Origin of the sequence: Arthrobacter russicus (genome assembly GCF_031454135.1) — a bacterium.
GTDB classification, from domain to species: Bacteria; Actinomycetota; Actinomycetes; order Actinomycetales; family Micrococcaceae; genus Renibacterium; species Renibacterium russicum.
Genome location: NZ_JAVDQF010000001.1, coordinates 3127025 through 3183496 on the forward strand (window position 1 = coordinate 3127025; position 56472 = coordinate 3183496).

At 65.0% G+C, this 56472-nt stretch carries 52 protein-coding genes (1 of these 52 running past the window's edge); 39 read left to right on the forward strand and 13 right to left on the reverse strand.

The genetic code is table 11. The annotated features are described in order from the left end of the window. The 6 genes in view from JOE69_RS14675 to JOE69_RS14700 are tightly spaced (at most 28 nt apart) and all read left to right on the forward strand, a layout consistent with a single transcriptional unit that may run on beyond the window. A protein-coding gene (locus JOE69_RS14675) for an acetyl/propionyl/methylcrotonyl-CoA carboxylase subunit alpha (RefSeq protein ID WP_309799922.1) crosses the window boundary here: on the forward strand, positions 1 to 624 show its end. It extends 1383 nt beyond the left edge of the window; only the last 624 of its 2007 coding nucleotides appear in the window; its start codon lies beyond the left edge, outside the window; the stop codon is at positions 622 to 624. Then, on the forward strand, positions 621 to 1793 hold the full coding sequence (locus JOE69_RS14680; protein ID WP_309799924.1) for an acyl-CoA dehydrogenase family protein: 1173 nt from the start codon (positions 621 to 623) through the stop codon (positions 1791 to 1793). The genes JOE69_RS14675 and JOE69_RS14680 overlap by 4 nt, the downstream gene beginning before the upstream one ends. A 28-nt stretch (positions 1794 to 1821) precedes the next feature. Continuing rightward, positions 1822 to 2637, forward strand: a complete 816-nt coding sequence (locus JOE69_RS14685; RefSeq protein ID WP_309801319.1) for a CoA transferase subunit A — start codon at positions 1822 to 1824, stop codon at positions 2635 to 2637. Positions 2638 to 2641: 4 nt separating this feature from the next. Then, positions 2642 to 3313, forward strand: a complete 672-nt coding sequence (locus tag JOE69_RS14690) for a CoA transferase subunit B (protein WP_309799926.1) — start codon at positions 2642 to 2644, stop codon at positions 3311 to 3313. Further along, positions 3306 to 3842, forward strand: a complete 537-nt coding sequence (locus tag JOE69_RS14695; RefSeq protein ID WP_309799928.1) for a MaoC family dehydratase — start codon at positions 3306 to 3308, stop codon at positions 3840 to 3842. The genes JOE69_RS14690 and JOE69_RS14695 overlap by 8 nt, the downstream gene beginning before the upstream one ends. Before the next feature lie 2 nt (positions 3843 to 3844). After that, a complete protein-coding gene (locus JOE69_RS14700; protein ID WP_309799930.1) occupies positions 3845 to 4708 on the forward strand; it encodes an HpcH/HpaI aldolase/citrate lyase family protein in 864 nt (287 codons plus the stop codon). Here JOE69_RS14700 and JOE69_RS14705 read toward each other — a convergent pair. After that, a complete protein-coding gene (locus tag JOE69_RS14705) occupies positions 4671 to 5234 on the reverse strand; it encodes a TetR family transcriptional regulator (RefSeq protein WP_309799932.1) in 564 nt (187 codons plus the stop codon). The two genes, JOE69_RS14700 and JOE69_RS14705, sit on opposite strands and share 38 nt — an antisense overlap. Positions 5235 to 5314: 80 nt before the next feature. On the opposite strand from JOE69_RS14705, the gene bioB reads away from it, so the two are divergent. From bioB to bioD, 4 genes are read left to right on the forward strand one after another with little or no spacing between them, the layout of a single operon-like run. Then, on the forward strand, positions 5315 to 6481 hold the full coding sequence (gene bioB / locus JOE69_RS14710; protein WP_374709719.1) for a biotin synthase BioB: 1167 nt from the start codon (positions 5315 to 5317) through the stop codon (positions 6479 to 6481). After that, positions 6474 to 7880 (forward strand): adenosylmethionine--8-amino-7-oxononanoate transaminase, encoded by a 1407-nt coding sequence (gene bioA / locus JOE69_RS14715; RefSeq protein WP_309799934.1) that lies wholly within the window; start codon positions 6474 to 6476, stop codon positions 7878 to 7880. Before bioB ends, bioA begins: the two co-directional genes overlap by 8 nt. Beyond that, on the forward strand, positions 7877 to 9016 hold the full coding sequence (locus tag JOE69_RS14720; RefSeq protein WP_309799936.1) for an aminotransferase class I/II-fold pyridoxal phosphate-dependent enzyme: 1140 nt from the start codon (positions 7877 to 7879) through the stop codon (positions 9014 to 9016). The genes bioA and JOE69_RS14720 overlap by 4 nt, the downstream gene beginning before the upstream one ends. Next, complete coding sequence (gene bioD, locus JOE69_RS14725; RefSeq protein WP_309799938.1) at positions 9016 to 9774, forward strand: dethiobiotin synthase; 759 nt, start codon at positions 9016 to 9018, stop codon at positions 9772 to 9774. Before JOE69_RS14720 ends, bioD begins: the two co-directional genes overlap by 1 nt. On the opposite strand, the gene JOE69_RS14730 is transcribed toward bioD, so the two are convergent. Next, positions 9758 to 10582, reverse strand: a complete 825-nt coding sequence (locus tag JOE69_RS14730) for an isocitrate lyase/PEP mutase family protein (RefSeq protein ID WP_309799940.1) — start codon at positions 10580 to 10582, stop codon at positions 9758 to 9760. The genes bioD and JOE69_RS14730 overlap by 17 nt on opposite strands. Before the next feature lie 113 nt (positions 10583 to 10695). Next, positions 10696 to 12081, reverse strand: coding sequence for an HNH endonuclease signature motif containing protein (locus tag JOE69_RS14735; RefSeq protein ID WP_309799943.1), 1386 nt, complete (start codon positions 12079 to 12081; stop codon positions 10696 to 10698). Between the two features lie 91 nt (positions 12082 to 12172). On the opposite strand from JOE69_RS14735, the gene dxr reads away from it, so the two are divergent. From dxr to JOE69_RS14775, 8 genes are all read left to right on the forward strand, one after another. Next, positions 12173 to 13384 (forward strand): 1-deoxy-D-xylulose-5-phosphate reductoisomerase, encoded by a 1212-nt coding sequence (gene dxr / locus JOE69_RS14740; RefSeq protein WP_309799945.1) that lies wholly within the window; start codon positions 12173 to 12175, stop codon positions 13382 to 13384. Between the two features lie 31 nt (positions 13385 to 13415). Continuing rightward, positions 13416 to 14792, forward strand: a complete 1377-nt coding sequence (locus JOE69_RS14745) for a M50 family metallopeptidase (RefSeq protein WP_309799948.1) — start codon at positions 13416 to 13418, stop codon at positions 14790 to 14792. 92 nt (positions 14793 to 14884) lie between these two features. After that, positions 14885 to 15589, forward strand: coding sequence for a MarR family transcriptional regulator (locus JOE69_RS14750; RefSeq protein ID WP_309799950.1), 705 nt, complete (start codon positions 14885 to 14887; stop codon positions 15587 to 15589). Positions 15590 to 15673: 84 nt separating this feature from the next. After that, positions 15674 to 16324 carry a hypothetical protein gene (locus JOE69_RS14755; RefSeq protein WP_309799952.1) on the forward strand — a complete coding sequence of 217 codons (651 nt, stop codon included), beginning with the start codon at positions 15674 to 15676 and terminating at the stop codon, positions 16322 to 16324. A gap of 1 nt (position 16325) precedes the next feature. After that, entirely contained in the window at positions 16326 to 16802 is a 477-nt protein-coding gene (locus JOE69_RS14760; RefSeq protein WP_296364056.1) for a hypothetical protein, read from the forward strand. 51 nt (positions 16803 to 16853) lie between these two features. Then, positions 16854 to 17153, forward strand: coding sequence for a YciI family protein (locus JOE69_RS14765; RefSeq protein ID WP_309799954.1), 300 nt, complete (start codon positions 16854 to 16856; stop codon positions 17151 to 17153). A gap of 72 nt (positions 17154 to 17225) precedes the next feature. Next, entirely contained in the window at positions 17226 to 18401 is a 1176-nt protein-coding gene (gene ispG / locus JOE69_RS14770) for a flavodoxin-dependent (E)-4-hydroxy-3-methylbut-2-enyl-diphosphate synthase (protein ID WP_296364058.1), read from the forward strand. Then, positions 18355 to 19248 carry a GNAT family N-acetyltransferase gene (locus JOE69_RS14775; protein ID WP_309799957.1) on the forward strand — a complete coding sequence of 298 codons (894 nt, stop codon included), beginning with the start codon at positions 18355 to 18357 and terminating at the stop codon, positions 19246 to 19248. Before ispG ends, JOE69_RS14775 begins: the two co-directional genes overlap by 47 nt. Before the next feature lie 38 nt (positions 19249 to 19286). On the opposite strand, the gene JOE69_RS14780 is transcribed toward JOE69_RS14775, so the two are convergent. The 3 genes from JOE69_RS14780 to JOE69_RS14790 all read right to left on the reverse strand — a co-directional run bounded on the left by JOE69_RS14780 (position 19287) and on the right by JOE69_RS14790 (position 20990). Beyond that, positions 19287 to 19562 carry a hypothetical protein gene (locus JOE69_RS14780; RefSeq protein ID WP_309799960.1) on the reverse strand — a complete coding sequence of 92 codons (276 nt, stop codon included), beginning with the start codon at positions 19560 to 19562 and terminating at the stop codon, positions 19287 to 19289. Between the two features lie 59 nt (positions 19563 to 19621). After that, the gene (locus tag JOE69_RS14785) at positions 19622 to 20269 is read right to left on the reverse strand and encodes a TetR/AcrR family transcriptional regulator (protein WP_309799962.1); all 648 of its coding nucleotides are present in this window, start codon (positions 20267 to 20269) and stop codon (positions 19622 to 19624) included. 94 nt (positions 20270 to 20363) lie between these two features. Further along, positions 20364 to 20990 carry a PadR family transcriptional regulator gene (locus JOE69_RS14790; protein ID WP_309799964.1) on the reverse strand — a complete coding sequence of 209 codons (627 nt, stop codon included), beginning with the start codon at positions 20988 to 20990 and terminating at the stop codon, positions 20364 to 20366. Between the two features lie 102 nt (positions 20991 to 21092). Here JOE69_RS14790 and JOE69_RS14795 point away from each other — a divergent pair, with 102 nt between their 5' ends. Together JOE69_RS14795 and JOE69_RS14800 are read left to right on the forward strand one after the other, a co-directional pair. Further along, complete coding sequence (locus JOE69_RS14795; protein WP_309799966.1) at positions 21093 to 22913, forward strand: proline--tRNA ligase; 1821 nt, start codon at positions 21093 to 21095, stop codon at positions 22911 to 22913. Between the two features lie 17 nt (positions 22914 to 22930). After that, positions 22931 to 23734 (forward strand): sulfite exporter TauE/SafE family protein, encoded by an 804-nt coding sequence (locus tag JOE69_RS14800; protein ID WP_296364064.1) that lies wholly within the window; start codon positions 22931 to 22933, stop codon positions 23732 to 23734. A 61-nt stretch (positions 23735 to 23795) separates the two neighbouring features. On the opposite strand, the gene JOE69_RS14805 is transcribed toward JOE69_RS14800, so the two are convergent. Together JOE69_RS14805 and JOE69_RS14810 are read right to left on the reverse strand one after the other, a co-directional pair. Continuing rightward, positions 23796 to 24794, reverse strand: coding sequence for an aminoglycoside phosphotransferase family protein (locus JOE69_RS14805; protein WP_309799968.1), 999 nt, complete (start codon positions 24792 to 24794; stop codon positions 23796 to 23798). After that, positions 24791 to 26620, reverse strand: a complete 1830-nt coding sequence (locus JOE69_RS14810) for a DUF4439 domain-containing protein (RefSeq protein WP_309799970.1) — start codon at positions 26618 to 26620, stop codon at positions 24791 to 24793. The genes JOE69_RS14805 and JOE69_RS14810 overlap by 4 nt, the downstream gene beginning before the upstream one ends. A gap of 163 nt (positions 26621 to 26783) precedes the next feature. On the opposite strand from JOE69_RS14810, the gene rimP reads away from it, so the two are divergent. The 5 genes from rimP (at position 26784) to rbfA (ending at position 32287) form a co-directional block, all read left to right on the forward strand. Further along, on the forward strand, positions 26784 to 27389 hold the full coding sequence (gene rimP, locus JOE69_RS14815) for a ribosome maturation factor RimP (protein WP_309799972.1): 606 nt from the start codon (positions 26784 to 26786) through the stop codon (positions 27387 to 27389). A gap of 1 nt (position 27390) precedes the next feature. Further along, a complete protein-coding gene (gene nusA, locus JOE69_RS14820) occupies positions 27391 to 28377 on the forward strand; it encodes a transcription termination factor NusA (RefSeq protein ID WP_309799975.1) in 987 nt (328 codons plus the stop codon). Positions 28378 to 28499: 122 nt separating this feature from the next. After that, a complete protein-coding gene (locus tag JOE69_RS14825) occupies positions 28500 to 28778 on the forward strand; it encodes a YlxR family protein (RefSeq protein WP_296364068.1) in 279 nt (92 codons plus the stop codon). Between the two features lie 144 nt (positions 28779 to 28922). Continuing rightward, positions 28923 to 31763 carry a translation initiation factor IF-2 gene (infB, locus tag JOE69_RS14830; protein ID WP_309799978.1) on the forward strand — a complete coding sequence of 947 codons (2841 nt, stop codon included), beginning with the start codon at positions 28923 to 28925 and terminating at the stop codon, positions 31761 to 31763. Positions 31764 to 31855: 92 nt separating this feature from the next. Further along, the gene (rbfA, locus tag JOE69_RS14835) at positions 31856 to 32287 is read left to right on the forward strand and encodes a 30S ribosome-binding factor RbfA (RefSeq protein WP_309799980.1); all 432 of its coding nucleotides are present in this window, start codon (positions 31856 to 31858) and stop codon (positions 32285 to 32287) included. A 114-nt stretch (positions 32288 to 32401) separates the two neighbouring features. Here the strand turns inward: rbfA and JOE69_RS14840 are convergent, their stop codons facing one another. Further along, the gene (locus JOE69_RS14840) at positions 32402 to 33553 is read right to left on the reverse strand and encodes a pyridoxal phosphate-dependent aminotransferase (RefSeq protein ID WP_309799982.1); all 1152 of its coding nucleotides are present in this window, start codon (positions 33551 to 33553) and stop codon (positions 32402 to 32404) included. 33 nt (positions 33554 to 33586) lie between these two features. On the opposite strand from JOE69_RS14840, the gene truB reads away from it, so the two are divergent. The 11 genes from truB (at position 33587) to JOE69_RS14895 (ending at position 48652) form a co-directional block, all read left to right on the forward strand. Next, entirely contained in the window at positions 33587 to 34501 is a 915-nt protein-coding gene (truB, locus tag JOE69_RS14845; RefSeq protein WP_309799984.1) for a tRNA pseudouridine(55) synthase TruB, read from the forward strand. Next, positions 34476 to 34874 (forward strand): hypothetical protein, encoded by a 399-nt coding sequence (locus JOE69_RS14850; protein ID WP_309799986.1) that lies wholly within the window; start codon positions 34476 to 34478, stop codon positions 34872 to 34874. Before truB ends, JOE69_RS14850 begins: the two co-directional genes overlap by 26 nt. A 13-nt stretch (positions 34875 to 34887) precedes the next feature. Further along, a complete protein-coding gene (locus JOE69_RS14855) occupies positions 34888 to 35322 on the forward strand; it encodes a hypothetical protein (RefSeq protein ID WP_309799987.1) in 435 nt (144 codons plus the stop codon). Further along, a complete protein-coding gene (locus JOE69_RS14860) occupies positions 35319 to 35918 on the forward strand; it encodes a GNAT family N-acetyltransferase (protein WP_309799989.1) in 600 nt (199 codons plus the stop codon). The genes JOE69_RS14855 and JOE69_RS14860 overlap by 4 nt, the downstream gene beginning before the upstream one ends. A gap of 192 nt (positions 35919 to 36110) precedes the next feature. Next, positions 36111 to 37286, forward strand: coding sequence for a hypothetical protein (locus tag JOE69_RS14865; protein WP_309799991.1), 1176 nt, complete (start codon positions 36111 to 36113; stop codon positions 37284 to 37286). A 175-nt stretch (positions 37287 to 37461) separates the two neighbouring features. Further along, entirely contained in the window at positions 37462 to 37983 is a 522-nt protein-coding gene (locus JOE69_RS14870; protein WP_296364077.1) for a DUF4345 domain-containing protein, read from the forward strand. Between the two features lie 42 nt (positions 37984 to 38025). Next, positions 38026 to 38994, forward strand: a complete 969-nt coding sequence (locus JOE69_RS14875; protein ID WP_309799995.1) for a bifunctional riboflavin kinase/FAD synthetase — start codon at positions 38026 to 38028, stop codon at positions 38992 to 38994. 232 nt (positions 38995 to 39226) lie between these two features. Then, on the forward strand, positions 39227 to 45640 hold the full coding sequence (locus JOE69_RS14880) for a DUF7927 domain-containing protein (RefSeq protein WP_309799997.1): 6414 nt from the start codon (positions 39227 to 39229) through the stop codon (positions 45638 to 45640). A 4-nt stretch (positions 45641 to 45644) separates the two neighbouring features. After that, a complete protein-coding gene (locus JOE69_RS14885; RefSeq protein ID WP_309799999.1) occupies positions 45645 to 45806 on the forward strand; it encodes a hypothetical protein in 162 nt (53 codons plus the stop codon). A 123-nt stretch (positions 45807 to 45929) separates the two neighbouring features. Next, positions 45930 to 46199 (forward strand): 30S ribosomal protein S15, encoded by a 270-nt coding sequence (rpsO, locus tag JOE69_RS14890; protein ID WP_296364081.1) that lies wholly within the window; start codon positions 45930 to 45932, stop codon positions 46197 to 46199. A gap of 215 nt (positions 46200 to 46414) precedes the next feature. Then, positions 46415 to 48652, forward strand: coding sequence for a polyribonucleotide nucleotidyltransferase (locus JOE69_RS14895; RefSeq protein ID WP_309800001.1), 2238 nt, complete (start codon positions 46415 to 46417; stop codon positions 48650 to 48652). A 29-nt stretch (positions 48653 to 48681) separates the two neighbouring features. On the opposite strand, the gene JOE69_RS14900 is transcribed toward JOE69_RS14895, so the two are convergent. Then, the gene (locus tag JOE69_RS14900; RefSeq protein WP_309800003.1) at positions 48682 to 49890 is read right to left on the reverse strand and encodes a heparan-alpha-glucosaminide N-acetyltransferase domain-containing protein; all 1209 of its coding nucleotides are present in this window, start codon (positions 49888 to 49890) and stop codon (positions 48682 to 48684) included. Positions 49891 to 49989: 99 nt separating this feature from the next. Between JOE69_RS14900 and JOE69_RS14905 the strand changes: the two genes are divergently transcribed. Both JOE69_RS14905 and JOE69_RS14910 read left to right on the forward strand, forming a co-directional pair. Next, on the forward strand, positions 49990 to 51357 hold the full coding sequence (locus tag JOE69_RS14905) for a M16 family metallopeptidase (RefSeq protein ID WP_309800005.1): 1368 nt from the start codon (positions 49990 to 49992) through the stop codon (positions 51355 to 51357). Between the two features lie 239 nt (positions 51358 to 51596). Next, positions 51597 to 52706: an oxygenase MpaB family protein gene (locus tag JOE69_RS14910; RefSeq protein ID WP_309800007.1), complete on the forward strand. Its 1110-nt coding sequence runs from the start codon at positions 51597 to 51599 to the stop codon at positions 52704 to 52706. A gap of 74 nt (positions 52707 to 52780) precedes the next feature. Here the strand turns inward: JOE69_RS14910 and JOE69_RS14915 are convergent, their stop codons facing one another. After that, complete coding sequence (locus JOE69_RS14915) at positions 52781 to 54013, reverse strand: FAD-dependent monooxygenase (protein WP_309800009.1); 1233 nt, start codon at positions 54011 to 54013, stop codon at positions 52781 to 52783. A gap of 310 nt (positions 54014 to 54323) precedes the next feature. Here JOE69_RS14915 and JOE69_RS14920 point away from each other — a divergent pair, with 310 nt between their 5' ends. Next, positions 54324 to 55001: a hypothetical protein gene (locus JOE69_RS14920; protein ID WP_296364088.1), complete on the forward strand. Its 678-nt coding sequence runs from the start codon at positions 54324 to 54326 to the stop codon at positions 54999 to 55001. A 135-nt stretch (positions 55002 to 55136) separates the two neighbouring features. On the opposite strand, the gene JOE69_RS14925 is transcribed toward JOE69_RS14920, so the two are convergent. Then, positions 55137 to 55397, reverse strand: a complete 261-nt coding sequence (locus JOE69_RS14925; RefSeq protein ID WP_309800011.1) for a MoaD/ThiS family protein — start codon at positions 55395 to 55397, stop codon at positions 55137 to 55139. Next, the gene (gene moaA / locus JOE69_RS14930) at positions 55398 to 56462 is read right to left on the reverse strand and encodes a GTP 3',8-cyclase MoaA (RefSeq protein WP_309801325.1); all 1065 of its coding nucleotides are present in this window, start codon (positions 56460 to 56462) and stop codon (positions 55398 to 55400) included. Positions 56463 to 56472 lie beyond the last annotated feature (10 nt).

Sequence of the window (56472 nt, forward strand, 5' to 3'; positions counted from 1 at the left end):
GCCCAGTTCTTTGCCGCGCAACTGATCGGTCGGACGGCGATCAGGAATTCGGCCTGGGGATCGGCGGACGGCTGGCGGATCGGCGCGCACCGCCCGTTGGCGTTCTCGATTGCGAACGGTGTGGAAAATCACCAGGTCGAGGTTGCGGACGGCGAGTTGGAGCTTGACGACGGCAAGCTTGCGCTGACCGTCGACGGCGTTCGGCAGCAGTGGGACTACGCCTTCGACCCGGAGACCAACACCCTCTGGCTCGGCCGGGACGGCGTCAGTTTCGCTTTGCGCAAGCGCAGCCGCCAGGAAATTGTCGAAGTCAAGAACGCCTCCATGGGCCGGGTTGCCGGCAGCGCCGACCCTGAAGTGCGCTCGCCGATGCCGGGCACCGTGGTGTCGGTTTCGGTGTCCGATGGCGATGAAGTAGCCGAGGGGCAAACCCTGCTCGCGGTCGAGGCCATGAAGATGGAGCACCAACTCGTCGCTGCGGTGGCCGGCGTCGTCAAGCTCGCCGCGGCCACCGGAAATCTGGTCAAAGCCAATCAGATCTTGGCCACCATCCATCCTTTTGAATCAGCTCGCCCCCAGCAATCCGCTGCAGCAGAACCCGCCCAGAACCAGGAGCAATCATGACCAATCCCGACAGCTACGGACTGAGCGAGGAATACCAGGACCTCAGCGACACGGTGCGCGAATTCGCCGATGAGGTGGTGGCTCCGGTCTCCGCCAAGCACGATGAGGAACACAGCTTCCCCTACGAAGTGGTCAAGCAAATGGGCGAGATGGGCTTGTTCGGCCTGCCGTTCCCGGAAGAGTTCGGCGGCATGGACGGGGACTACTTCGCGCTCGCACTGGCCCTGGAGCAGTTGGGCCGGGTGGACCAGTCGGTGGCGATCACCCTGGAGGCCGGGGTGTCGCTCGGCGCGATGCCGATCCACCGGTTCGGCACCCTGGAGCAAAAGGAAGCCTGGCTGCCGATGCTCGCCTCGGGCCAGGCGCTGGCCGGCTTCGGGCTGACCGAGCCGGAAGCGGGGTCGGATGCCGGCGGCACCAAGACCAAGGCCCGGCGCGAAGCCGGTGATTGGGTGATCAACGGCAATAAAGAGTTCATCACCAACTCCGGAACCGATATCACCAGGCTGGTCACGGTCACTGCGGTGACCGGTGAGTCGACTCGTGCGGACGGAAGTGTCAAAAAGGAAATCTCCACGATTCTGGTGCCCACTGATACCGAAGGTTTCACTGCGGAGAAGGCCTACAACAAAGTCGGCTGGAATGCCTCGGACACGCATCCGTTGACGCTCGCCGACGTACGGGTTCCAGAAGCCAACCTGCTCGGTGTGGAAGGGCGGGGCTACGCGAATTTCCTGTCGATCCTGGATGAGGGCCGGATCGCGATCGCCGCATTGGCGACCGGTGCCGCGCAGGGCTGCGTCGATGAATCGGTACGTTATGCCAAGGAGCGGATGGCCTTCGGCAACAACATCGGCAAGTATCAGGCGATCCAGTTCAAAATCGCCCGGATGGCCGCCCGGGCGCACACCGCGAGGCTGGCCTACTACGACGCGGCAGCCCGGATGCTGGCCGGAAAACCGTTCAAGACCGAAGCCGCGATCGCCAAAATGGTGGCCGGCGAGGCTGCCATGGACAACGCCCGCGACGCCACTCAGGTTTTCGGCGGCTACGGCTTCATGAACGAGTTCCGGGTTGCGCGCCACTACCGGGACTCGAAGATACTGGAAGTAGGCGAAGGCACCACTGAAGTCCAGCTGATGCTGATCGCCCGCGATTTGGGTCTCTGAGCAGCGCCGTTGAGGAGATGGAGTGACGATGATCGACAAAACTGTGCCGACGGCCGCCGAGGCGGTCGCTGATATTCCGGATGGCGCCTCGCTTGCGGTCGGCGGCTTCGGATTGTGCGGTATTCCGGTGGCGTTGATCGACGCGGTGCACCGGCAAGGCAGCACCGACCTGGAGACCGTCAGCAACAACTGCGGCGTCGACGACTGGGGCCTGGGCATTCTGCTCAACGACCGCCGGATCCGGCGCACCGTGTCTTCCTACGTGGGGGAGAACAAGGAGTTCGCCCGGCAGTACCTTGCCGGAGAGCTCGAAGTCGTGCTCACCCCGCAAGGCACCCTCGCCGAGAAACTGCGGGCCGGCGGCGCCGGGATTCCGGCGTTTTTCACCACGGCCGGTGTGGGTACCCAAGTCGCCGAAGGCGGCCTGCCGCAGAAGTACGACGCCGAGGGGAACGTCGCGATCGCCTCGGCAGCCAAAGAGGTCCGCGAATTCAACGGGGCCGAGTACGTGCTGGAAGATTCGCTGACGCCGGATTTCGCGCTGGTGCACGCGGCCAAGGGCGACCGGCACGGGAACCTGGTGTTTCACGCCACCGCGATGAACTTCAACCCGCTCTGTGCGATGGCCGGCAAGATCACCATCGCCGAGGTGGAAGAGCTGGTCGAGCCCGGGGAGTTGGATCCGGAACACATCCACCTGCCCGGGATCTTCGTGCAACGGGTGGTACACATTCCGGCCGGTTCGGAACATGCCGAGAAGCGGATCGAGAAGCGGACGGTTTCGGCCTCACCGGCCGACACCGAAGCGATTGCGGCAACCCAGAACCAAGTAGTGGGAGGCTAACGCCATGGCATCGGAAACCAAGGGGCTGTCGCGGAACGAACTCGCGGCGCGGGTCGCCCAGGAATTGGAAAACGGCCAATACGTCAACCTCGGCATCGGCATGCCGACGCTGATCCCGAACTACATCCCGGCCGACGTCGAAGTCGTGCTGCACTCGGAGAACGGGATCCTGGGCACCGGCCCGTACCCGGCTGAAGATGCCGTGGATCCGGACCTGATCAACGCCGGCAAGGAGACCGTGACGGTCAACAAGGGCGCGGTGTTCTTCGACTCGGCGGCGTCCTTCGGCATGGTCCGCGGCGGCCACGTCGACGTCGCGGTGCTCGGTGCCATGGAAGTGGCGCAGAACGGCGACCTGGCCAACTGGATGATCCCGGGCAAGATGGTCAAAGGCATGGGCGGCGCGATGGATCTGGTGTTCGGCGCGAAGCGGCTCATCGTGATGATGGAGCATGTGGACAAGAACGGCAATCCGAAAATCCTGGCCGAGTGCACCTTGCCGTTGACCGGCAAAGGCTGCGTGGACCGGATCATCACGGATCTGGCCGTGATCGACGTGGTGCTGGGCGCGGACGGCAAGAAACATTTGGAGCTGCGCGAAACTGCACCCGGGATTTCCGTCGAGCAGGTCATCGAAGCGACCGGGGCGCCGCTCGAGGTGGTGCTGCATGACTGACGCCGGGAGCGCGGCAGCCGAGGCCCCGGCACCGCGGCGCATCGAACAACGCGGGCTGTACCTGGATGAACTGCAGACCGATGTGGTCTACGCCCACCGGCCCGGCCGCACCGTGACCGAGGCGGACAACGTGCTGTTCACCACGCTGACCATGAACACCCAGGCTTTGCACCTGGACGCCGCCTGGAGCGCCAGCCAGCCGTTCGGCCAACGCTTGGTGAACTCGATGTTCACGCTTTCCACGGTGATCGGCCTCTCCGTGGCCCAGCTGACCCAGGGGACCATCATCGGTCAGCTCGGACTCGACGAGGTGCGGTTCCCGCACCCGGTGTTCCACGGCGATACGCTGTACGCGGAGACCGTGGTGACCGAGAAGCGGCTTTCCGCCTCGCGTCCGGGCCAGGGCATTGCCACCATGAAGCTGCTGGGCAAAAACCAGAACGGGGTGGTCGTCGCCGAAGCCACCCGGAGCTGCCTGATCTGGGCGAATCAGGCTGCGGCCATGGCGATCGAGCCGACGGAGGTCTGAACATGGCGGGAATCCAGCGGACGCAGCACGTTGCGGAGCACTTCACGATGGGCCCGGCGGTGCTGTTCTGCCCTGCCGACCGGCCGGAGCGCTACGCGAAGGCGGCCCAGCGCGCCGATGCGGTGATTCTGGACTTGGAAGACGCGGTGGCTCCGGACGCCAAGGAGCAGGCGCGGAAGAACCTGATCGAGCAGCCACTGGACCCGGAACGGACCATCGTGCGGATCAACGCTGCCGGCACCCCGGATTTCGCGCTCGACCTGGACGCGGTGGCCCAGACCGCCTACCGGACCGTGATGCTCGCCAAAGCGGAATCGGCGGAGCAGCTGCGTGCGATCGCCGACGGCGGTGTGCAGCCGCGGGCTTCGATCCGGGTGATCGCGCTCTGCGAAACCGCGCTCGGGGTGCTGCGTGCCGCGGAGCTTGCGCAAGAACCCAATGTGGTCGGATTGATGTGGGGCGCCGAAGATCTGGTGGCTTCCCTGGGCGGCACCGCCTCGCGTGACGAGGCGGGGCACTACCGGGCGATTGCGCGGCAGGCCCGCGCGCAAGTGCTGTTGGCCGCGGGCGCCTTCGGCAAAGCGGCGATCGACGCGGTGTACCTGGACATCCCGGACACCGCGGGTTTGACGCTGGAGGTGCGCGATGCGGTGGCCTCCGGATTCACTGCGACGGCGTGCATCCACCCGTCCCAGGTGCCGGTGATCCGGGACGGGTATTCGCCGAGCGAAGCGCAGCTCGGCCAAGCCCGGGAGCTGCTGGCGGCTGCCGCAGCCGCCGGGAACGGGGTATTCCGTTTCCACGGCGCGATGGTGGACGGCCCGGTGCTCAGGCACGCGGAGCAGGTATTGCGGCGAGCCCGCTGAGGATCGCATCCACGCCGAAGGCGAAATCCTCGGCCGCGTGCTCCGCAACCGCCGTCGGGCTGTCCGCGGCGGGCACCGCCCCGCTGCTGATCAGGCTGGACCGGGTCTGCTCTTCGGCAAGTGCGCCCAGCATGAAGTGGATCAGCACTCGGGAGCCGCGCCCCTCGACCGCGTCCTGATCCAAAATCCGGCGCAGCTCGGCGAACGGGGCCAAACGGTAAGGGGCCAGGGCCTGCGCCAGGGAGACTACTTCGGCGCTGTCCTGGACGCCGAGCAATCTGTGCCGCAAATCCAGAGCGAGCTGCCGTGCGGCGTCGGCCGGCGGAACCTGTTCGGCGATCGGCAGGTCGGCGAGCAGCACCTCGGCGAGCCCGTAGAGCAGATCCTGTTTGCTGGGCACATGCCAGTACAGGGCCCCGGCCTGGACGCCGAGTTCTTTGGCAAGTCTGCGCATCGACAGATCAGCCAGTCCGTAATCCCGCAATACTGAGAAAGCGGCATCCACGATTCGTTCGCGTGAGAGCACGGGTGAAAACCTCCTGCCAAAACCTTAGGCCATCGCGCCGTCTGCTTGACTTTCAGGCGGCGGTCCAAAACACTTGAACGGTGTTCAATAAAACAGTGTTCAATAATTCGGCGGCCACTCCCGTTCCGACCGGGACGTTCCGCGATCTCGCCGAGCGCTTGCTGCAAGGCGAAGCGATCGGTCCGGACGCGGCCTTGGCGCTCCTGCGCTCAGACCCCGCCGACTACCTCGACCTGCTGGCGGCGGCGGCCGCGCTGCGTCGTCGGTACTTCGGGAACCGGGTGAAATTGAACTATCTGGTGAACCTGAAATCCGGTCTGTGCCCCGAAGACTGCAGCTACTGTTCGCAGCGGCTCGGTTCAGCGGCGCAAATCCTCAAATACACCTGGCTCACCCCGGAAGAAGCGATCAGCCAAGCCGAGCAGGGGTTGGCCGGCGGCGCTTCCAGAGTCTGCTTCGTAGCCAGCGGGCGTGGTCCGGCCGACCGGGACGTGGACCGGGTGGCCGGATTGGTGGGGGACTTCAAGACCCGGAACCCGCAGGCCGAAGTCTGCGCGTGCTTGGGGATTTTGAAGGACGGTCAGGCGGAACGGCTGAAGGCCTGCGGGGTGGATGCTTACAACCACAATCTGAACACCAGTGAAAGCAAGTATTCGCAGATCTGCACGAGCCACGAATTCAGCGATCGGACCAGGACCGTCGAAGCGGCCAAAACGGCCGGTTTGTCGCCGTGTTCCGGGTTGATCGTGGGGATGGGCGAATCCGACGAAGAGATCGTGGAGGCGCTTTTCGCCTTGCGCGAGCTCGGTAGCGAATCCGTTCCGGTGAACTTCCTGATGCCTTTCGAAGGAACCCCCTTGGCGGACACCTGGTTGCTCGATCCGGTGAAATGCCTGCAGATCCTCTGCGTCGCCCGTTTCGTGGCACCGCAGAGCGAATTGCGGATCGCCGGCGGTCGGGAGATGCATCTGCGCTCGCTGCAAGCGATGGCCCTGCATGTGGCGAACTCGATCTTCCTCGGCGACTATTTGACCAGCGAGGGCCAATCCGCTGCCGAGGACCTGGCGATGATCCAAGACGCCGGGTTCGTGGTCTTGGACGCCGCCGAAAGCCGACCGGACCGGATGGCGGATGAACCGCAGACCCGGACGGAGGCTGGGCCGGTAGCGGAGCCGGTTGCCGGCCCTGGTCAGGAGCCGGTGCTGCGCCGGCGCGGTGCCGGGACCGCTCGTCAACCCAATGCCTGAGCTTGGCCCGTTGCCAGATGATCGCCGGTCCCTGCCGGAGCGGGACCGGGGCTTGTTGTGGCATCCCTACGCGCCGCTGGCCGGCCCTGCCCCCTATGCGGTGGAAGCGGCAAACGGCATCCGATTGGCGCTGCGCGCTCCGGACGGCCGGGGCTTCGAGGCGATCGATGCGATGAGTTCCTGGTGGTGCATGGTGCACGGATACCGCAATCCGGCCTTGGACCGCGCGGTTTTCGACCAGATGACGAGGTTCAGCCATGTGATGTTCGGCGGGCTGACCCATGAGCCGGCGGTGCAGCTGGCCGAGCGTTTGCGCCGCATCACACCGGAGCCGCTGCAGCATGTCTTCTTGGCAGATTCCGGGTCGATCTCGGTGGAAGTAGCGCTCAAAGTCGCAATCCAATACCAAAGCGCCCGGGGTTTGCCTGAGCGGCAGAATTTCCTCGCCTTCCGCGGCGGCTACCACGGCGATACTTTCGCTGCGATGGGGGTCAGCGATCCGGTGGGCGGCATGCATGCGGAGTTCCCGGGCCAATTGGCCGGGAATGTTTTTGCACCTCGGCCGCCGGCCGCGATGCTGACTGCCGGGCGGCTGGTCGGCGACGACGCGGCGTTGGCTGAATGGGCCGAAGAAGTAGCGGTTTTGGTGGCGCGGAATGCTTCGCGGCTGGCGGGCATCATCGTGGAGCCGGTGCTGCAAGGGGCCGGTGGAATGCATATCTACGATCCGCGCTGCCTGCGCGTGCTCCGGGAACTCGCCGACGCCGAGGGCCTGTTGTTGATGTTCGATGAGATCGCCACCGGGTTCGGCCGCACCGGGAAACTGTTCGCGGCGGAATGGAGCAGCGAGCCGGTGCCGGATTCCGCGGTCTCCGCTGGCGCCGCCGGCCCGGCAGCTGCTGCGGCGGTAGTCCCGGACGTGCTCTGCGTGGGCAAGGCCCTGACCGGCGGCTACCTCAGTTTGGCGGCGATGCTGTGTTCGGCCGAGGTAGCCGGGGTGATCTCCGGATCTCGCTTCGGCGCGCTCATGCACGGTCCGACGTTCATGGCGAACCCGCTGGCCTGCGCGGCGGCGAACGCATCCTTGGAATTGCTGGAATCGGGGGACTGGGCCGGCCGGGTTGCCGGGATCCAAAGCGGTCTCACCGAAGGCTTGCAGGCGGCAGCCTCGCTCCCCGGTGTCCGGACCGTCCGGAGCCTGGGCGCGGTCGGCGTCGTCGAGCTGCACCAACCGGTCGACGTCCCGGCCGCTACGGAAGCCGGACTGGCTCAGGGAGTCTGGCTGCGACCGTTCCGCAACCTGGTCTACGCGATGCCGCCATACCTCTGCTCCGTCGGGGACACCGTTGAGATTGCGGCCGGCATGGTCGCAGCCGCGGGCCGGGTAGGCGGACCGTGAACAGTCTGGACGATTGGCTCCGCGCAGCGAAGCGGGATCGGGTTGCCGGTGCTACGCAGCGTTCGGCGGTTCCGCTGTCCGCGGAACTCCGGGCCGCTGCTGTGGACCTGGCCTCGAACGACTACCTGGGCCTGGCCGTCGACCCGCGGCTCAAAGCCGCTGCCGTCGCGGCGATCGAGGAGTACGGGTGCAGTGCCCGGGCATCTCCGGTGGTGGTGGGCACCTTGCCGGTCCACCGGGCCTTGGAAGCCGGGCTCTGCATTTTGACCGGCCGGCAGTCCGCTTTGGTTTTCTCCAGCGGTTATCTGGCCAATCTTGGCGCGTTGACCGCGCTTTCCGGCCCGGGGTCGCTGGTGTTGTCCGACGCGCATGTGCACGCTTCGTTGATCGATGCAGCGAGGTTGTCCCGGGCCAGGGTGCAGGTTTTCCGGCATTCGGATCTGGCCGAACTGGAAAACCGCCTGCGCCAACGGAGTGAGGTCCGGGCCGTTGTGGTGGTCGAGTCGGTGTATTCGGTGCTCGGCGACGCGGCACCACTGGCCGAGCTTTCACAGTTGTGCCAGGCGTACGACGCGACCTTGCTGGTGGACGAGGCGCACGGGCTCGGCGTCACCGGTCTGGGCCGGGGCAGCGTGGCGGCCGCCGGACTCGCCGCCGCCCGCCACGTGGTGAGCACTGTGACCTTGTCCAAGTCGCTCGGCGCACAAGGCGGCGCAGTGCTGGCATCGGCGCAGATACGCGATCATCTGCTCAACCAGGCGCGGAGTTTCATCTTCGATACCGCGCTGGCTCCGGCCGCAGCTGCAGCGGCCGCGGAAGCCTGCCGGATCATCCTGGCCGAGCCGGAGCGGGTCCAGCAGCTGTTCCAGGTTGCCAGCGCCCTGGCCGCCGCCGCAGGCGTGCCGCAATCCGCCGGGGCAGTGCAGTCGTTGCCGGTGGCTTCGGCGGAACAAGCCCAAATTTTGGCCGAACGGCTGCGCGCGGCCGCGGTGCTGGTGGGGTGTTTCCGGCCGCCCAGCGTTCCGGACGGGATTTCCCGGCTCCGGTTCACCGCGCGGGCCACCGTGCAGCCGGAAGCTGCTGCAGCTGCCGCAGCCATGGCGGCCCGGTGGGCGAGGCAGGAAGGAGCTGCCTGATGGCCGTCGAATCAGGCCTGTCGGAGCCGTCGGACGTGCCCTTGCTGTCCGGCTTGCCGGAGCCGGCGGACTTGCCGGGCGTTTTGCTGATCACCGGAACCGACACCGAGGTCGGCAAGACGATCAGCACGGCGGCGCTCGCGGCGGTGCTGTCGGGAGTCGGAAGGGTGGCCGTGTACAAGCCGGTGCAAACCGGGGTCTCCGGTTCCGAACCCGGCGATGCTGCGGAGGTCGCCCGGCTGTCCGGGATCCGTGACGCCGTCGAGGGAATCAGGTTCCGGGACCCGATGGCTCCGGTCGCTGCGGCCGAGCGCGAACAGCGGAAGCTGCCGGGGATAGCCGAGCATGCGCAACGGATTGAAGCGCTCGGTTCGAGATTCGACTGGGTGTTGGTGGAGGGCTCCGGGGGCGTGCTGGTCCATCTGGACGACGCGGGAGGCACGCTCGCCGATCTGCCGGCGGTGCTCGCCGCGGATTGCGGCGCCGTCGTCGTTTCCCGGGCGGGCTTGGGCACGCTCAACCACACCGCACTGACTGTGGCGGCATTGGCCGGCCGCGGGGTGGCGAGGGTCGGTTTGGTGGTCGGCAGCCTGCCGGGATTGCCTGGCTTGGTCGAGTCGAGCAATCTCCGGACCCTGGCGGCCGGCCGGGAGCCGTTGCTGGCCGCGATCCCGGCCGGGGCCGGAGGATTGGACCCGGCTGAGTTCCGGAACTCAGCCGGGTCATGGTTCGCCGGTCAGCTCAATTCAAGGCTTTGATCCCGTCCGGAAGAACCCCGCCGGCCAACAGCTCTTGCGCTGCGGACTGGAGTGCGGTCAAGGCCAGCCGTTGGGTCAGCGGGCCATAGGAGATTCGGGAGACGCCCAGATTCTGCAACGTCCGTGGATCGAGCGAGCCGGGTACCCCGACCACGGAGATCTTGTTGTGCCCGATTCCTTGGACCAGAGCGGCAACCGTCGCCTCGTCGAAGAGCCCGGGCACGAAGATGCTGGTAGCGCCTTCATCCAGAAACGCCCGACCACGCTTGATGGCCTCGGCGAGCTGTTCGGCAGGGTCTGCGTCCGGCGCAGCCTTGGCGAACACATCGGTCCGGGCGTTGAGTGCAAAGGCCACTCCTTCGGCCTCGGCGGCTTTGATTGCAGCGCGCACCGCGGCGACCGCCTCGTCGAAAGGCTTGAGCTGGTCCTCCAGGTTCGCGCCGACCACTCCGACACCGATGGCGCGCCGGATGGTCTCTCCGGCATCGCCGTACCCGGCTTCAAGATCGGCGCTGACTGGCAGCGAGGTTGCCGCGGCGATCCGGCCAACCGCCTCGAGCATCAGCTCCCGGGGGATTTTTTCACCGTCCGGGTAGCCGTAGGACGCAGCAATCGAATGGCTGGCCGTCGCCAGTGCGGTGCTGCCTTCCAGATCTGCGATGACTTTGGCCGAGATGACATCCCAGACGTTGATCACCTGCAGGATGTCGGGTGCGTGGTGCAGCTCGATGAGCCGCAGGCCTTTGCGATTGAGTTCTGCGTGGTCGGGTTCTGTGTGGTCGGGTTCTGATGCATTCGCGGTAGTCATGGCTTCACGCTACGCCGGGTGCCCGGCGGGTGGCCATCTCCGGTTCGCACGAAGTCGCATTGACCCGCAGCGAAGTCGCATTGTCCCGCAGGGAATCACTTCCGTGAGCGGCCTCAGATCTGATGGAAGCGGTTGCGCCGCGGATCGCGGAGCGGGTCGAGCCACGATGGTGGAATGAACCAGGGGATGCCGCTGCGAATCTGCATCTCCCACTGCCCCTGATGGATCAGATGATGGTGGTGCGAACAGAGCAAAGCTCCATTGTCGACTGCAGTCCAGGGGTTCCTGGACCACCAATCGACGTGATGGGCTTCGCACCAGCTCGCCGGAATGGTGCAATCCGGGAAGCTGCATCCCCGATCGCGGGCGATCAGGGCCAGACGCTGCGTACGGTTGAAAAACCGGCGGCCGGCACCGACGTCGAGCACTTGGCCCTGCCCGCCGAAAACCACCGGGATGATCTCCGCGTCGCAGGCGAGCGCGCGGAGGTTTTTGGCGTTGATCGGCCCGGTGAAGGCCAGTCTGGCGGTGGTTGCCGCCGGGGTCTCCGCGTCGCTGAAGTCGGCGAGCAGTTCTTTGAAGCCCACGGTGGCCAGAGGTTGCGGCCGGCTGCCGCCGGTGCGCGGAAAGAGCTCCGTCTGCAATGCTGCCTTCACCGCGGTGACGAGCGCATCGAGATGTTTTTGCGGCAAGGAGCGTTGGTCCAGGCCCCGGGCGTCGGCGGTTTCGGTGCGTGGATTCGTGCCGGCATTCATGACTGTCAACAACACCTCGGCCTCGGTTTGATCGGCCCAGATCAGGAACTGGTTCAGCCCGCGATGCGTGCGCATCCGCCAGATGCCCTGCCGCTGCTTGAGTTCGGCCTCGCTGGGCGCCGTACCGTCTTGGTCGATGATCGTGTTCCAGCGCTGGACCACCGGCCGTAGAAAGTCCGGATCCTGCGTGCTGGCCAGCTCGCTGAGGCTGGTCTCCATGGCGAGCCTGGTCGGCTCATCGGCGCGGCCGGCGACCTCGTCCAGTGCCCGGACCGAAAGCGTGAGCGCTTCGCTGCCCGCCGCTGCGGACTGCGCGGCCGCGGCCAGCTTTTCGTAGCGCGGGGGCAAAGCCTCCCCGCCCAGCGACCGCCGGGGCAGCAAGCATTCACCCAGGCGGATCCTGCGTCGCGCCTCGGCCTTGCTGATCCGCAGTCTGCGCTGCAGGAACTCCGCCGCATTGCGGAACTCCGAACGAGGGCTGCCGGTGGGTTCGTCCCCGGACGCTACGGCGAAATGCCGCTCCGGATCCGCGGCCAGATTTCTTTCCTGGACGGCCACCGCCGCTGCGGCCTGGACCATGGACAGGGCTCGGGAAATCCGTTCCAGGGTGTCCAGGCTCGCCAGCAACGCCGCGGAACTGAGCAGAGCGAAGTTCGCGGACGCCGAGGCCAAAGCTGCGGCAATCGAGCTCTCCGCCTGGTGGAGAGCTTCGAGGGGCGGCCTTATCAGAACATCTGTTCCCATGCAGCAACGATATTAGAAAGAAAGTTCTACTTCAATGATTGCCGAAGCGCTGTGGAAAACCGAATTCTCCTGGTTGCGGGATACTGGAACCATGTCCGCAAGCAACCACGCCCCGCGCCGGGTGGTCATTCTCGGCTCCACCGGTTCGATCGGCACCCAGGCGTTAGACGTCATCGGCCGCAGTTTCACCGACGACGGCCGGGCCCGGTTCGACGTCGTGGGCCTCAGCGCCGGCGGGGCCAATCTCGGCCTGCTGGCCGAACAGGCTGCGCAGACCCGTCCGGCGGCCATCGGCATCGCCGCGGGGGACGCGGCCGAGTTGGCCGGGCGGATCGCGGCATTGGCTCCGGGCTATGCGCCGCAGATCGACGTCGGGGTGCAGGCGGCGAGCACGATCGCGGCGCTCGATGCCGACGTAGTGCTCAACGGGATCACCGGCTCGATCGGCCTGGCGCCGACGCTCGCCGCGCTGCAGGCCGGGAGCACCCTGGCGTTGGCCAATAAGGAATCGCTGATCGTCGGCGGGCAGTTGGTCAAAGACGCCGCGCGCGAGGGCCAGCTGGTGCCGGTGGACTCCGAGCACTCGGCGATCGCGCAATGCCTGCGCGCCGGGAACAAACTCGATGTGGACAAGTTGATCCTCACGGCCTCCGGTGGTCCGTTCCGCGGCCGCAAGCGGCACGAACTGTTCGGAGTCACGCCGGCCGAGGCGCTCAAGCACCCGACCTGGGATATGGGCCTGATGGTCACCACGAATTCCGCGACTCTGGTCAACAAGGGCTTGGAAGCGATCGAGGCGCACCTGCTCTTCGACATCCCGCTGGACAAGATCGACGTCGTGGTGCACCCGCAATCGGTGGTGCATTCGATGGTCCAGTTCGTGGACGGCTCCACGATCGCCCAAGTGTCGCCGCCGGACATGCGGCTGCCGATCGCGCTGGGTCTGGCCTGGCCGGAGCGCGTGGAGCACGCGGTCCAACCCTGCGATTGGTCGAAGGCGGCCGAATGGACCTTCGAACCGCTCGACGCGATCGCGTTCCCCGCGGTGGACCTGGCCAAGGACGCGGCAAAGCAGGGTGGCACGCACCCGGCGGTGTTCAATGCGGCCAACGAGGAGGCGGTGTTGGCTTTCCACGAAGGCCGGATCGGCTTCCTGGACATCGTGGACACCGTGCAGCGGGTGCTCAGCGAACATTCAGCCAATGCAACGCTGAGCCTTGAGGCGGTGCTGGATGCTGAAAACTGGGCACGAACCCGCACCCGTGAACGTTTAGCCCAACTGGGTGGCGGAGTAGGGCTGTGAAGTCGAGCAGGGAAGACAGGGACGGACAACTGTGACGGTATTGCTTTTCATTCTGGGTGTGCTCTTCGTGGCGATCGGCATCATCGTGTCGATCGCGTTGCACGAAGTGGGACACCTGGTGCCCGCGAAGTTGTTCAAAGTCCGGGTCACCCAATACATGGTCGGCTTCGGGCGGACGTTGTGGTCCACTAAAAAGGGCGACACCGAATACGGGATCAAAGCCATTCCGGCCGGTGGATTCGTAGCGATGATCGGTATGTACCCGCCGAACAAGACCGACGGCAGTGTCCGTCCGTCCAGCACCGGACTGTTGCAGACGCTCGCCGAATCCCGGGCTGAACCCCGGAAGGCCGGCCGGTTGGAGAAGCTCGCCGCCGACGCGCGGGACATGGCGCATGAGGAAGTCGGGCCCGAGGACGAGAACCGGGTGTTCTACAAGCTCCCGGTCTGGAAGAAGATCATCATCATGCTGGGTGGGCCCGCGATGAACTTCGTGATCGCGATCGTGCTGATGGCCGTGGTGCTGATGGGCTTCGGCATCGCCCAGCCGACGACGACGTTGGCCGAGGTCAATGCCTGCCAGGTGAAGTACGGCGAACAGCCGCCCGCGGATTTGAGCAATTGCACGCCGACGCCGGCTGCTGCGGCCGGCCTCAAGCCCGGGGACAAGATCGTCAGTTTCGACGGCAAACAGCCGGCCAGCTGGGATGAACTGAGCGCCTGGATCAAAGCCGACGCCGGTCGGAACGTGCCGATCACGGTGGAGCGCGGAGGCCAGTCGGTAAGCCTTTCGATCACTCCGGTGCTGACCGCCCGGCCGGTGGTCAATGCCGCGGGCGTCGCGGAAAAGGACGCGAACGGTGGGGTGCTCACCCAGGAAGTCGGTTTCGCCGGGATCAGCCCGGCGAGCGCGAATGTACCGCAGCCGGTCACCGCAGTGCTGCCCGCAGTAGGCGACAACATCGCCGCGGTGGCCGGAGTGGTGGTGAACTTGCCGCAGCGCATGGTCGCCGTGGCGCAGGCCGCCTTCAGCTCGGCGCCGCGCGATCCGAACGGCCCGGTGTCCGTGGTGGGCGTGGGCCGGGTGGCGGGGGAGCTGGCGGCGACCGAGCAAGTGCCGCTGAGCGCCCGGATTGCCGCCTTGATCAGCCTGATCGCCGGAGTGAACATCGCGCTGGGCGTTTTCAACTTGATTCCCCTGTTGCCGTTGGACGGCGGGCACGTGGCCGGCGCGCTTTACGAGGGTGCGCGGCGCCGGATCGCCAAATGGTTCGGGCGCAAGGACCCCGGGCCGTTCGACATCGCGAAGCTCTTGCCGTTGACCTATGTGGTTGCTTCGGTGCTTTTGGTGATGGGTGCTTTGCTGATCTATGCGGATATCGTCAAACCGGTCAATTTGTTCGGTTGAGCTTCACTTGGGCAAGGCGTAGTTGTCCGGTTGGGCAAAGCCCGGGTGAACGGGGATTGTTGCTTTGGATTGCAACCGATTACGGTTGATCCATGTTCGCCATCGCTATCGCTGCCCCCTTGCGGCCGACTGCCGGCCCGCCGCCCGCAGACCTTCTGGATGCCGATCGACCGGCTGAGGCTGCGGCCCGACTGGGCCGGTTGTGCCATCGGCTCGAGGAGCTGAGTCCTGCGGTGCTGCTGCGACCGGCTGCTGACGAGGCATTCGGCGGGACCGCCGCTGCGGCTGCCGTCGACGTTTTCCTGTTGCTCGAGGATCCGGAATCGGTGGTGGCCGCGGTGCTCTCGGCGCTGCGCGAAGGCGGCTGCTGCCTCGGCGTCGGAATCGGCGGGGTCGGGCTTCCGGCCGACCCGCCTTCGGCCGGCTCGCTCACCGGCTCCGGGGTCCGCTTGGCGCTTGCGGCCGCCAATGAGGCGGCGCGGAAAAAGCCGGGGCGGACGCTGCCGGTGCTGGTGCGCGGCGCGGTGCCGAGTCAGTATGCCGATGCGGCGCAGTCGGTGCTCCGTCTGCTGGGCCGGTTGGTGACCGGTCGGAGCGAGGCCGAATGGCGGGTGTTGGACCAGCTCGCTCCGGGCGCGCGCGGCAGCCAGGGAGCTGCTGCCGAAGTCCTGGGCATCACCTCGCAGGCGGTCAGCAAGGCGGTGGGCCGGGCCGGCTGGGCGGAGGAACGGGATGGTCGCCGGGCGGCGGCCTTGCTTCTGGGGGCGGCACGGCAGGCGGTGGACGAGTGGAGTTGAGGTAGGGAACGGCAAAAGCATGCTTGCCGTATATGCAACTAAAAAACATTGCACTTGAACTATGCAATGAAATATCATTGCAATATGTACGTCATTACGATCGATCAGCGGAACAGCCGGCGCAGCGCCGACCGGGTGCCGGAGCTGTTGCAAGCCCTGCGCCCGGTGCCGACGCTCCTGGGCTTCGAACGCACCGTGGGCGACGAAGTGCAGGCTCTGCTCGACCGGCCCGAAGCCGTGGTCGATGCGGTACTGCGCGCGGTGCGAGCCAAGGCCTGGTCGATCGGAGTCGGGCTCGGCGAAGTCCGCACGCCGCTCGCGGCGTCGAGCCGCGAAGCTGCCGGTACGGCTTTTCTCGCCGCGCGGGATGCGGTGGAGGAAGCCAAGCGGAGGGGGCAGCGGAAGCCGCTCGCGCTTCGCGCCGTGCCGACCGGGGCGGCAGCGGATCCGGTCGTGGCTGCGGCAGCCGCTGACGCGGAAGCCGTGCTGGTGCTGCTCGCGCAACTGGTCTACACCCGGAGCGCGGCGCAATGGGCCGTGTTGGACTTGTTGCAGCAGGAACCGGATCTGCCGCTGACCGGGATCGCCAAGCGGCTTTCGACCAGCCATCAAGCCGTCGGCGGTTTGGTCAAACGCTCCCACTGGTACGAGGAAGAGGCAGCACGCCCTGCAGCTGCAGCGCTGCTCGAGCGCGCCGATCGGCTGCTGACCGGCACGGAAGCCATAGGCTGGTGACATGACCGCGCTCATCATCGCCGCCGCCGTCCTGCTCGCGGCACTGCTGGGTTGGCCGGTCACCGCGCTGGTGCTCCGGCTGGCCCGAGAATCCGCTGCGGCCGGAACCTTGCCCGCGACCGTTCCGGTAACCGAGGCCGCAGATAGCGCATTGCCCGAGGACGCTCCCGCGGCGGAGGCCCCGCGCGAAGCCGCGGCACCCCGGCACCGGGAGCCGGCAACCGGGACGCCGGCAACCGTGTTGCGCGGTGGGCTGACCATCGGGATCCTCGAGCGGATCGCGGTGGTTTTCTGCATCGTCTTCGACCAACCGGTCGCCATCGCCTATGTCGTGGCCATCAAAGGCCTGGGCCGGTACCCGGAGCTGAAAGAATCGCCGGCAGCGAGCGAGCGGTTCATCATCGGAACCTTAGCCTCGCTGATCTGGGCCGCGCTGGTCGGCATCTTGGGCCGTTGGCTGATCGGGCTGGCCGGCTGACGCCACCCGGCCCAACAGGACAAGCTCAGCCTGGCTGAGTAGGGTGAGGGCATGACTGTATTTGCGGTGGAATATGTTTATGATCCGGATCTCGCCGAGCGGCGGGACGAATGCCGTCCTGCCCACCGGCAGTGGCTCGGCGAGCTGGTCGAAGCCGGTGTGCTGTTGGCTTCCGGACCGTATTTGGACGGCAGTGGCGGCCTTTTCGCTTTTGTCGCGGCCGATGAAGCGGAGTTGCACAAAGTGCTCGCCCAGGACCCCTTCGCGCTGCACGGCTGTGTTGCCGGGACCCGGACCACCGGATGGAATCCGGTCACCGGGTTGCTCAAGGAATACGCGCAGGGTGCTTGAAGCTTAGAATGGTGAGGTGTGCCGGCCGGCAACCGCCGGGCAAGCTGCGCACCCAGTAACAAGGAGTTCATCGTGACCTCGGTCAGCCTCGGAATGCCCGCAGCCCCACCGCCAGTTCTGGCACCCCGTCGGAAGACCCGGCAGATCAAAGTCGGATCCGTGGGCGTCGGCTCGGATTCGCCGATCAGCGTCCAATCGATGACCACTACGCCGACCACCGATATCAATGCCACACTGCAGCAGATCGCCGAACTGACCGCCTCGGGCTGCGACATCGTCCGGGTCGCCTGTCCCTCGGCGGACGACGCCGAAGCACTGCCGATCATCGCGAAGAAATCGCAGATCCCGGTGATCGCGGACATCCACTTCCAGCCGAAGTACGTCTACGCCGCGATCGAAGCCGGCTGTGCCGCAGTCCGGGTGAATCCCGGGAACATCCGCAAGTTCGACGATCAGGTCAAAGAGATCGCCCAGGCCGCCAAGGACCACGGCACCTCGATCCGGATCGGGGTCAACGCCGGTTCCCTGGATCCCCGGCTGATGGAGAAATACGGCAAAGCCACGCCGGAGGCGCTGGTGGAATCCGCCGTGTGGGAAGCTTCATTGTTCGAAGAGCACGACTTCCACGACTTCAAGATCTCGGTCAAGCACAATGACCCGGTAGTCATGGTCCGGGCCTATGAGTTGCTCGCCGAACGCGGCGATTGGCCGCTGCACCTGGGCGTCACCGAAGCCGGGCCCGCGTTTCAGGGCACGATCAAGTCCGCGACGGCTTTCGGCGCATTGCTGTCGAAGGGCATCGGGGACACGATCCGGGTTTCGCTGTCTGCGCCGCCGGTGGAGGAAATCAAGGTCGGCAATCAGATCCTGCAGTCCTTGAACCTCCGTCCGCGCAAGTTGGAGATTGTCTCCTGCCCCTCCTGCGGCCGCGCCCAAGTCGACGTCTACACCCTCGCCGAGCAGGTCACCGCCGGATTGGAAGGCATGGAAATCCCGCTGCGGGTAGCCGTCATGGGATGCGTCGTGAATGGTCCGGGGGAAGCCCGGGAAGCAGATTTGGGTGTAGCCTCAGGCAACGGCAAGGGCCAGATTTTCGTCAAGGGCGAAGTGATCAAAACCGTGCCGGAAGACCAGATCGTGGAGACCCTGATCGAAGAAGCGATGCGGATCGCCGAGGAGATAGAAGAAATGGGGGGCGCCGATGGCCAGAACGGCAGCAAAGGCAGCCCCGTGGTCAGCGTCTCCTGAGCCGGCCCGTGCGAGCAGCGGGCCGCTGAGGGTACTGGCGCACGAGGACACCGCCGAACTGCAACGTTTGGTGGCCCGGGATCCGATTGCCAACATCTACTTGGCTGCCCATTTGGAACAGCACGGCACCGCCGCTCCGGTGATCCTCGGTACCCAGATCCTCGGTTATGACGACGGCGGACTCCGGGCGGCCTGCTGGGTCGGCGCCAATGTGATCCCGGCCGGCGTCGACGAAGCCACCGCACCGGCCTTCGGCGAATATCTGGCGGCGAGCGGCCGACGGCACGCCAGCATTTACGGGTCCGCCGCAGCAGTGCTGGGCATCTTCGCCGAAATGGAGCGCCGCGGGGTGCCGGCGAAGGAAGTCCGGGCCAACCAGCCGCTGCTGGCGATCAGCTCGGAGCCGTTGATCGAACCGGACCGCCGCCTCCGGCCCAGCCGGATGTCCGAGTTCGATCAGATCCTGCCGGCTGCGGTAGCGATGTTCGAAGAAGAAGTCGGGTATTCGCCGTACAGCGGTGGCGAGGAGTTTTACCGGCGCAGGGTTGCCAGCTTGATTCGGAACGGGCATTCGCTCAGCAGCCTGGACGAATGCGGCGAAGTGATTTTCAAAGCCGACCTCGGCGTGCTCAGCCGGCAGGCGAGCCAGGTGCAAGGGGTTTGGCTGCGGCCGGAGGACCGCGGTCGGGGATTGAGTGCCGGCTACATGGCCGCGGTGGTGCAGTTGGCCAGGAAGCAGGCGCCGGTGGTGAGTCTCTATGTCAACGATTACAACGCCCGGGCCCGGGCGAGTTACGAGCGGGTCGGATTCGAACAAATCGGCAGCTACGCGACAGTGCTTTTCTGAGCTTCCCGGTGGCTGCTGCCGGGTCCGTCGAGGTCGGTTCAGCGGTTGCTGGTCTGTTGTTGCGCGGCGGCTTGGTCCCGCAGTTTCCGGGAAGCGGCGCTGAGCAACTCGGCGCCGGAGGCCAGGGTGGGCGCGTGCGACGAGTTCCAGGCATGCCGGAAGAAGAATGCATCCGGGCCGCGCCAGGGCAAGTCGCCATTGACCACGGTGCCCAGCGTCGAACGGGTCTGCCGGATCAGTTCGGCGTGCTCTTCCATTTCCTTGGCGAGCCGGGCCAAATCGACCGGATCGGCGCCCAGGAAACCGCCTTCCATCTGTGCGCCCCTCTGTGCTCGCCCGGCCGGTGGACCCCGAGCCGGTATTCCCAGAATAGTCAGGCAGCCGGAGATGTCGATGGGGAGTTCTGCCCATCGACATCTCCGGTCAGATACCGTTGCAGCGTCGGGGCGACCCAGCGGATGATCTGCTCGCTCCCGACGGAAGCCAGCGGCTCGATGCGCAGCAGGTGCCGGGCGTGCAGCAAGCCGAGCACCTGGCTCACCAGCAGCGAACCGCGGAGCTCCCGCTCATCCTCGGGGTAGTCCAGGCCGGCCAGTGCCCGGGGCAGAATCAACCTGGTCAGCACTTGGCGCAGCAGCGCGGCCTGGGCGTCCGAGTTCAACGCGGAGCGGACCATTGCGAGCATCGCGGTCCGGGCCGGGGAATCCCACAGGTCCAGGATGGTCCGCAGGATGACTTCGGCGCGTTGCTCCACCGGAGTTCCGGCCAGATGCCCCAGAACTTTGGCCGGGTCCATCGGCAAGGCCACGCAAGCCGCGAACAATTCGTCTTTGGAACCGAAATAATGGTGGACCAAGGCGGCGTCCACGCCGGCGTCGCGGGCGATCTGGCGCAGGCTCACGGCGTCGAAACCCTCCTGCGCAAAACGGATTCTGGCGGCTTCCAGAATCAGATCCTTGGTGTCCGTGCCGCCTGATCGCCGGCCACGCCGCGGCCGGAGGCCGTTGGAATCACCGGTCATCGAGGCCTCCCTAATTCATCAGTTGGTGAAATAAAGATAGGCGGTCGCCTCGCAGGCTGTCCAGCAAGTGTGCCGGCCGGTTACCCGGCGTACTTCAGAACGTGCGGTTGCCCCAAATCGGATCGTGTTCCGGCGGGGTCCAAACCGGCGGCTCGCCGCGGAAAGAATACGCGCCTGACCGGAGCCTGCCGAGGATTCCGGTGGTCCAGTCCAGATTGCCGCGGACCTGCGACGCCAGAAAATGGAACTGCTCCACGACGTGCGGCGGGGCTACCGGTCCGGTCTCGGCGAAGTCGCGGACTGCGGCGTGCAGGGAATCCGACTCGGCGGCCAAAGCCGCCTGCCGCTGCTCGAAGAGCTCGATGACTTCCGCCCGCTCCAAAAAGGGCAGGAATCCGATTCCGGACATCGTGGTGGCGATCGACGGGGACCCGACGTCGGTGATCGAGCGTTTCACCAGCCGTTCGAATTCAGCGATTCCGTCCGGCGTCGTCCGATAGGAAGTTTTCGCGGCGGAGCCGGCAGCTTCGGTCGTCGAGACGACGTGCAGCAGGCCGTCCTTGCTGAGCGTGCGCAGCGTCGAGTAGATCGACCCCGGCTTCACATTGGCCCACTGGTCCACGCGCCAGGAGTTCAGTTCCTGCAGCAGCAAATAGCCGTGGGCCGGCTCGAAAATGCGCACCACGCCGAGCACGAGCAATCGCGTGGCGTACGGGGTCATGCCTCGAGTTTAGGACACGGTCCCTGTGCAGACTCTTTGCGGGTAGATTAGTATTGACTTTTCGACCCTCTTCTTTCGGACTTCCAGAAGGGAGCCACCCGCGTGGTTCTTCGACTTTCCACCCTGTTCCTGCGCACCTTGCGGGAAGATCCGGTCGACGCCGAGATCGCCAGCCACAAACTCATGGTCCGCGCCGGCTATATCCGCCGGGCCGCGCCGGGAATCTACTCCTGGTTGCCGTTGGGTTTGCGGGTCCTGGCCAAGGTCGAGACCATCATCCGGGAAGAAATGGCCGCGATCGGTTCGCAGGAAGTCCACTTCCCGGCGTTGCTGCCGCGGGAACCCTATGAGGCGACCAACCGCTGGACTGAGTACGGGGACGGGATTTTCCGGCTCAAGGACCGCAAGGACAATGATTACCTGCTCGCGCCCACGCACGAGGAGATGTTCACCTTGTTGGTGAAGGACCTTTACAGTTCCTACAAAGACTTGCCGGTGAGCCTTTTCCAGATCCAGACCAAGTACCGCGACGAGGCCCGTCCGCGGGCCGGGCTGATGCGCGGCCGCGAGTTCATCATGAAGGATTCCTACTCCTTCGACATCGACGACGCCGACCTGGCGCTGAGCTACGAAGCCCACCGGGCCGCTTACTTCAGGATCTTCGAGCGGCTGGGCTTGGAAGTCGTCGCGGTCAAGGCCACCGCGGGCGCGATGGGCGGGTCCAAGAGCGAGGAATTCCTGCACCCGACACCGGTGGGCGAAGACACTTACGTCCGCTCTGCCGGTGGTTATGCGGCCAACGTCGAAGCCGTGACCACGGCGGTTCCGGCGGAACTCGACTTCAGCGATTTCGCTGCCGCGGAAGTGCACGACACCCCGGATACGCCCACCATCGAAACCTTGGTCGCGGCGGCCAATGCGAGCCAGCCGCGGGAAGGCACGCCGTGGACCGCGGCAGACACGCTCAAGAACGTGGTGCTCGCGGTGGATCTGCCCGCAGTGGGCGAGAAGAAGGCCGAACGGCGGCTCCTGGTGATCGGCGTGCCCGGCGACCGGGGGGTCGACTTGAAACGGATCGAAGCGAACCTCGCCGGGCACCTCGGCTTCGGCGGCGAAGTCGAGGTCGAGCCTGCCACGGAAGCGGACCTCAAGCAGAACCCGCTCCTGGTCAAGGGCTACATCGGCCCCGGCCTCTCCTTGGCGGCACCGGTGTTGGGCTCCGAGGGCAGCAGCAAGCTGCTTTACCTGGTCGACCCGCGCGTCGTTTCCGGCACCCGCTGGATCACCGGGGCGAACCAAGCGGGCAAACACGTCTTCGGGCTGGTCGCGGGCCGCGACTTCGGTTGGGACGGGGTGATCGAAGCCGTGGAGATCCGGCCCGGCGACGCGGCTCCGGACGGCTCGGGTCCGTTGGAACTCGCCCGTGGCGTCGAAATGGGCCATGTCTTCCAGCTGGGCCGCCGGTACGCGGAGATCTTCGACCTCAAGGTACTCGACCAGAACGGCAAGCAGGTCGTGGTGACCATGGGTTCCTACGGCGTCGGGGTGACCCGCGCGGTGGCTGCGATCGCCGAGGGCAACAATGACGATCGTGGTCTGATCTGGCCCAAAGCCGTCGCCCCGGCCGACGTGCACGTAGTAGCGGTCGGACGGGACCAGGAGGTCTTCGACGCCGCTGAGAAGCTGGCCGCGGACCTGGAGTCCGCGGGCCTCGAAGTGATCCTGGACGATCGGCAGAAGGTCTCGCCCGGCGTCAAGTTCGGCGATGCGGAACTCGTCGGCGTGCCGATCATCCTCGCGGTGGGCCGCGGCTTGGCCGAAGGCCTCGTCGAACTCAAAAACCGACGCACGGGCGAGCCGGCGAACATCCCGGTCGATGCGGCGGTGGCCCAGGTACTCGCCTTGCGCGAGACCCTGGTCTGAGCCTGCCCGTCGTCGGAATGCTTTCCGGATTCGAGGACATTTCGGTTCTGACCGTCCTGCTGATCATCGTCGCCGGATTCGCCGCGGGCTGGATCGACGCCGTGGTGGGCGGCGGCGGGCTGATCCAGTTGCCGGCCATGCTGCTGTTGCCCGGGATCACGCCGATCCAAGCTTTGGCGACCAATAAAATGGGCTCCATTTTCGGCACCGCGACCAGCTCCGTGACCTATTACCGAAGGGTCAAGCCGGATCTGCGGACCGCGATCCCGATGGCGCTGATCGCCTTGGCCGGCAGCTTCGGCGGGGCCCTGTTGGCCGCGAATCTGCCGCAATCGGTGTTCAAACCGATCATCGTCGTGGCGCTGATCGCGGTGGCGGTCTTCACTGCGGTCAAGCCCAATGTCGGCGAATTGACCGCATTGCGGCACAGCGGGCGGCGGCATTACCTGGTGGCCTGCCTGATCGGTGCGGTGATCGGTTTTTACGACGGATTGATCGGCCCGGGAACCGGTTCCTTCTTGATCATCGCTTTGGTCACCGCCATGGGGTACGCGTTTTTGGAAGCCAGTGCCAAGGCGAAAATCGTCAATTTGGCCACCAACGCCGGCGCGCTGCTGTTCTTCCTGCCGCACGGCTCGTTGCTGTGGGGCGTCGGGCTGGTGCTGGGACTGTCTAATATGGCCGGCGGCTACCTCGGCGCGCGGATGGCGGTGGCGAAGGGGAGCAAGTTCATCCGACTGGTGTTCCTGGCCGTGGTGGCGGTATTGATCGTCAAGCTCGGCTGGGACGTCTGGCAGGAAAACGTCCTGCAGGCCCGCTGAGCCCGGTTGGCTCCGTGCGGTGCGCCGGTACCGGCCGCGTTTTGCCAATCGGAACAGTGGTTCAGAGAATTTCCAAGCCGTGCGGATGCGGCAGCCCGGGCAGGGTCGAGCCGGCGAGGGTACTGGCAATCCACAACGTGCGGTGCAGGTCCTTCTCGTGGTTCGGCTTGGCGGCGAACCAGAGCGCATCTTCGACTTCGCGCAAGATCGTCCACTCCCGGGCGATCTCCGGGTCCAGCCCAGCGGCCGCGCAGAGCCGGTGCAACCGGTCCAGCAGGGCGAGTTCCGGGTTCTGTGCCGCATAATCACGCAGACGGTTGCTGAGCATCGGTCCTACCGCATATTCGGCTTCGCCCAGGATCCCTTGCGGATCGATCACCAGGAAATCCTCGGGTTCCCATCCCGTGGTGCCCGGCTTGGCCAGGATGTTCATCCCGTGCATGTCGCCGTGCACCAGAACATCGTTGGCCTCCCGCCGCCCGACCGAACCCCGGGTCTGGCAGACTTCCAGGGCGGCCTCGAGCAGCCAGCGCGGAAACGGTTCGCCCAGCCGGTCCCATTCGGCCGGCAGCTCATCGCTCCAGTGCTCGGCGCGTTCCGCCAACGACGGCAGACTGGCCCAACCGGGGCGGTCATCGGGCCGGATCGATAAATCGCGGAGCAAGGCACCCCAGACCCGAACCGCTTCATCCGGGGGCGCGGCCTGCAGCCAGCGCGCGGCGTCGAGCCGCTCGAGCAGCAAGGCGAAGTCGGCTTCGTCATGGTCCAGAAGCCGGACCGCGCCGACCCCGTTCCACAGCCTCAGGGTCGCTGCTTCGTGCGCGATGTCTTCGTAGGGAAAAGTTATCTTTAGCACCGCGGCCGTGCCATCGCCGGTGCGCACCGGTATTGCGATGCCGCTGAAGCCGTTCCAAGGCTCTTGGCCGGGGTGCAGATCCACGCGCAGCTGCCAGCGTTCCAAGGCATCCTGGATCAGTTGTGGCAGCCGGGCAAGCCAGGCCCGCCGCTCGGCGGAATCGCTGTACCGGCGGACCAGATCGGCTGGCAGCGGGACGGTCATTCCGGCATCCCGGGCAACGCGCGCGACGGCGGCGACCAGAGCATCAGGTTCTGGCCGGTACCGAGCAACTGATTGATCGCCCAGTCGCGGAGCGGGCCATCGCTCAAGCCGATCAAATCCCCGTAGGCGAGCGACAACTGGTCCTCGACCATGGCCAGGGCGGCAGCCGGCTGAGTGCTGAACGCCGGGTCCAGGACGAAGGCGGGTTCACGTATCGGCGGTTGCGTGCAGTGCGAACGCAACTGCTCCTCCGCTGCATCCAAAGCGGCGCGATGGCTGGTGAGCAGTTTCATCGCGAGCCGGGAGCTGTCCGCCGAAGGGATCCGGGCGGCCACCAGTTGGTAGGCATACGCGGATTTCTGCTCGGCCAAAGCGACGGCGGCCAAAGCGCTTTGGGTGCTGGGCGCTGTCGTGGCCTCCGGAGCCAACGGTGCCAAGGTGCCGGCGCAAGCGGTTGCCGGCGCGCTTGCTGTCGCCGGGTTGGCGATGCTTGCGGCTGGAAGCCCGGTGACCTGGGCCAGGTATTGGCTGGCCAGCGCTTGGCCGGTACCGGCTGCGGCGAGCAATCTGGCGATGCCCGGCTCGACGGAACGTGCTGCGCCGAGGTTTCCGGCCGCGGCCCGGGCCAAGCCGGCGATCAATCCCGGCAGGTCGGTGGGCGGGACGCCGTCCGATGCCGCAGTTGCTTCCGGGCCGGTTCCCGGACTGGCTGGGCCGGATGCCGCCTGGCCCGGTCCGGAAGCTGCCGAGGCTCCGCTCGATTCCGGCCGGGCCAAGGCGGCGGTTGCCGCAGTCAGCGTGTTGATCGCGTATTTCAGTGCCGGATCGGCTGCCGGGGCCGGCGCAGCGCTGAGCTGTTTGGCCTGCGCCAGCAGCGTGTTGCTGTCCTTCTCGGCGGCAATCCGAGCCAGTTCGCCCTGCTCCGGGCCGATTGGCTCCACTGGCCGGACGGAAATGCTGGATCCGAGGGCGACGACCAGGATTCCGACCAGCAAGAGCATCGCGACCCGGCGGAGCCAGGTTGCCAGGCGTCTGCCCAGAGAGCGGCCCGGCCGTACGGCGGCCTTGGCCCGGCCGCGGGCTTTTTCTTCGGAACGGAGCGCTTGCCGGGTTGCCGCTGCGGGGGCCGCCGGCCCAGGATCCGCCAGGAACTCGGTCGCCGGCAACTCAGGGTCGGCAGACTCCGCCTCGGCCGGTTCTGGTTCGACCGGCTCTGGCTCGGCTACCGTTCCGGCTGTTTCAGCCGGTTGCAGCTCCGGCTCGGTGGCGGTTTCGGTGGGCAGGTCTGACGGAAGGCCAGCGGTTTCCGGTGCGGAATCGCCGGTGGGGGTTTCCGAGTCCGTCTCCGGGGTCGCTTCGGCGGGCGGGGCGGGTTCGGCGGTTGAGGTCGCTTCGACGGGGGCGGCCCTGGCCACCGGTGGGACAGTTTCAACTGATTGCGACGCCGGCTCGGCGGGCTCGGCGGGTTTAACCGGTTGCAGCTCCGGCTCGGGGGCGGTCTTGGTGGGCAGGTCTGACGGAAGGCCAGCGGTTTCCGGTGCGGAATCTCCGGTGGGGGTTTCCGAGTCCGTCTCCGGGGTCGCTTCGGCGGGCGGGGCGGGTTCGGCGGTTTCAACCGGCTCCGGGGCGGCCGGGGTGACTGAAATCACGGGTGGACCGGCAGGCGCGCTGGCCCGGCGGGTTTTCTTCTTTTTCGGCGCGGTCGAGGCCTGCCCTATTTGCGCCGGATCTTGCTGCTGCATCGGCTGCGGGGCGACCGAATCCTCGGCGGCGCCCGGCTTGCTGCCGCCGTCGGGCCGGTTCTGCGCGGTCTCTGGGTCAGTCACAAACCTCGATCATGCCATGTTTGGCCCGGCTTCGCTGGACGCGGATGCCTGGTCGGCCCGGCCCGGAAACCGTCCGCCGTCGCAAAACCGGCCCGGTAATCGGTAGGCTATGTCTACAACATCATCACGTGGGAGCCCGAAGGGGCACAGGAAGGCTTCGCGCATGTCCAAGCCGGATCGGCCGCAGAATCCAGTATCGAGCACTGCCGCAGAAGCACAGCGGCTCCGTGAACTCCTGCAACCCACGGTTGAGGAGAACGCGTTGTTCCTCGAGGATGTCAGCATCCATGTCGCGGGAACCCATCGGACCGTCCACGTCGCCGTCGATCTGCCCGAAGACCAGCCCGGCAGCGTGAGCCTGGACGCGATCGCGTCGATTTCGCAGCTGCTTTCTGCGGTGCTGGACGCCGATCCGGCGGACGACGGACGCCCCTATGATTTGGAAGTCTCGTCTCCGGGGGTGAGCCGCCCACTGACCGAACCGCGGCATTGGCGCCGGGCCACCGGCCACTTGGTGACGCTCAAGCTGGTCAAGGGCAGCCAGAGCGATCTGGGCGAACTGATCACCGGCCGGTTGGTCGAGGTGGCGGAATCCGGAGTCACGGTCCGGCCGGAGTTGCCGGTAAAAAAGGGAATGAAGCCCAAGCAGGGCGACCCGGAGTTCATTGAGTTCGTGCGGATTCGCAAGGGCACTGTCGAGGTCGAGTTCACTCGCCTGGACGAAGCAGAAGAGGTCGGGACAGTTGCCGACCAGAAAGGTCAGGATTGAGATGGATATTGACATGAGCGCGCTGCGTTTGCTGGAGCGCGAGCGTGAAATTCCGCTCGAAAAGCTCATCCCGACCATTGAGCAGGCACTGCTGGTGGCTTATCACAAGTCGCCGGGAGCGATCGATCAGGCGCGTGCCGAATTGGACCGCAAGAGCGGTCACGTGACGATCTGGGCCGCCGAAGTCGACGACGACGGCGTCGTGGTCGGCGAGTTCGACGATACCCCGGCGGATTTCGGCCGAATCGCCGCGAGCACCGCCCGGCAAATCATCCTGCAGCGTTTGCGCGACGTGGAAGACGACAATGTGCTCGGCGAATTCCGCGGCAAAGAAGGCGAGCTCGTCGCAGGCCAGATCCAGCAGGGCCACAATCCGCACATGGTCCAGGTCAACCTCGGTTCGGTCGAGGCGGTTTTGCCGCCCACCGAGCAGGCGCCGGGTGAATCGTACCCGCACGGCAGCCGGATCCGGGCCTTCGTGATCGACGTGCACCGTGGGCCCAAGGGTCCCTCGATCACGCTGTCCCGGTCCCACCCGGGACTGGTTCGCAAGCTTTTCGAACTCGAAGTACCGGAAATCGCGGACAAGTCCGTGGAGATCGTGGCGTTGGCCCGGGAAGCCGGCCACCGGACCAAAATCGCGGTCAAGGCGCACCGTCCCGGAATCAACGCCAAGGGCGCCTGCATCGGCGAAATGGGCGCCCGGGTGCGGGCCGTGATGAACGAACTCAACGACGAGAAGATCGACATCGTGGACTACAGCGATGATCCGGCGACCTTCATCGCGAGTTCGCTGTCCCCGTCGCGGGTGAATTCGGTGACCATCGTGGACGAGGCCACCCGCTCGGCCCGGGTGGTCGTGCCGGATTACCAGCTCTCTTTGGCGATCGGCAAAGAGGGGCAAAATGCCCGTTTGGCCGCGAAACTCACCGGTTGGCGGATCGACATCGTCTCCGATGCGGTCACCGCCGAGACGCCGGAAGCCTGATCCGCCGCGGCATTTGGGCGGCAGGGGTGCCGGGGCGCTAGAATAGTGGAGGCCGGGTCTATCGACCAACGCATCCCATCGAAGGCAGTGCAGTGGATTCAACGCAGGTTCCTGCGTCCAGAATGCCTCTGCGCACCTGCATAGGATGCCGACGTCGGGACGCCCAGCCGAATCTGTTGCGAGTGGTGAAGAACGTTTCCGGTCTTTTGGAAGCGGATCCGCGCCGCCGGTCGGCAGGCCGGGGTGCTTGGCTGCATCCCGATCAGGCCTGTTTCGCCTTGGCGGTCAAGCGGCATGGTTTCGCGCGCGCCTTCAAGGGCGAATGCGATCCCGGTGCCCTGGAACGCTACTTTGCAGCAGAACTAAGAACTGTCCAACCTGAAAGCGGGTCAGAAAACTGATGGAAACCCGATGAGTGCCCAGCGATGAGTGCCCGGTAATGAGTGTCCCAGTGCGCTCTAGCGTCGGACATTCCACCCTGGAATTCCGACTGAAGAATTAGACGGTTCGTGCCTGACTCGGTGCGAGCCGAGACAGGAGAAAGCGTGGCTAAGGCCCGTGTACATGAGCTCGCCAAAGAGCTTGGAATCACTTCCAAAGATGCAGTTGCAAAACTGCAGGAACTGGGCGAATTCGTTCGCTCGGCGTCATCGACCATCGAAGCTCCGGTGGTGAAGAAACTTCGCGATGCGTTCCCGAACGCGGGCGCGCCGGCAGAGTCCGCTGCGCCCAAGTCGGCGGCGCGTCCAGCCCCCAAGGCTCCGGCCAAAGCCGAATCGGCACCGGCTGCAGAAGCCGCCGCGCCGGCTCCCGCAGCGCCTGCGGCTCCCGCCGCTCCGGCCGCCAAGGCAGCTGAAGCCCCGGCCGCCGAAACCGCAAAGGCACCGGCGGCAAAGCCGGATTCCGGCAGCACGGCGCGTCCGGGCGCAGCCCGTCCCGGTGCCGCTGGTCCGCGACCGGGCAACAACCCGTTCGCCACCTCGCAGGGCATGCCGCGCGCCGGCGCCCGGGGCGATGGCGAACGCACCCCGGCTGCTCCGGCAGCCGGTTCCGGCGGGCCCCGTCCCGGCGGTCCGCGTCCCGGGGCCCCGCGCCCGGGCAACAACCCCTTCGCCTCATCCCAGGGCATGCCGCGCGCCGGTGCCCGGGGCGATGGCGAACGTCCGGGCGGTCCGCGTCCGGCAGCCGGCGCTGGCGGTCCCCGTCCGGGCGCCCCTCGTCCCGGCGGCGCTCCGCGCCCAGGTGGTGCCGGTGGAAACCGTCCCACCCCGGGCATGATGCCCAACCGCACCGAACGTCCGGCTCCGGCCGGTCGTGGCGGTCCGGGCGGTGCCGGTGGTGGCCGTGGCGGCCCCGGCGGCGCAGCGCGTCCCGGTGGCGCTCCGGGCGGTGCACCGGGTGGTGCTCCGGCCGGTGGTGGCTTCGGAAAGGGCGGTCGCGGTCGCGGCGGCACCCAGGGCGCCTTCGGCAAGGGCGGCGCCGGTCGCGGCAAGCAGCGCAAGTCGAAGCGTGCGAAGCGGCAGGAACTGGAGCAGATGAGTGCTCCGTCGCTGGGTGGCGTGAGCGTACCCCGCGGCGACGGCAACACCGTGGTCCGACTCCGTCGTGGCTCCTCGATCACCGATTTCGCGGACAAGATCGAGGCCAACCCGGCAGCGTTGGTCACCGTGCTCTTCCACTTGGGCGAAATGGCGACCGCCACGCAGTCCCTGGACGAAGAGACTTTCGCCCTGCTCGGTGAGGAACTCGGCTACAAACTGCAGGTCGTATCGCCGGAGGACGAGGAGCGCGAGCTGCTCAGCACCTTCGACATCGACTTCGATGCCGAGCTCGACGCCGAAGGCGACGAAGACCTCGAGGCACGTCCGCCGGTCGTCACCGTGATGGGCCACGTCGATCACGGTAAGACCCGTTTGCTCGACGCGATCCGCAATTCGGACGTCGTCGCCGGAGAACACGGCGGCATCACCCAGCACATCGGTGCTTACCAGGTGAACCACGTGCACGAGGGCGAGATCCGCAAGATCACCTTCATCGACACCCCGGGCCACGAGGCGTTCACCGCCATGCGTGCCCGTGGTGCCAAGGTCACCGACATCGCGATCCTGGTGGTCGCCGCGGACGACGGCGTGATGCCGCAGACCGTTGAAGCGCTCAACCACGCGCAGGCGGCCGACGTGCCGATCGTGGTCGCGGTGAACAAGATCGACAAGGAAGGCGCGAACCCGGAGAAGATCCGCGGCCAGCTCACCGAATACGGTCTGGTGCCGGAAGAGTACGGCGGCGAGACCATGTTCGTCGACGTTTCGGCCCGGCAGAACCAGAACATCGATGCCTTGCTCGAAGCCGTCATGCTGACCGCAGACGCAGCGCTGGACCTGCGGGCCAACCCGAACAAGGACGCTCGCGGAATCGCGATCGAAGCGAACTTGGACAAAGGCCGCGGTTCGGTCGCCACCGTGCTGGTGCAATCCGGCACCTTGGCGGTCGGCGACACGATCGTCGCCGGTACCGCGCACGGCCGCGTCCGGGCGATGTTCGACGACGACGGTTCCGCGGTCACCGAAGCCGGACCTTCGCGTCCGGTCCAGGTGCTCGGCCTGTCGTCGGTGCCCCGTGCCGGTGACACCTTCTTTGTCACCGGTGACGAGCGCACGGCGCGTCAGATCGCCGAGAAGCGCGAAGCCGCGGACCGCAATGCGGCCCTGGCCAAGCGTCGCAAGCGGATCAGCCTGGAAGACTTCGACCAGGCGGTCGCCGATGGCAAGGTCGATACGCTCAACTTGATCCTCAAGGGCGACGTCTCCGGTGCAGTTGAAGCACTCGAAGATTCCTTGCTCAAGATTGACGTCGGCGAAGGCGTGCAGCTGCGCGTCATCCACCGCGGCGTCGGTGCGATCACGCAGAACGACGTCAACCTGGCGACCGTGGACAGCGCGATCATCATCGGCTTCAACGTCAAGCCGGCCGAGCGGGTGGCCGAACTGGCCGACCGCGAAGGCGTCGACATGCGCTTCTACTCGGTCATCTACGCGGCGATCGACGACATCGAGCTGGCGCTCAAGGGCATGCTCAAGCCGGAATACGAGGAAGTCCAGTTGGGTACCGCGGAAATCCGCGAGATCTTCCGGTCGTCCAAGTTCGGCAACATCGCCGGTTCGATTGTGCGCAGCGGCTTGATCCGACGCAATGCGAAGGCACGCGTGCTCCGCAACGGCGAAATCATCGGGGACAACCTCACGGTGGACTCGCTCAAGCGGTTCAAGGACGATGCCACCGAGGTCCGCGAAGGCTTCGAGTGCGGCATCGGCCTCGGTTCGTTCAACAACCTGCAGCTCGAAGACATCATCGAGACCTTCGAAATGCGTGAGAAGCCGCGGGTCTAGTCAGTAACCACTCGCTGAGTGGGCAGATCTGCAGGTTGCAACTCCGGTTTGACCTGCAGATCTGCCCACTCGATGCGATTGAAGGAGGAATCATGGCCGATCCGGCTCGGGCTGCACGACTGGCCCAACGAATCAAAGTGATCGTCGCCGAGGCGCTGCGCAAGCAGGTCAAGCAGCCCGGCGTGGAGAACATCACGATCACCGAAACCCGCGTCACCAATGATTTGCAGCACGCGACGATCTATTACACGATTTTCGGCGATGCCGAGGCCCGCACAGAGGCCGAGGAGTCGCTGGAAAAGTCCCGGGGCATCCTGCGCCGCGAAGTGGGCCGGAACCTGACCATCCGGCTCACGCCCAGCCTGGAGTTCATCTCCGATGAGGTCCCGGAAACGGCCAGCCATGTCGAAGAGCTGATCCGGCAGGCCAAGGAGCGCGACGCCGAACTGGCTGCGCAGGCTGCCCGGGCAGAGTTCGCCGGCGATGCGGATCCGTACAAGAAGCCCGAGGACGACGAAGCCTAGCCCCCAGCCTTCTGGCTGACAGGTGCAAGCGGTGTCGACAGGTTGTTCATTGGACCTGTCGACACCGCTTGCACTTGTTTTTGGCTGCGCCAGATAGTCAGGGCGCCAGGGCAGTCAGGGCGCGGGGACCCGGGCGACGCCTTCGAGCAGCTCGGCGGTGTCCCCGCACAGCGCGATCCGCACCCACCCCTCGCCCTGCGAGCCGAAAGCCGTGCCCGGAGCCAGCGCCACGCCGTCGGACGCCAGGAAGCCGTGCACCCAGGCCTGGACGTCGCCGGCGGAAACATGCGACACCTCGACCCAGAGGTAAAACGCGCCCTGCGCGTCCAAGAACCGCAGACCCCGGGCCCGCAGCAATGCCTCGGCGGCGTCGCGGTTGGCGCGATAGTGCGATCGGGCCGTCACCACCGAATCCTGCGGTCCGGTCAAGGCGGCCAGGGCGGCGTACTGCGCCGGGGTGCTGACGCAGGAGAAGGTCGATTCGACCGCCATGGAAACCGGTTTGCCGACGCCGGGCGGGGTGAGCACCGCGCCGATCCGGAGCCCGGTCATCGAGTAGGTCTTCGAAGCGGTCCAACAGACCAGCACCCGGCCGTCGGAATCGAACTGCACCGGTGAGACGTGCGGCAGGTCGAAGCTGAAGGCTTCGTAGCATTCGTCCGAGATCACCCACAGGTCGTGCTCGCGCGCCAACTCGACTAGCCCCCGGGTCAGTTCCGCGGAGAGCACCGCGCCCAAGGGGTTCGACGGCGAGTTGAGTAACAGCACCCGGGTGCGCGGGGTGATCAGCGCGGCCAGATCGGCAGTCTGCGGCTGGAAGCCGTGTTCGGCGCGCAACGGGTAGCCGACCGGCACGGCGCCGAGGAGCTCCGCGGTCATGCCGAACGTCGGGTAACCCGGATTCGGGATCAGGATCTCGTCCCCGGGGGCGAGCAGCAGCGTCATAGCCAGGTGCAAGCCCTGTTGCGCGCCCGCGGTCACCACGATCCGGCCGGAATCCGCGTCGACGCCCTGGTCCCGGGCCAAACGGGCCGCGAATGCCTCCTGCAGCGCCGGGAGGCCGCCGTTCGGCGTGTAATCGGTCTCATCCCGGAGCAGGCAGTCGATCCCGGCTTGCCGGATGTGCGCCGGCACCTCGAAGGCCGGCTCGCCGATGCTCAAGATCAGGGTGCGCTGCCCGGAGGCGGCTCTGGCCCAGGCGGCTTCGGTGATCTCCCGGATCAGATTCGGCTGCAAGGCGGTGACGTGCGCGGCAAGCGAAGGCATAGCCGAATGCTACGGCACCATATACTGAAACACGTGCTTTCCGGACTTGTGATCGTGGACAAACCCCAGGGGTGGACCAGCCACGACGTCGTGGCGAAAATGCGCCGGCTCGCCGGCACCCGCAAAGTCGGCCACGCCGGCACCTTGGACCCGATGGCCACCGGGGTGCTGGTGCTCGGCGTCAACAAGGCCACCAAGCTGCTGACCTACATCGTGGGGACCACGAAGACCTATACCGCGACGATTCGGTTGGGCCAGGCCACGGTCACCGACGATGCCGAAGGCGAGGTTACCGAAACCAGTCCGACGGCGCAGGTCACCGAAGCCGCGGTCCGGAACGGGATCGCCGGACTCACCGGCGAGATTTCCCAAGTGCCCAGCAGCGTCAGCGCGATCAAGGTCGACGGAGAGCGTTCTTACGCCCGGGTTCGGGCCGGCAAGGACGTCCAGCTCGCGGCCCGGCCGGTGCGGATCCTGCGCTTCGAACTGCACAGCTTCCACCGGCTGCCCGGCGATCTGATCGACCTCGAAGTCACCGTCGAATGCTCATCCGGAACCTACATCCGGGCGCTGGCCCGGGACCTCGGCGCGGGTCTGGGCAGCGGCGGCCACCTGACCGCGCTGCGCCGCACCGCGGTCGGACCGTATTCCCTGGCCGAAGCACGCACCATGGACCAGCTCGCCGCGGAATTCCGGATGCTGGAGATGTCCGACGCCGCCCGGGCGCTGATGCCGGTGCGGGAGCTGACCGCCGATGAAGTCGTGGAACTTTCCTTCGGCCGCCGGATCCCGTCCGGGCCGCAGGCGCACCCGGCCGCCGATCCAGTCGCGGCCTTCGCACCGGACCGCAGCCTGGTGGCTTTGCTTGACGACCCGGGCCCGGCAGGCAAGAGCGCAAAAGCGGTTTTGGTGTTCGCACCGGATGAAGGGGGTTCAGGTGCAGCCTGACGGATGGTTCTATGTCGCGCTGGTGGTTTGCCTGATTTCCACCGTGATCTGCGTGGTCGCCGCATTGGCCAAAAAAGGGCCGAATGACGTGACCATTCTTTCGGTGGCCGCAGTAGAGCTTTTCCTCTTGGTGTACCTGGTGGCCAGCATCGTCCGGCAGGCCAATGGCGAGCAGATCGCCGGCGCCGGCTGGGAGTTCTGGGGTTATCTGATCACGGCTCTGGCCTTGCCGATCGGCGGCGTGTACTGGTCTTTGCTGGAACGCAGCCGCTGGAGCAATCTGGTTTTGGGCACCGTCGGGCTGGTCGTCATCGTGATGATGTTCCGGATGATGCAGATTTGGTACGGCGCCACAGCGCCGATAGGGAACTGAGGAACAACAGGACATGAGCCAACAACTCACGCGCGCCACCGGTCCGGGGCGGCTGCTGATCGCGGTCTACGGGGTTTTCGCACTCGCGGCCACGGCACGGGCGGCGTTCCAGATCGCCACCAAATTCTCCGAGGCCCCGCTGGCCTATCTGCTTTCCGCCTTCGCGGCGCTGGTCTATATCGTGGCAACGGTTTCCTTGTCGATGCGCGGCCTGCGTTGGTATTGGGTCTCCGTAGCCGCAGTGCTGGTGGAGTTGCTGGGCGTGCTCGTGGTGGGCGGCCTGAGCATTCTGGACAGCGCGGCATTCCCGCATGACACCGTCTGGAGCGGCTTCGGCCGCGGCTACGGCTTCGTGCCCCTGCTGCTGCCGCTGCTCGGCCTGGTCTGGCTCTACCGCAAGCGTCCGGCCGCGCAAGCCGGCCGCCCGGATCCAGCCGCCGCGGAATGAGCCAGCAGCCGGCCGTTCCGCTTCCGGAGGTACCGGTGCTCTCGGACCAGACGGTACGCTTGCGCGGCATGGAGCTGCGCGACGCCCCGGAGCTGATCGCCAACTGCCGGGACCCGGAAGCGGTCCGCTGGACCACGGTGCCCCTGGACTATTCGGCCGATGATGCGCAGCAGTTCATCACCGAGATCTGTCCGCAGGGATGGCGCGACGGCAGCACCCAGACTTTCGCGATCGCGGATGCCGGTTCGGACCGCTTGCTGGGCACCATCGACCTGCACCAGTTCCGGGCGGCCACCGCGGAACTGGGCATCAACGTCGGGCCGGCGGCCCGGGGGAGCGGCGCGGCATTGCGCGCCGTGCGGCTGATCCAGGACTATGCCTGCCACGGATTGTCATTGGAATACCTCTATTGGCAGGCCTACGTGCCGAACTGGCCGAGCCGGAAGCTCGCGTGGAAAGCCGGATTCCGATTCGAAGCCGAACTGCCCGGATTCGCCGCGGCCCGCGGGGTCAGCACCGATGTTTGGCTGCTGTCTTGGGCCGCCGGCGCACCGGGCGCCGAGCCGGAGCCATGGTCGGGGCCGGTGCTCACCTGAGAATCATTCTTATGCTTCTGGTGAGACCCAGCTGATATTTGGCTGTGAAGTTAATGCCGAATTTTCAGGAAGCTTTCAGTTTCGGACGGTTCATTGGGACTGTGCCCGGGGTTTCTGGGCGAAGGCTTGGAACTGGTTGAACCGTGTCAACGTCGATGCGGGTGCCCGGTTCCGTCATGAAAGGTACTGCACGTGACAAACAGCGCTTTGCGTTTCCGTGTTTTCGCTGGAGCAGCGGCCCTGGCCATCGGGGTTACCGGTATCGGCGCCGCACTGGTTTCCGAGCCGGCATCAGCCGCGCCGGCGAGCCAGGCGGCATTGACCGATACCGACGGGGACGGCTTGCCCGACGTTTGGGAGACCAACGGCTACGATGCCGACGGCGACGGCCAGATCGATGTGGACCTGCCGGCGATGGGCGCCGATCCGAAGAAAAAAGACCTCTTCGTCGAAATGGACTACATGCAAGGCCGGCTGCCGGGAACTGCGGCGTTCGATCGGATCAAAGCGTCCTTCGCTGCTGCTCCGGTCAGCAACCCGGACGGCAGCACCGGAATCAACATCCACTTGGACGCCGGTAGCGCAGGCGGGGGCAATTACAACCTGGGTGGTGGAAACCAGGTTCCCTACGACTCGGATCTGAATCCTTACGCGAGCCAGACGAACGCGATCAAAGACAACAACTTCGATTCCGCGCGGGCCAAGATTTTCCGCTACATGATCTGGGCCGACGACTACGACAGTAGCTGCAGCAGCGGCGTGGCCTTTGGCATCCCCGGTGACACGTTCATCGTGACCATGGGGCCGCGTTGCGGTTGGAAGACTACCGAAGACATGCAGGTCGGCACCTTCATCCACGAGCTCGGCCACACGCTCGGGCTCAAGCACGGCGGCTCCGACCACACCAATTACAAGCCGAACTACTTGTCCGTAATGAACTACACCTTCCAATTCAGCGGAGTGCCGAAAGCCGATGGCAGCTTCAGCTTCAGCTATTCGAACGTCAACCCCGCGTCCTTGAATGAGTCCTCGTTGAACGAAGCCAATGGGCTGGGCAGCAGCGCCTCGGCCTGGAAGACCAGTTGGTTCTGCCCGGACAAGACCAAGCGCACCACTAGCGGTGCGGCGAGCCAGCCGATCGACTGGAATTGCAACGGCACGGCCGGCGGAACGGTGAGTGCGGACATCAACAAAGACGGTTCGAAGGGTACGTTGAGCGCACAGAACAACTGGGCGAACATCAGCTTCCGCGGCGGGAACATCGGCAGTGGAGCCGGGATGAAGGCCCGGTCCCTGCAGCTCGAAAACCAGGAGCCGGAGTTGACCAAGGCGGATTGGGACTTGTTGCAGCAAGGCATCCAGCCGTAACCGAACCGCTGGGGCACTTTCCACGACGGAAGGCTCTGGGGCAGCCGGGCGAGCAACCCGCCGGCTGCCCCAGAGCTTTTCCTGTTCCCGGCACCGGATTCTGCCCGGAGCCGTGAGAACATTGCTGTGAAGACACTAGCGAGGCAAGCACGCTCCGAACAGAAGGAGAAAAGCCATGACGGAAAATGCAGTCCCGGAAGAAACCCCCGGGGACCTTTCGGCCGGGATCGAAGCGGATCCCGAGGAATTGGCCCAGGCCGAGAAGCTCGCCGATTGGAAAGTGTTCCGGATCGTGGTGGCGGTGATCGGGCTGGTGCTGCTCGCCATCGGGCTTTACGAAGTGATCACCGGAGCCAAAGGCGTGCCCGGATTCACCGGGACTTCGGACGCCAGCTTGGAGTCCAGCTACCGGTTCTTGGCCGGGGTCTTCCTCGGTGCCGGAGCGGCTTTCATCGCCATTGCGATCAAGTTCCAGTGGGCGCAGGTGCTGTTCTTCGTGTGCGGCATGATTTTCCTCGGCGGACTCTCCCGAGTGCTCTCCTGGGCGCTCTCCGGCACCCCGACGCCGATCGCGATTTTCCAGATGATCGCCGAGTTGGTGTTCCCCCCGGTCGTGGTGGTCTGGTACCTGTGGATCAACCGGACCCAGAAACTGCGGGCCAGCTACCGTCAATCCCCGGTTGTGCCGCAGGGCTGAACCGGACCGAACGGGCGACGAACGAAAGAACAGCGAAATCTAGTGCAGTACTTCAATGGCATCTCCGAGGTCCCTGCCGACTTCGGTCCTTCAGTGGTGACTCTGGGAAATTTCGACGGCGTGCACCGCGGACATCAAGAAGTCCTCCGCAAGCTGGTCGGCCTGGCGCGGAGCCAGGGCGCCAAAGCCGTAGCCATCACCTTCGATCCGCATCCGGCCCAGGTGCACCGGCCGGAAAGCGCCCCGGGGCAGATCATGAGTCTGGCCGACCGGGTGGACACCATGTCGCAGACCGGCCTCGATGCAGTCTTGGTGCTGCACTACACCCTGGAATTCGCCCAGCAGAGTCCGGAAGAGTTCGTCCGGGCCACCTTCGTCGAGGCGCTGCACGCCGCCGCCGTGGTGATCGGGCACGACGTCCGCTTCGGCAAGGCGAACGCCGGGGATCTGGGCACGATGCAAGAACTCGGCGGGCGGTTCGGATTCCAAGTGCAGGTGATCGGCGAATTCGGTACGGATCGCCGGTGTTCTTCGACCTGGGTTCGGGAAGCGCTCGACCGCGGCGATGTGCGGACTGCGGCCGAAGTCCTGGGCCGGGCGCACCATATGCGCGGCACCGTGGTGCACGGCGCGGCCCGCGGTCGCGAGCTCGGCTTCCCGACTGCGAACTTGGCACCGGAAGCATCCGGCTACATTCCGGCCGACGGCATTTATGCCGGTTGGCTGGTAGACGCGGTCGGAAACCGCTGGCCCGCGGCGATTTCAGTGGGTTCGAACCCCACCTTCGAGGGTGTGAGCCGGCAAGTGGAGGCGCATGTGATCGACCGGCCGGAGGAAGCGGTTGAGGATTTCGACCTCTACGGCCAATCCGTCACGGTGGAATTCATCGAGCGCCTGCGCGGCATGGTCGCCTATACCGGGCCGGAAGCGCTGATCGAACAGATGTGCAAGGACGTGGTACAGGCGCGGACCGTGCTTTCCGCGGATGCTGCAGTTCGAGAGATTGCTTGAACAAACCAACTGCAATGGCGGATACTGGATTTGCGAGAAGATCACGCCGCGCTTAAGCACAGGTGGACCCGAGGAGCGCCGTTTCGGCGTCTGCCAGGCGGCGGGTTCACGGTCGGAGGGGGCCGGCTGGACTTTTCCCGCGACGCAAGTCAATACCTGAAGTAACATTGATCAGCGTTAGCGGTATCGGATTTTCGCTAGGTTACCGCCTCTCGTTTGGAGAACCATCGTTATGCATCGTCTTCACCACATCCGTCGTGCGGCTGCCGTCGTCGTCGCTTTCGCGCTCGCGTTCGCCTCGTTGATCGGGTTGAATGCCACGAGCGCGGATGCAGCGCCGGAACCGTTCGGAAAGGTGCTGAGCGGCATCTACCGCGGCGACATGGTGATGGCGACCAATAGCAACCTGCTCTCCGCCGGTCGTCCGTCGTATCAGAAACCCGCGCAAGTCGACGGCTCCAGCGACGATCTGTGCCCCTGGGCACCGAGCGGCGGGGGCGGGCAGCCGGCTCCGGTGTATGGGGCTGCGGTCAAAGCTGCTTGCAACAATTCGAGTTCAGCATTCCTGGACGTGCCGAAAGGTGCGAAAATCGTCGCGGCCCGGCTTTACGTGATGAACACGCTCCGCGAAGAGCGGCCCGCGACGGAAGTCCGCCTGGCCGGTCCGGGCGAAGGCTACAACTACCGGATGATGAACCAGGCAACGCCGCTGGCACCGAAGATCCGGGAATCCTCGACCGGTAGCTACAAGCAGAACGCCGGTGGGAACTACGGCCAGGACATCATGCGCCAGTCGGTGTGGGATGTCACGGCGCTGGTGCAGAACCTTGGCGGTGGGATGTACACCGTTGCGGATATCCCGAGCGAGTCCTATTCGAGCTGGACGCCTTGGGCTGCTTGGAGCATCACTGCGGTCTACGAATGGGACAACAATTCCACTCAGGACTTCTTTTCGCTGAGTGAACAGGAACAATATCGCTTCTCTCCTCGGTCCATCGCTTGGCAAGACGGCAACCAGTACAAGTTGGGCGGACAGCGTACGTCGGTGACTGCTGGCCCCTTGGTGACGCCGGACGCCGGTCAGCCGCGTTTCGGGAAGACTTTCCACCAGGTGGCGCATGCCAACGTCGGATATGGCGATCGGGCCGAGCTGAACGGTGTGGAGCATGGAAACAATAACCTTCAGGGAAACTCGGCTCCGCCGGTGGGAACGGTTCTAGGCCGAGACCCGGCCTGCAATTCCACGACGGATGTCCAGAACGAGACGATTTGTTATTTGGGCAGCAAGGTCAATTCGACTCCGGACCAAGGAAGCAATTACCAGAAGGTGCCAGGTGACGGATACCGCCCGTCGTACGGTTCGGTTTCCACCAACAGCTCGGCGTATGACGCAGACATCATCCGGATTCCGGACGCCGCGATTCCTGAGGGCACGACGCAAGCGACCTACGACGTCATCTCGGTTGCCGACGAGTGGCTCAATGTCGGAATGGTGGGCGTCTCCATCAATTTGCCGGCACCCAGGCCTGATGTGCAGAAGACGGTCAAGAAAATTGGCACCGGTCCGGTCAAGCCCGGAGACGTGGTTGAGTACACGCTCACGGCGAAAAACATCGGTAAAGATGTGGCCGTGGATAACACGCTTGAAGATCAGATCCCGGCAGGGGTCACCTATGTGCCCAATTCAGCGCAGGTAACGAAGGGGTTCGACCAAGGGGCCAAGAGTGATGCAGCTGATTCGGATTCAGTGACCCTAGAGGGCCGTACCCTCGTCTGGCGACCAGGAAGTTCTGCTGATAAGTACACAGATCCCAACATCTCGGCGCCAGCAGATTGGAAGAAGGCCCCGGATGGAAAACCGGATTATTCGCTCAACTTGGACAACAACGACGGAGAGCAAACACTGACCTTCCGGGCAACGGTCGATGCGGATCAGAGCGGCAAGCTGATTCCCAACCAGGCGGCCTTCACGGTCAAGGGAAGCAAGTCCAATATTCCCTTGACCGCGAATGCCCGTACGGTTCTGGCCGTCGAGCCTGATGACGGCGCCTATACCGTGTCCAAGAGTTCGGACAAGGCGCAGGCTCTGCCCGGCGATGTGATCACCTACACGGTGAAAGTGACCCAGACCGGTGACGCACCGGTGGATGCTTCCTTTGCAGACGACTTGTCGAAAGTCAGCGGAGCAAGTTATGTGCCGGGTTCCGCGACTGCCGACAGCGGGACGGTCTCCGGCGTTGTCAACTGGTCGGGGAACCTGGCAATGGGCCAGACGGCTACGGTTACCTATCAGATGAAGGTGGATTCCGGGTTCCGAGGAAAGCTGATCAATACCGCAGTTCCCGGAGAGCGGGGCGGCTGCGATGCAGGGAACTGCGAAACCACAACAGAGGTGCTCACCCCTGGCGGGTACGAGATGGCCAAGTTCGCCGACCGGAGCGAAGCCAATCCAGGAGACGTGGTCACCTATTCGATTCTGGTCAATCAGACCGGCGACACTCCTGTGGATGCATCTTTCGTGGATGATTTGTCCAAGGTAGTCGGTGCTAGCTATGTTGCCGGTTCTGCAGAAGCTTCCGAAGGCACGATTTCCCCGGACAACTTAGTGACTTGGTCCGGCAAACTTGTCAAAGGAGACAGCGTAGTTGTCTCCTACCAGATGCAAGTTAATGCTGATTTCCGCGGGAAGATCGAAAACGTCGCGGTCCCCGGAGACCCTAACTCCTGCGTTCCCGGCGAATGCGATACCACGACGACCGTCCCAGTGCAGCCACGGTTCACGCTGGAAAAGACCGCAGACAAGACCACTTCGGTTCCCGGTGATGTCATCACCTACACCGTGAACGTCGCACAAGTGGGCGAGGGCGGCGTCGATGCTTCATTCTCCGATGAACTTGACCAGGTTGCCGGTGCCACGTATGTCCCTGGGTCGCTGACCAATGTCTCGGGCATTGGTACGACCTCGGGGGAGGTGTCCTGGTCCGGCAGACTGGAAACTGGCCAATCCGCGACCATCACCTATCAGATGAAGGTCAATGCGGATATCGCTACGCCTGGACGAGTCTTCAACTCTGCGGTTCCGGGCGAGAACGGAGACTGCCGAACTGAACAATCTTGTTCCGTGACGACTGAGGTTTTGACGCCGGGTTCGTTTACGGTGACGAAGTCGGCTTCGCCGGGTTCGGTAGCTCCGGGGGATGAGGTCACGTATACGGTGAAGGTCGTCCAGAAGGGTGATACTCCAGTTTCTGCCTCGTTCGTCGATGATCTGTCCAAGGTGGCCGGTGCGACGTATGTGCCGGGTTCCGCTCAGGTGGACGGTGCAGGAATCATCAGCGGAGAGATCGATTGGTCGGGGACCCTGCGCAAGGGGGATGTTGCCACGATCACGTACAAGATGAAGGTCAATGCGGATATCGCGACCCCGGCCGAGGTGAAGAACACCGTGGTGCCGGGGGATAAGGGTACGTGTGATCCTGCGGATTCGTGCACAACGACGACTGAGGTTTTGACTCCGGGTTCGTTCACGGTGACGAAGTCGGCTTCGCCGGGTTCGGTGGCTCCGGGGGATGAGGTCACGTATACGGTGAAGGTCGTCCAGAAGGGCGATACCGAGGTGTCGGCGTCGTTCGCCGACGATCTGTCGAAGGTGGCCGGGGCGACGTTTGTTGCTGGTTCGGCGGCCGCGGACAAGGGTTCGGTTGCTGTCGATAATCCGGTGAATTGGTCGGGCACGTTGGCCAAGGGTGATACCGCGACGGTGACGTACAAGATGAAGGTGAATGCGGATCTTGCGACGCCTGGTTCGGTGAAGAACACTGTGGTGCCGGGGGATAAGGGTACGTGTGATCCTGCGGATTCGTGCACGACGACGACTGAGGTTTTGACTCCGGGTTCGTTCACGGTGACGAAGTCGGCTTCGCCGGGTTCGGTGGCTCCGGGGGATGAGGTCACGTATACGGTGAAGGTCGTCCAGAAGGGCGATACTCCTGTTTTGGCTTCCTTCGTTGATGATTTGTCGAAGGTGGCAGGTGCGACGTTTGTTGCTGGTTCGGCGAGTGCGGACAAGGGTTCGGTTGCTGTCGATAATCCGGTGAATTGGTCGGGCACGTTGGCCAAGGGTGATACCGCGACGGTGACGTACAAGATGAAGGTCAATGCGGATCTTGCGACGCCTGGTTCGGTGAAGAACACTGTGGTGCCGGGGGATAAGGGTACGTGTGATCCTGCGGATTCGTGCACAACGACGACTGAGGTTTTGACTCCGGGTTCGTTCACGGTGACGAAGTCGGCTTCGCCGGGTTCGGTGGCTCCGGGGGATGAGGTCACGTATACGGTGAAGGTCGTCCAGAAGGGCGATACCGAGGTGTCGGCGTCGTTCGCCGACGATCTGTCGAAGGTGGCCGGGGCGACGTTTGTTGCTGGTTCGGCGAGTGCGGACAAGGGTTCGGTTGCTGTCGATAATCCGGTGAATTGGTCGGGCACGTTGGCCAAGGGTGATACCGCGACGGTGACGTACAAGATGAAGGTGAATGCGGATCTTGCGACGCCTGGTTCGGTGAAGAACACTGTGGTGCCGGGGGATAAGGGTACGTGTGATCCTGCGGATTCGTGCACGACGACGACTGAGGTTTTGACGCCCGGCGGCTTCACCGTGGTGAAGACCGCGACTCCGGGTTCAGTGGCTCCTGGTGATGAAATCACCTACCAGGTCGTGGTCAAGCAGACCGGTGACAAGCCGGCCGCCGCTTCCTTCGCGGATGACCTCTCCAAGGTGACCGGCGCGACGTATGTTGCCGGTTCTGCCACTGCCGACAAGGGAGCCATCGAGGGAACGGTGAACTGGTCGGGCACGCTGGCCAAGGGTGATACCGTGACGGTGACGTACAAGATGAAGGTCAATGCGGATATCGCGACCCCGGCCGAGGTGAAGAACACTGTAGTGCCGGGTCCGGACGGCGGATGCGAACCGGGCACGTGCACGACCACGACCGAAGTGCTGACTCCGGGCGGTTTCACCGTGCTGAAGTCGGTGGACAAACAGAACGCGGCCCCGGGCGATCTGCTCACCTACACGGTCAAGGTCACTCATCAAGGCGATACCGAGGTGACGGCGTCGTTCGCCGATGACCTCTCCAAGGTGGCCGGCGCGACGTTTGTCGCCGGTTCGGCCGCTGCCGATCTCGGAACCGTCACCGGAACCGTGAATTGGTCGGGCACTCTGACCAAGGGTCAGAGTGCCACCGTGACGTATCAGATGAAGGTCAATGCCGATATCATGACTCCGGCCGAGGTGAAGAACACCGTGGTCCCGGGGGACAAGGGCACCTGTGAACCCGGCGGCTGCGAAACGGTCACTCCGGTCCCCACCCCTGGGAGCTATCTGATCATCAAATCTGCCGATAAGCAGGACGTGGCTCCGGGCGATGTGGTCACCTATACGGTGACGGTTTCGCATCGCGGCGACACTCCGGTCGAGGCGTCGTTCGCGGATGACCTGTCCAAGGTGGCCGGCGCGACGTTTGTCGCCGGTTCGGCCACTGCCGACAAGGGTTCCTTGAGCGGCACGCTGGACTGGACCGGAACGCTCGAAAACGGGCAGACCGCAACGGTCAAGTACCAGGTGAAAATCAACTCCGACATCGTGACGCCGGCTTCGGTACGGAATGTCGTGGTTCCGGGCGAGAACGGAACTTGTACCGATGACAGCTGCGAGACGACCACCGAGGTCCAGACTCCCGGAACGTTCACGACGGTGAAGACGGTCGACAAGAGCGTCGTCGCTCCCGGCGACGTCCTGACCTACACGGTAAAGGTCACGCACCGGGGTGATACCGAGGTCGAGGCCTCGTTCGCGGACGACTTGTCCAAGGTCGTCGGTGCCGAGTATGTTCCCGGATCAGCAAAGGCCGACGCGGGAACGGTGATCGGCACGCTGAATTGGTCAGGCACTCTGCGCAATGGCCAAATCGCGACGGTGACTTATCAGATGAAGGTCAAGTCGGACCTGACAACGCCGAGCAGTCTCAAGAACACCGTGGTTCCCGGGGACAAGGGCACGTGTGATCCGGGTGGCTGCGAAACCACGACGGAGGTGCTCCGGCCGGGCGGGTTCGAGCTCAAAAAGACGGTCAGCCCGGGTACGGCCAAACCCGGTGATCTGTTGACCTTCACGGTCAAGGTTTCGCAGACCGGCGACACTCCGGTCGTCGCGTCGTTCGTCGATGACCTGTCCAAGGTCGCGGGTGCGAGCTATGTGGCGGGTTCGGCCAGCGCGGACAAAGGCGCCGTCGAAGGGACAGTGAATTGGTCGGGGACCCTTGGCAAGGGCGAAAGCGCTACGGTGACTTACCGGATGGCAGTGGATGCGGCAATCGCCGACGGAACCCAGGTTCGAAACGTGGTGGTGCCTGGCGGCGACGGAACCTGCGCGCCGGGATCGTGTGAGACTACGACCGTGATCACGGTGCCGCCGAAACCTCCGGTGACACCCGAACCGCCGGTCGTTCCTCCGGTGACCGAGGAGCCCCTGCCGGAGACCGGTGCCGCGGTGCTGCCGTGGTTGGCCGGCGGCGCCGCCTTGGCCTTCGCAGGTTTGGCGTTCGCAGTTGCGGCTGGAGTCCGGCGTCGGGAACCGAGCGAATAGCCGAGTGTCCGAGGGAACGCTGCTGACCACCCCGGGGTGGTCAGCAGCGTTCCCGATTCCCGGGCAGACTTGGCCGCGCCGGACTGTGCTCGGCGTGTGGGTCGCCGTGGCCGGGCATGGGCAGGTTTCGACAGACTCCACCCCGCAGCGTAAACTGGAACGGTGAATCCGGCTGCAGTCCGTGGCGGCTGGATTCCGTGTTGCCCGAGGCCGAGTATTTCCTGGGCGCAGCACGTACCCGCTGGCGCACTGTCTGTCGGGACGCACGGCACACCTCAAGGAGTTACCTGTGGCACTTGAAGCCGCTGTCAAGCAAGAAATCATGAAGGAATACGCGACCGGGGAAGCCGACACCGGTTCGCCCGAGGTGCAGATCGCGATGCTCTCCAAGCGCATCCTGGATCTGACCGAACACCTCAAGGTGCACAAGCACGATCACCACACCCGCCGTGGCCTGATGGCCCTGGTCGGTCGTCGTAAGCGTTTGCTCACGTATTTGAAAGACACTGATATCACGCGTTACCGTACGCTCATCGAGCGCCTCGGCCTGCGTCGATAACACCCCCCCGTTGAGGCCGTGCCTTCCTTGCGAAGCGCGGCCTCAGCAGGTTTCAACTGAATCGACGGGAGTGACCGGATGCTGAGCATTCGCGGTCCTCGGTAGTGGTTTACGGGATGCCGGCTCTGGCCGGAAGCCCCGTGGGCCTCGATCGAAGACCGGGTGCGGTCTGGCGGAAGGTCACCTCCCAACAACAGAAACGGAGGTGACTCTCTATGGAGGGTCCCGAAATCCAATTCGCCGAAGCAGTGATCGACAACGGTCGCTTCGGCAAACGCACCATTCGTTTTGAAACCGGCCGCCTTGCCCAGCAAGCCGCCGGTGCCGCGATGGTCTACATCGACGACGACACCGCGTTGCTCTCCGCGACGACCGCCGGCAAGCAGCCGCGCGAAGGATTCGACTTCTTCCCGCTCACCGTGGACGTGGAAGAGCGGATGTACGCCGCTGGCCGGATCCCGGGCTCGTTCTTCCGTCGCGAAGGCCGTCCGTCCACCGAAGCGATCCTGGCTTGCCGCCTGATGGACCGCCCGCTGCGCCCGGCGTTCGTCAAAGGCCTGCGCAACGAGGTCCAGATCGTGGTCACCGTGCTGGCGATCAATCCCGACGAGCTGTACGACGTGGTCGCGATCAACGCTTCCTCGATGTCCACCCAGCTCTCCGGCTTGCCGTTCTCCGGTCCGATCGGCGGCGTCCGCGTCGCACTGATCGAAGACCAGTGGGTAGCGTTCCCGCGGCACTCCGAAATGGAAAAAGCCGTGTTCAACATGGTCGTGGCCGGACGGGTTGCCGGCGATGACGTCGCGATCATGATGGTCGAGGCCGAAGCGACTGACAACTCCTGGAATCTGATCAAGGAAGAAGGCGCCACCGCGCCGACCGAAGAGATCGTCTCCGAGGGTCTGGAAGCGGCCAAGCCGTTCATCAAGGCGCTGTGCGAGGCGCAGGCCGATTTGGCTGCCCGCGCAGCCAAGCCGACCGTCGAATTCCCGATCTTCCTGGATTACCAGGAGGACGTCTACGCGGCCGTCGAGGCTGCTGCCTCCGCGAAGCTCACCGAGGTCTTCCAGATCGCGGACAAGCAGGAGCGCGACGCGGCTTCGGATCTGCTCAAGGACGAGGTCGTTTCCAGCCTGGCCGGCCAGTTCGAAGGCCGCGAGAAGGAACTCTCCGCAGCATTCCGTTCGGTCACCAAGCAGGTCGTGCGCCAGCGCATCCTCAAGGACCAGATCCGGATCGACGGCCGTGGCCTGACGGACATCCGCCAGCTCACCGCCGAGGTCGAGGTGCTGCCCCGGGTGCACGGTTCGGCGATCTTCGAACGCGGCGAAACCCAGATCATGGGCGTGACCACCTTGAACATGCTCAAGATGGAACAGCAGATCGATTCGCTGTCCCCGGTCACCCGCAAGCGCTACATGCACAACTACAACTTCCCGCCCTACTCCACCGGTGAAACCGGCCGGGTGGGTTCGCCCAAGCGCCGCGAAATCGGCCACGGCGCACTCGCCGAGCGGGCCATCGTGCCAGTGCTGCCTTCGCGTGAAGAGTTCCCCTACGCGATCCGCCAGGTCTCCGAGGCGCTCGGTTCCAACGGCTCCACCTCGATGGGCTCGGTCTGCGCTTCGACGCTGTCGCTGCTCAACGCCGGTGTGCCGCTGAAGGCTCCGGTGGCCGGCATCGCGATGGGCTTGGTTTCCGATCAGGTCGACGGTCAGACCCGCTACGCGGCATTGACCGACATCCTGGGTGCTGAAGACGCCTTCGGCGACATGGACTTCAAGGTGGCCGGTACTTCCGAGTTCGTCACCGCGATCCAGCTCGACACCAAGCTCGACGGCATCCCGGCTTCAGTCCTGGCCGCGGCGCTCAAGCAGGCCCGCGAAGCCCGCTTGCACATCCTGGGCGTGCTCAACGCCGCGATCGACGTGCCGGACGAGCTCTCCGAGTTCGCGCCGCGGGTCATCGCGGTCAAGATCCCGGTCGACAAGATCGGCGAGGTCATCGGGCCAAAGGGCAAGATGATCAACCAGATCCAGGAAGACACCGGCGCGGACATCTCGATCGAAGACGATGGCACGGTGTACATCGGTGCGACCAACGGCCCCTCGGCCGATGCCGCCCGATCGGCGATCAACGCGATCGCCAACCCGCAGGTCCCCGAGATCGGCGAGCGTTACCTGGGCACCGTGGTCAAGACCACCACGTTCGGTGCATTCGTTTCGCTCACCCCGGGCAAGGACGGTCTGCTGCACGTCACCGAACTGCGCAAGATCAACGACAACAAGCGCGTGGACAACGTCGACGACGTGGTCTCGGTCGGCCAGAAGATCCAGGTGGAAATCACCAAGATCGACGACCGTGGAAAGCTTTCGCTCTCCCCGGTGGTGGCTGATTCGGAAGACTCCGAGGACGCCGTTGCGGAAGCTGCCGAATCGGTGGCCGCCGAGTAGCGGTCAGCCGTTCGGGACTCGTCCCAAGCTCACCGGAGCGCCCTGTGCCTACTGGCACGGGGCGCTTCCTCGTTTCCGCGGGCAATCCCCGCGACCGTGCCGAGCAGGGACTCCAACGGACCGCGCCGGCCCCAGAGGTAATAGCCGATGCCGAGCAGCAAGGACCCGGCCAGGATCAGCCAGAACAGCTCCTCGGGCAGATACTCGACCGCGGCGAAGGTCAGCAGGGCCAAAACCCCGACATGCCCGACATAGAGCGTCAGCGGGATCCGGCCGATGACCGCGAACGGCAGCACGAGCGGGCGCAGCCGGCGGGCGAGCAAGAGGAATCCACCGATCACCGCCAGCGCGGTTCCGGCGGTGCCGAGCAAATCGAAGGGCGAACCGGAGTGCGGCGTGGACACCGTCAACCACCACCAACTCTCATCCTGGCGCTCGGCCGGGGACCGGACGTAGAGCAACGGCTCGAGATAGAATTCCGAGCCCTCGGCGGTGCGGCGCAAGGCGGCCAGGCCGCCGCCGGAGTAAGGCAGCAGATCGCTGATCAGCCGGCTGGCCACGGCCACCAAGACGCCGCCGGCCAGCATCGTCCAGGCCAACCGGAGTTTGCCCAGGTCCGATCTGGCCAGCGCCAAACCGAGCAGCAGGTAGCCGAGCCATTGGAACGCCGGATAGGTGCCGGTCAGCAGCAGGTCCGGCAGGAAGGACGGCGTGAACAGGTTCAGCCAACAGGGATTTCCGTCCGTCACCGCTTCGGCGCCCATGCTCTGCCACAGCCCGGCTCTGAGCGGAAAGGCCAGGACCGGGCTCAAGGCCAGCCAGCCGAAGGCCAATGGGTAGAGCACCCGTGGGCCCAAGGTCGTGAAGGGCAGCAGCAGGAGGAAAAGCAGTGCGTACTGGCAGAGGATGATTGCCACGTTGACATCCCAGAGCCCCATCGTGAGACCGATGCCGAAGAGCACCATGGCCCGGGCTGTGATGCCGCGCAGGTCAGCGCTGAAGAGCTTTCCGCGATGGCGCTGCGAGCCGCCGGTCATCAGGCCCAGGCTCAGCCCGGCGAGCACTGCGAACAAGGCCGAGGAGCGCCCGGAAAAAACCAAACCCGCCAGGGTCGGCTCGGCGGTCTGCCCGTCGTAGAGCGGGAGGACATGTGCGGCGATCATCCCGATCAACGCGAGTCCACGGGCCGCGTCGACGCCGGCGAGGCGCGAGGAAGTGCCGTTGCTGCGGTCTGGCATAACGATCATGCTCTCACGGCAATCGCCGGCGGGATGCCGGATCGGTGCTTTGCCGCCAGATGCATGGAATTCTCCTAGACTGCCATAAACTGGAGACCTATGCCTTCCATTCAGCTATTGCTCACTGCGCACCACTCAGCTGCCGGTGGGGATGCCGCAGCAGAGTCCACTCTTTTGGCCGGTTCGCCAGGCGGCTCCACAGTCCGTCGTTCCGTACTACCCGGCGGAGTCCGGGTACTCACCGAATCGATGCCCGGCCAGCGCAGTGCAACGATCGGGTTTTGGGTAGGCGTCGGGTCCCGGGACGAAGCCGAGGGGCAACACGGCTCGACGCATTTCTTGGAGCATCTGCTGTTCAAAGGCACTACCCGGCGCACCGCGCTCGAGATCGCCTCGGCCTTCGACGAGGTCGGCGGCGAGTCGAATGCGGCAACGGCAAAAGAAAGCACCTGCTACTACGCAAGAGTGCTCGACGCCGATTTGCCGATGGCGATCGACGTGATCGCCGATATGGTGACCTCGGCGGTATTGGATGCCGAGGAACTCGAAGCCGAGCGGGACGTGATTCTGGAAGAGATCGCGATGGACGGCGATGACCCCACCGACGTGGCGCATGAAAAGTTCGTCGCCTCGGTGCTGGGGCAGCATTCGCTGGGCCGGCCGATCGGCGGGACCCCGGAGGCGATCCGCGGCGTTTCCCGGGAATCCGTGCTGGCGCATTACCGCAGGTTCTACCGGCCGGATGAGCTGGTGGTCACCGCGGCCGGGGGACTCAACCACGATGCGGTGTGCGCCCAGGTGCTGACCGCCTTGGAGTCCGCGGGCTGGGAGCTCGATCCCGAGGCCGCCCCGGTACCCCGGCGTTCGGTGCAGCCGGCGCCGATCTCCGGAGCGCCCGGCCTCCAAGTGATCAAACGCCAAGTGGAACAGGCGAACATCATCGTGGGCTGCCCGTCGATCACCGCGACCGACGAGCGCCGGTTCGTAATGAGCGTGCTCAACGCCATTCTGGGCGGCGGCATGTCTTCCCGGTTGTTCCAGGAAATCCGGGAAAAACGCGGTTTGGTGTATTCGACCTACTCGTTCGCCTCGTCGTATGCCGATGCCGGGTACTTCGGCATGTACGCCGGTTGCGCACCGCAGAAGGTACCGCAGGTGCTCGCCCTGCTGGGCGCGGAGCTGGACAAACTGGCAGCCGACGGGGTGACCGCCGAGGAGCTGGGCAAGGCGATCGGGCAGCTTTCCGGCGGCATCGTCTTGGCGCTGGAGGATACCGGATCGCGAATGTCCCGCTTGGGCCGGGCCGAACTGGTCTCCGGCGAGTTCCTGGACATCGACGAAACCTTGGCGCGGATCCACTCGGTGTCCGTGGCACAAGTGAACGCGCTCGCCGGCGAGCTGGCAGCCGCACCCCGGACCATGACCGTCGTCGGGCCGTTCGATGAAACGGAACGCTTCGGGCTCTGACTTTTCGCTGCATCAGCGGCGGTTTCCCGAGGGGGCTGTCCTGGTCGTCACGTTGCACGCGTGGTGGTCGGGACAGCCCCCTCGCCGGTTGTCGGATGGCCCGGCAGGCACCGTGAAACTTAAATGATACGAATCGTTGACAAATGTATCTCGCAGTGTCTAACTTTACTGAAAGGCAACTTACTGGGGGTAACTTACCGAACGGCTCGTCCGATTTCTAAGCTCGAAGGGGTGCATCAATGTCACAGGCGACAAAGAATGCCGGCAACCGTGGAACCAGGCTGGCCGCGAAGCGGGCCGGCGAGGCGCCGGCCAGGCCCGACTGGGGGTTTTTCGGCCCGGACTCGGTGGCCTACCAAGTCTGGAGCTACCCGACCTCGATCGCGTTGGGATTTTCCCGGGCGGTGTCCGTGGAATTCCTGGACCCGCATTTGACCGCCTCGGTGGTGGCCACGGATCAGGTGATGCAGCGCACGCAATTGCGCTACGACCGCACCATGCAATACTTCACCGCGGTTTTGTACGCCGATGCCGAGACGGTGCTCAAGTTCTCCGACATGCTGATGAAGATCCACTCCCGCGCCAATGGGCACGATCCGGTGACCGGCAAGGAATTCGACGCGAACAATCCGGATTCCCAGCTTTGGATCCACATTACGGCTTGGCATTCGATCATCAAGATGTACGAGAAGTTCGGCCCGGGAAAACTCAGCCGGGAGCGGGAGACCGAGTACTGGGCCGATTGCGCCAAGGCTGCGGAGTTCCAAACCATCGATCCGGCCAAGGTTCCCCGTTCCCGGGAGGCCGTGCGCGCCTACTTCGAAGATTGGCGGCCGAGCAACACCGCCACCGAGGGCGGCCAGGCGCATTATGACTTTTTGGTCAATGGAGTGGAAAAGGTGCTCGGCGACGGCCTGGGGCGCAGTGCTGCGCTGGCCGGCAAGGTGCTCAATGTGCTGACTTCGCGGGCGATCCTCTCCACCTTGCCGCGCTGGGCGAACACCATGGGCGGCATGCGCTACACCAAGCTGGATGCTTTGATCATGGCTACCGTGGGCACGCCCGCGGTGAAGGCGTTCCACAAATACCTGGCCACCCACCCCAAGGCGTTTTTGAAATTGCTGGATACGATAACCCCGCTATCCACGCCGATCCTGGATCCGGTGCTCAACGACAAGCTTCCGCTGGCGGACAAGGTCTACGGCATTGCCGAGGCGCGGGAGAAGTTCGGCCACACCACGTCGCCGATCGAGCAGTTCGCGGCGTTCCGCGAGGCCCGGGCGCAAGGCAAGGGGCCCAAGCCGTACACGCCGCGGCACCACGACGAAATCCTGGCCTTCGACAAATAACGGTCCCTGGCGAAGGGGTGGGCGCCGTCGATTCCGATCAACGGCGCCCGCCCCTTCGCTCGCCGGTGCCCGGTTCAGGCCGATGCGGGTTGCCGGTCGTGCGTCGAGTAGTCCTTGAGCGGATAGCCGTTGACGATGTCCAGGAAAAGCGGGCTCTGCGTGGCGATCGCGGCCGGATCCATGGACTCGGCGGAACCGAAGTTGTAATTCCGGACCAGGAAGGGCAGCTGCTGGTTGTTCTCCACGAAGTGCCGGATTTCGAGCTCGTAGTTTTCGAAGGCCGCCGCGAACTCACCATCCGCGGCGGCGAGTTCGCCGGCAAGGACGTAGGCGCCGACCAGCGCGACCGAGGTTCCCTGCCCGGACATCGCGCTCGGGCAGAAGGCGGCGTCGCCGACCAATGCCACCCGGCCGTTGGACCATCGGTCCATCCGGGTCTGGCTCATCGAATCGAAGTAGAAGTCCTCGGCTTGCCACATGCTCTCGATCAACTGCGGCATGATCCATTGCCGATCCGCGGCGAAGTAGTCGGCCACGATCTGCTTTTGCTGCGCTTTGTCGCGGTAGCCGTAGTCGAGGTCCGTCGCCAGTACCCGGAGCATCGCCCGGGACACCGTGTTCTGCTTGGCGACGTAGAGCAGGGTCAGCGATTCGTCGGTCAACCGGGCGACTTGCCAGCGGTCGAGGCCGAGGTAGTTCGGCACGCTGAAGATCGCGGCATAGTTCGTGACGCCTTCTCGGATATTGACCGGGTGCACATAGTCGGCTTCGGGGCCGAAGGCCAGTTTGCGCACCCGGGAATGCAGCCCGTCAGCGCCGATCACGAAGTCGAAGCTGCGGCGCGGGTTTTTCTCGAAGGCGACCTCGACGCCGTGGGCGGTTTCGCTCAGCTCGGTGACTGAATCGCCGAAAAGGTACTCGACGTCGTCGCTGGTGGCTTCGTAGAGGATCTGGCCCAAATCGTCGCGCAGGATTTCGACGTCGTCGTTGTCGATCACGCCGCCGCTGAAGGTGAATTCGCTGCTGCTGGAAATTTCTACTCCCGCGGCGTCGAGCGAGCTGGCTCCGCGCATATCGGTCCGCTGCTCCCGGATTGCTTCGAGCAGGCCCATTTTCTCGACCACGTCGATGGCCACCGCCCGGATGTCGATGGCCTGCCCGCCGGTGCGGGTGCCGTCATTGCGTTCGACCAGAGTGACGTGGAATCCGTAGCGGTTCAGCCAATAGGCGACGGCCGGGCCGGCGATGCTGCCGCCGGAGACCAGCACGGTGGTCCGGGAACTGGTGGGAGATGGGATCTGGTTCATGGCTTCGCCTCTCGGAAAATGCTTCATGGATGACGCTTCACAGTCAACGCCGCAGGGATGTCGGATCGCTTACAACCCGCTTACAGTTTCCTTACACCGTGTCTATTTATAGTTTCGTTACACCGTGTACTTAAGTCAACCGAGGCGGCGGCGCTGGGCGAATCGGTGGTGATCCGGAGTTTGACGTCGGGCGCGGAGTGGCCGGCGTTTTATAACGAAAATATAACGCTAAATATTCGGACCCATCGCTGGACGGCTTTACCTCGAAGGACTTGTGACAGTACAAGCTACGGATAAAGGAATGATCATCATGCGCAAGTCCATTTTCACCACCGTCGGAGCCATCGCCGCTTCCGGAGCACTCGTCTTCTCCTTGGCCGCCTGCTCGGGCAGCTCCAGCAGCTCGAACTCCAGCTCTGCGAGCAGCTCCAGCTCGGCAGCGGCGCCGAAGCCGGTCGCCTCGATTCCGTCGCTGAGCGGCGTCTCCACCGCAGTGAAGCTCGATGCCTCCTTCGGAGCTGCTTTGACCACCTTGGGCCTGACCCCGGGCGTGATCGGCACCGCAGCCCTGACCGATGGTTCTTTGATCTTCCCGATCACCGGTGGAAAGGTCGATTACTACGACCCGGCAGCCAGCTACCGCCCCTACGTGCAAGGTCTGATCAGCCACGCGGGTTCCGGATTCTCGCTCACCGCCGGGGAGACCAAGGTCGACCTGACCAACTTCACCATTGATCCGGGCACCTCGAAGCTCTACGGCGACGTCGCGGTCAACGGCGCCGTGGCTGCCAAGCAGGCCTACATCTTCAACCTCGACGGCTCCACGCTGAAGCCGTTGCAGAAAGACGGCGACACCGCGATCTTGGAAGGCACCCGGGTGCTGATCTCCGACGTCGCCGCTGGGCTGTTGAACAAGACGTTCAACACCGACGCCGTGAAGACCGACATGCTGGTCGGCGTTGCCAAGATCATCGTCAACACCAAGTAGGTTCCCGGCTCGCTTCGGAAATCACTGAACGGTTATCTCCCACCGAGTCTCAAGACTCAGTGGGAGATAACCGTTTAATCCCACTGGGTTTCCCAACTCACTGGGACTTGGCTCGCGGAGGCCGGCCGCTAGAGATCAGCCGCCGGCAAAGGGCGGAAGTACATCGACGGTGTCCGAATCCGACAATGGGATTTCGCCCCGGCGCACGGCCACCCCGTTGTGCAGGAACGAACAATTCGGCAGCAGATCCGGCAGTGCCGGTGCGGAATCGGATGCCGAGGCCGAATGCCGGGCACCAAGCAGCCGAAGCAGCGCACCGAGCGTTTCCGGAGCCGGAAGCTGCTCTGCCTCAACCCCGGTTGCGGCCTTCGCGGCGGCGAAGTATCGTACCTGCACTTATCCTCCGATGGCGCTCATCGAGCGGTCCGGCTGCACGTAATCCGCCGAATCCAAGCCGGTATGGTCCATGCCGTGCGCTTTCGGCTTGGACCACATGGCCGCACGCCAACGGTCGGCCACCTCGGCGTCGTCCGCGGTTGCCCGCAGCAAGCCGAGCAGATCGGTCTCTTCGCGGGAGAACAGGCAACTCATCACCTTTCCCTCGGCGGTGATCCGAGTCCGCCGGCAATCCGCGCAGAACGGTTCGGTGACCGAGGCGATGATGCCCACGGTGCCGAGCAGCCCGGCGTCGCCCGGGCGACGGACTTCGAACCGTTCGGCCGGGGCACCGTCGCGTCGCCGCGGATCCGGGGCGAGTTCGAACCTGGTGGACAGCAGGGCTTTGGTCTGGGCCGCGGTGACCATGCCGTCCCGGGTCCAGCCGTGATCGGCGTCCAAAGGCATTTGCTCGATGAAGCGCAGCTCGATCTGCCGGGACAGGGCCCATTCCAGCAAATCCGGTGCTTCGGCGTCGTTGACGCCGCGCATCAACACCGCATTGACCTTGACCGGGGCCAGGCCGGTGGCCAACGCCGCATCGATGCCGGCCAAGACCTGGTCCAAGAACGGTCGCCGGGTCAGCTGGGCGAAGGTCCCGGGGTGCAGGGAATCCAACGAAACATTGATCCGGGTCAGGCCCGCGATTTTGAGCGCGGCGGCCTTTTTCGCCAAACCCACGGCATTGGTGGTCATCGATACCGGCAGCCCGGGATGTTCGCTGCGGATCGCGGAGATGATCTCCACCAGATCGGCGCGCACCAACGGCTCGCCCCCGGTGAGCCGCAATTCGCGGACACCCAAGCGGGATACCCCGATCCGGACCAATCTGGTGATTTCCGCAGCGGTCAGCACCTGGTTTTTGGCCAGCCAGCTCAATCCTTCCGCGGGCATGCAGTAGGTGCAGCGCAAATTGCATTTGTCGGTGAGCGAAATCCTGAGGTCGGTGGCCTGCCGTCCGAAGCGGTCCAGCAGTCCGGCACCGGGCCGGGGCACGGTATTGTCCGGGTTGCCTGTAGCGGGCATCCCCAAAGCG

What these genes read in the sequence shown, in the direction of transcription:
- JOE69_RS14880 (WP_309799997.1), top strand. Translation starts at nt 39,227, where the DNA reads ATGCATCGTCTTCACCACATCCGTCGTGCGGCTGCCGTCGTCGTCGCT.
- JOE69_RS14800 (WP_296364064.1), top strand. Translation starts at nt 22,931, where the DNA reads ATGCTTTCCGGATTCGAGGACATTTCGGTTCTGACCGTCCTGCTGATC.
- moaA (WP_309801325.1), bottom strand. Translation starts at nt 56,462, where the DNA reads ATGCCCGCTACAGGCAACCCGGACAATACCGTGCCCCGGCCCGGTGCC.
- JOE69_RS14915 (WP_309800009.1), bottom strand. Translation starts at nt 54,013, where the DNA reads ATGAACCAGATCCCATCTCCCACCAGTTCCCGGACCACCGTGCTGGTC.
- JOE69_RS14855 (WP_309799987.1), top strand. Translation starts at nt 34,888, where the DNA reads ATGAGCCAACAACTCACGCGCGCCACCGGTCCGGGGCGGCTGCTGATC.
- JOE69_RS14755 (WP_309799952.1), top strand. Translation starts at nt 15,674, where the DNA reads ATGTACGTCATTACGATCGATCAGCGGAACAGCCGGCGCAGCGCCGAC.
- JOE69_RS14905 (WP_309800005.1), top strand. Translation starts at nt 49,990, where the DNA reads ATGCCTTCCATTCAGCTATTGCTCACTGCGCACCACTCAGCTGCCGGT.
- JOE69_RS14760 (WP_296364056.1), top strand. Translation starts at nt 16,326, where the DNA reads ATGACCGCGCTCATCATCGCCGCCGCCGTCCTGCTCGCGGCACTGCTG.
- JOE69_RS14690 (WP_309799926.1), top strand. Translation starts at nt 2,642, where the DNA reads ATGGCATCGGAAACCAAGGGGCTGTCGCGGAACGAACTCGCGGCGCGG.
- JOE69_RS14750 (WP_309799950.1), top strand. Translation starts at nt 14,885, where the DNA reads ATGTTCGCCATCGCTATCGCTGCCCCCTTGCGGCCGACTGCCGGCCCG.
- JOE69_RS14780 (WP_309799960.1), bottom strand. Translation starts at nt 19,562, where the DNA reads ATGGAAGGCGGTTTCCTGGGCGCCGATCCGGTCGATTTGGCCCGGCTC.
- nusA (WP_309799975.1), top strand. Translation starts at nt 27,391, where the DNA reads ATGGATATTGACATGAGCGCGCTGCGTTTGCTGGAGCGCGAGCGTGAA.
- JOE69_RS14790 (WP_309799964.1), bottom strand. Translation starts at nt 20,990, where the DNA reads ATGACCCCGTACGCCACGCGATTGCTCGTGCTCGGCGTGGTGCGCATT.
- JOE69_RS14695 (WP_309799928.1), top strand. Translation starts at nt 3,306, where the DNA reads ATGACTGACGCCGGGAGCGCGGCAGCCGAGGCCCCGGCACCGCGGCGC.
- JOE69_RS14920 (WP_296364088.1), top strand. Translation starts at nt 54,324, where the DNA reads ATGCGCAAGTCCATTTTCACCACCGTCGGAGCCATCGCCGCTTCCGGA.
- JOE69_RS14700 (WP_309799930.1), top strand. Translation starts at nt 3,845, where the DNA reads ATGGCGGGAATCCAGCGGACGCAGCACGTTGCGGAGCACTTCACGATG.
- JOE69_RS14840 (WP_309799982.1), bottom strand. Translation starts at nt 33,553, where the DNA reads ATGCCTTCGCTTGCCGCGCACGTCACCGCCTTGCAGCCGAATCTGATC.
- JOE69_RS14680 (WP_309799924.1), top strand. Translation starts at nt 621, where the DNA reads ATGACCAATCCCGACAGCTACGGACTGAGCGAGGAATACCAGGACCTC.
- JOE69_RS14895 (WP_309800001.1), top strand. Translation starts at nt 46,415, where the DNA reads ATGGAGGGTCCCGAAATCCAATTCGCCGAAGCAGTGATCGACAACGGT.
- JOE69_RS14900 (WP_309800003.1), bottom strand. Translation starts at nt 49,890, where the DNA reads ATGCCAGACCGCAGCAACGGCACTTCCTCGCGCCTCGCCGGCGTCGAC.
- JOE69_RS14860 (WP_309799989.1), top strand. Translation starts at nt 35,319, where the DNA reads ATGAGCCAGCAGCCGGCCGTTCCGCTTCCGGAGGTACCGGTGCTCTCG.
- dxr (WP_309799945.1), top strand. Translation starts at nt 12,173, where the DNA reads ATGTCCGCAAGCAACCACGCCCCGCGCCGGGTGGTCATTCTCGGCTCC.
- JOE69_RS14805 (WP_309799968.1), bottom strand. Translation starts at nt 24,794, where the DNA reads ATGACCGTCCCGCTGCCAGCCGATCTGGTCCGCCGGTACAGCGATTCC.
- rimP (WP_309799972.1), top strand. Translation starts at nt 26,784, where the DNA reads ATGTCCAAGCCGGATCGGCCGCAGAATCCAGTATCGAGCACTGCCGCA.
- JOE69_RS14910 (WP_309800007.1), top strand. Translation starts at nt 51,597, where the DNA reads ATGTCACAGGCGACAAAGAATGCCGGCAACCGTGGAACCAGGCTGGCC.
- JOE69_RS14730 (WP_309799940.1), bottom strand. Translation starts at nt 10,582, where the DNA reads ATGACTACCGCGAATGCATCAGAACCCGACCACACAGAACCCGACCAC.
- JOE69_RS14785 (WP_309799962.1), bottom strand. Translation starts at nt 20,269, where the DNA reads ATGACCGGTGATTCCAACGGCCTCCGGCCGCGGCGTGGCCGGCGATCA.
- bioA (WP_309799934.1), top strand. Translation starts at nt 6,474, where the DNA reads ATGCCTGAGCTTGGCCCGTTGCCAGATGATCGCCGGTCCCTGCCGGAG.
- JOE69_RS14735 (WP_309799943.1), bottom strand. Translation starts at nt 12,081, where the DNA reads ATGGGAACAGATGTTCTGATAAGGCCGCCCCTCGAAGCTCTCCACCAG.
- rbfA (WP_309799980.1), top strand. Translation starts at nt 31,856, where the DNA reads ATGGCCGATCCGGCTCGGGCTGCACGACTGGCCCAACGAATCAAAGTG.
- bioD (WP_309799938.1), top strand. Translation starts at nt 9,016, where the DNA reads ATGGCCGTCGAATCAGGCCTGTCGGAGCCGTCGGACGTGCCCTTGCTG.
- JOE69_RS14870 (WP_296364077.1), top strand. Translation starts at nt 37,462, where the DNA reads ATGACGGAAAATGCAGTCCCGGAAGAAACCCCCGGGGACCTTTCGGCC.
- JOE69_RS14825 (WP_296364068.1), top strand. Translation starts at nt 28,500, where the DNA reads ATGCCTCTGCGCACCTGCATAGGATGCCGACGTCGGGACGCCCAGCCG.
- JOE69_RS14775 (WP_309799957.1), top strand. Translation starts at nt 18,355, where the DNA reads ATGGCCAGAACGGCAGCAAAGGCAGCCCCGTGGTCAGCGTCTCCTGAG.
- JOE69_RS14765 (WP_309799954.1), top strand. Translation starts at nt 16,854, where the DNA reads ATGACTGTATTTGCGGTGGAATATGTTTATGATCCGGATCTCGCCGAG.
- JOE69_RS14850 (WP_309799986.1), top strand. Translation starts at nt 34,476, where the DNA reads ATGAAGGGGGTTCAGGTGCAGCCTGACGGATGGTTCTATGTCGCGCTG.
- JOE69_RS14685 (WP_309801319.1), top strand. Translation starts at nt 1,822, where the DNA reads ATGATCGACAAAACTGTGCCGACGGCCGCCGAGGCGGTCGCTGATATT.